We start from the raw sequence: 48,183 nt of genomic DNA, 5'->3' as shown, positions 1-48,183 counted from the left end.
ACCCCCGCCAATCGCGGGGTGTTTTGTGTTCGCAACATTGTTGGTGCTGCTTGCCCATTCCGTCAGATGCACGCAGAATCAAATCCCGCGTTGCACATGGCCGGGCATGGATGCGACCTTGCTAGGATTGCAAGGCAATACGGGATAAACCCAGCTCTCAGGCTGGGTTTTTTATGTCCAAAAATTTGTATGGGAAGCCATTGTCGGGAAACCATACCCCCAGGAAAACCTATCTCCTGCTGCACTTGACAAACCGCTTTGAGAGGGCGTCTTACGGCGAGACTTCCACCCGAAAATTACGCCCATACTGAATACATCAAAGAGAAGCCCGCATGCGCGGGCTAATGCTGGGTCGAAGGGGGAGTAAGTTCCCAGCGGGAAAAGTGTACTCCTGCGTGTGAAAGTTAGGTGCTGCCACTGAGCATTTTTAGTCCTGCCTCATCATTAAGGCGATACTCATATCAATGGACGCCTGGTTATAAGCGAGCATTTCTAAGGCTCCGTGCACATTCCTGACGGTGTCCACGGAACCCCGATCGCCTACCCATTTGGTTAACTCTTCGATGGCAGCGACCAGTGCCAGCTGGTTTTCGTTGAGTGCTTTAAGTACTGGGGGAATGACATCTTCATGTCGCATGGCTGGAGACCGGCGAGAAGGGGCTCATAGCTGGGGGGATTTGGGGCTGTAGAGCGTCAGCCTTTTCGTATAGCACTGTTCCATCAGCGGCAGAATTTTGCGCTGCTAATGAGACGCAATCAATAGAATGACGACGAAACGTAATAAAATTGTTACAGGTAGCAGCGTGTCTGTCACTTGTAGCTAGAGTCTGCTCTGAGCTTTGCCAGGCTTTGCTTTATATGCCCAGCATTTTCACCGATTGTGTGCAAGGCTCCACGAACGTTCTCCCCGGCGACACCTGCTCCTTGGCGCTCGACTTCTAAGGTCAACTCCATCAGCGCTGCTTCAAGGGCTAGTTGGTTTTCGTAGATTTTTTCGAGCATATCGGGAAGCACGTATTGGTTTGGCATGGCGTCGATTCCTTTCGAATAGGTCATCAGGTTAGCAGACGAAGAAAAATCCACCATGGGCCCGCCGGAGAGTAGGGAGACCATAATCTCTTGACGGTGAAAAGGGCATGAAGGAACAGAGCCCCACCCATCCGGTCAGCAGCAACACTTTTTGACGTCTGAGGTGGTTCAATGAAATTCCGGCAGGTGGGGAGTCGAAAAAGAATCAGCGTCAACAAATCCCTTCCGCAGTTTTGCCTGCCAGTTTCTGGTACTTCTCAGTGACTCACAAAAAACCTCCTCCCCTGGAAAACCTATTTCCTGCTGCACTTAACAAGCCGGTTTGAGAGGGTGTCTTCGCTTTCGCGCGAGGACGCCCATGAACCTATCACGCCCCACTCGAACCACTGTGATACTCAGCTTCTGCCTTACCATCGTGGCAGGAGTCCTGGGTTATGAGCATTATCAGCTTTCCAAGCTGAGCGTCAGCCTGACCGCTACCGCTGACAAGGATTCGCTTGATACGTTGTTAGCACGATTTACCAAGGTCGACGAAAGGCTGGATGCGGTCGACAGCAAAAATTTAGTGCCCAACGAAGACTTCCGCTCCGGCCAGCAAGCGCTGTCGAACCGGATCGATGCAGCGCAGACTTATGCAAAGCAAGCGGCCGAAACAGTGCAAGAACTTGCTCGAAATGCCGCAACTACCGGCGAGCTGGTAGTACTTCAAGCCAGTCTGGAAGCGTTCGACAATCGGCTTCTCGAACTGAGTCAATCTCAAATCAAACAAGCCCCCGCAGCGGCTCCAAAACCAACGATCATTGCCCGCAAACCTCTTCCTCCCCAAAAGCCCAGTAGCACCGCCGTTTTTCCGCAGGCCCCGCCCTTTACCGTTTTAGGCATCGAATACCGTGGTGGAGAACGCTTTTTGTCCGTAGCTCCCCCTGGAAGCACGCAGCTGAGCCAAATCTATTTGATTCGCCCGGGTGACTCGGTGGTGGGGACAGCCTGGCGCCTCAATGCGCTGGACGGCAGATCCGCACGCTTTGATGTGAGCGGAACACCACAAACCGTAACCGTCGCGCAATAGGAGCCACTATGTACATCCCATTCTCCGCACCCAAAAAACCAAGCTCGACGAGCCCTTCACGATGCATAGCAAGCTGGGCAGCACTTTTATTTGCCTTTGGTTGTCAGGCGGCACCCACGACCTCCGCCATCAGTACGTATCACAGCGAAATCCAAAATACTACCCAAGGTCCCAATCAAACGGAGCTTGCCCGCGAGTGGGGCTTAACCCCCCAAGAATGGACCCGGTATCAAACGGTGATGCAGGGGCCGCGTGGGCTCTATTCGCCAGGTCTGGATCCGTTGGCTGCGCTTGGCATCGAAGCACAATCGGCCGAAGAACGTAGGCGCTATGCCGAGCTGCAAGTGCATGCCGAGCGACAGCGTGTTGATAAAGAACTGGCTTATCAATGGGCCTATGACCAAGCGTTCGCTCGCCTCTACCCCAATGAAAAAGTCATCCAGATTTCATCCAACCCGACCTCTCCGGCCTCTCTTCCTCTGCAGCCTTCTCTGAAGGGGGATGGTCGGCTGGCGATCTTCGTACAAGACAACTGTACCGCATGCATTGCCCGCATTAGAGAACTGCTGGGGCAAAAGCAATCCTTCGACGTGTACTTCGTGGATAGCCAGGGTGATGACGAAAAGATCCGGCATTGGGCGATTCTGGCCGGTGTCGAACCGACCAGCGTGCGCAATCGCCAGATAACCCTGAATCATGATGGCGGCCGCTGGCTTGGCCTTGGCTTAGGTGGCGAGCTGCCTGCAGTGGTACGCGAGGTGAATGGGCAATGGCAGCGTCAGTAGTTCAAGCAGCGCTGGTGGGTGGCCTACTGCTTAGCGTTGCACTTGCTAACGCTGCCGAGGTACCACCACCGGCTTATCAACTGATCGCCCTGCCTGCCGGCGTTCCGTCCGAAGTGTTGTATTCCGTCGCACTGCAGGAAAGCGGTACCCGGCTTCGAGGCCAACTCGTGCCTTGGCCCTGGACATTGAACGTCGCCGGCGCCGGTTACCGTTTTGCAACCCGCAGCGATGCCTGCAAGGCACTGCTAATCGCCATTCAGACCGCAGGCCCCAATCGGGTTGACGTCGGTCTTGGGCAAACCAACATCGGCGCCAATGGCCACCGTTACAACTACCCCTGCGAAGGGCTGGACCCATACAAGAACCTGTCAGTTACCGCGCAGATCCTCGCAGAGCAAAAAGCCAAAGGCGGCGACTGGATCACGGCCGCTGGCCGCTACCACCGCCCGGCCGGGGGCGAACCCGCCGCCCGCTATCGCCGTGCCTTTGCCAAACACCTTAGCCGTGTCACCGGCATCAACCTGATGGCGAATAATCCATGAATAACTTGCTGAATCTCGTGATGTTGCTGTGCTTGGCTTCATCCATGGCGGCGCATGCCAGTTCGTTGATCGTGGTTGAGGATGGCGGCGGTGTTTCCGCCCTACCCTACTATCAGGACTTGGTTCCAGAACCTATTGAGCAGCCGGCACAACCAGAACACATTGGTGTACGTGGACTGGGTTCGTTCCCAGTGCGCTCTGACGAACTGACACCCGGTCGGGTGCAAGGTCGGGTAATCAATGCCCCTGGCCTACAGCCTCTGTTTCTGGTGGGTGATGATGAGCGGTCCCGAACTTGGTTATCAGAACGCCACGAGCTACTGCAGCAGTTGAACGCGGTAGGTCTGGTGGTCAACGTGACCAACGCCGAACGATTTGCCGAAATTCAACGTTGGGCGGGTGGGCTTCAGATGGTCCCGGCACCTTCAAATGATCTTGCACAGCGCCTGGGAATTAAGCACTACCCGCTGCTGATCACTGCCACAACGATCCAGCAGTAACCTGGGTATGGCCTCTCTTATGCACATCACCTTGGTCATCAAGCAACCGGATGACCCGCGAGCAAGCCAACTGCTTTTAGAGCAGGTCACCTATGTCGCCAAGCTCTATGGCGGCACCGTCATCGCCCGCGCACCAGGTGACGAGGTGGCGCTATGTCAGCGGCTAAAAGAGCGCCTGCCAGAGGACGTTGAGCGAGCGAGACAAGAGTTAACCCATTCATCATCACGAGTCAAAGGAGGATCCCGGCCCCATGAAGCTGACTAAGAAGCAACGCTGCGAGCTTCACGCTAAATTCGCGGGTCGGTGCGCATACTGCAGTGTTCTGCTGGGTGACCGGTGGCATGCGGACCACATGGAAGCAGTATGGCGAGAACCTGAACAGGTGAACGGCCAGTACACCGGCGCTATCGTTTTGGGGCGGCCTGAGAACCACGCCATCGGCAACATGATGCCCGCGTGCGTGCCGTGCAACTTGAGCAAGGCAGCGATGCCGCTGGAAGTCTGGCGAGAGCGCATTGCCGGACACGTCAACTCCCTCAACAGCTACCACCCCATTTACCGCCTGGCCAAGTCCTATGGGCTGATCGTTGAGACAGGCAAGCCTGTTGTTTTCCATTTCGAAACGGTGGGGTCGCTAAGCCCTGTCAATCATAGGAAGTGAAACATGGCCAGCGCCTACACCATTGAATCGTTACTACGCCCTGCCGTCGAACTTTATACAGTTTGTGTTTGCGTCGCTGCGTCACTGCTTTGTATTTTCGCGCCTTGGGCGTTTGCTCTGACGCCTTTATTCGGGGTGGTCGCCGCTACAGGTTTTTTGGGCCTTGGGGTTGTTCGCCTGAAACAGGCCCTAGTGGTGTTGCGTTACCGCCGCAATATTCGACGCCTGCCCCACTACACCATGACCAGCAGAGATATCCCGGTCAGCAATGAGCGGCTGTTCATCGGCAAAGGTTTTCGCTGGACTCAAAAACATACCCAGCGGTTGATGGACACCTATCTCCCCAAGTACGCCGAGTATGTCGAGCCTACCTCAATCTATGCCCTGGCGCGGCGCATCGAGGAGCGATTGGAGTTCGCTCCCTTTCCGCTCAAGCTGCTGACCAAGGCCACCTCGTGGGACGTCGCGATTAATCCAGCGCGCCCCCTTCCTCCCGTTGGCGGATTACCGCGCTTGCACGGTATAGAACCGCACGAAGGTGACGTCAGCTTGCCATTGGGTGAGCGGGTTGGGCACTCCCTGGTGCTGGGCACCACGCGGGTGGGCAAGACCCGTCTGGCCGAACTGTTTATCACCCAGGACATTAGACGCACCCGCAAGCGTCCCCGACGCCGCGTTCCAGTGGGTCGTCGCGTGCAGCCTGTTCATCGGAGCCAGCGTAATGAAGAAATGAACCTGGATCGCGAGGTGGTGATTGTCTTTGACCCAAAAGGCGATGCCGACCTTCTGAAACGCATGTACATCGAGTGCAAACGTGCCGGCAGGCTGGATGAGTTTTATGTGTTCCATCTGGGCTGGCCGGACCACTCAGCACGCTACAACGCCGTTGGCCGATTTGGTCGGATCTCGGAAGTGGCCACCCGGATCGCCGGGCAACTATCAGGGGAAGGCAACTCAGCGGCGTTCCGCGAGTTTGCCTGGCGCTTCGTCAACATCATCGCACGCGCCTTGGTCGCCCTCGGACGCAGACCGGACTATGAGCAAATTCTCAAGCATGTGACCAACATCGATGCGCTGTTCATTGAGTACGCCCAAAAGCACTTTGCCGAACATGATCCAAGGGCCTGGCAAACCATCGTTGAAGTGGAAGGCAAGATCGATCGCAAGAACCTCAGTTTTGCCATGAAGGATCGCCCCCTGCGCGTGATAGCCCTGGACATGTATCTTACTCAGCAACGCATCTCCGACCCGGTGATGGAGGGCCTGCGATCAGCAGTGCGTTATGACAAAACCTATTTCGACAAGATCGTGGCCAGCCTGCTACCACTGCTGGAAAAACTGACCACGGGGCGTATTGCAGAGCTGCTGTCTCCTGACTACATGGACCTTGAGGATCCACGACCCATCTTCGACTGGATGCAGGTCATCCGCAAACGGGCGGTGGTCTATGTCGGCCTGGATGCTTTGTCCGATACGGAGGTGGCTGCGGCGGTGGGCAACTCCATGTTCAGCGACCTGGTTTCAGTCGCTGGCCACATCTACAAGTTCGGTATTGATGACGGTTTACCCGGGGCTACAGGCACCAAGGTAGCGATCAATGTGCACGCTGACGAATTCAACGAGCTCATGGGTGATGAGTTTATACCCATGATCAACAAGGGCGGCGGCGCCGGCATGCAGATCACCGCCTATACCCAGACCATGAGCGACATCGAGGCAAAAATCGGCAACCGTGCGAAGGCTGGCCAAGTCATCGGTAATTTCAACAACCTGTTTATGTTGCGTGTTCGCGAAACCGCCACAGCCGAGCTGCTAACCAACCAATTACCAAAGGTCCAAGTGTTTACCAGCACACCGGCCAGCAGCGCCAATGATGCGATTAACGGCAAGACCGCTTTCACATCCAACACCCACGACCAGATCCAAAGCGTCAGTGTGCCGATGATCGAACCGGCACACGTAGTGGCGCTGCCCAAGGGGCAATGCTTTGCGCTGATCGAGGGCGGTAACCTGTGGAAGATTCGTATGCCCTTGCCTGCGAGTGATCCCGACGAAGCCATGCCCAAGGATCTTCAAGCCTTGGTCGAGGGTATGCGCAAAGGATCCGGAACCACCAGCGATTGGTGGCAAGCGCCAGGGTACCAAACCTTGAGTGAATCGCTTCCAGATGACTTGGTCGACGACTTCCGCCAGATGGCCAACAACGGAAAAGCCGCATAGGCCTGAAGGAGCACGGCCATGGCCGATATTGCGGAAAAAGCTCAACAGCAGCAGGAAGGGCAGAAAACCTTCCTGGGCCTGCTGTTTTCAACGCCTTTTCATTTCTTGGGGGTGATGTTCGGCTCCCTACTGGGCGCTGTCCTTGTGGAATGGATATGCATGTACGTGTTCTGGCCTGATGCTGGCTGGAAGCATGCCCAGCAGATGTTCCAGCACGAATTGAGCTGGCTGTCCCAGGACCTGTTGCAAAGCGTTGTGATCAAAGAGCCCGGGCGCACAGCGACGTGGCTCGCACACACAGTCTACGACTGGTTGATGGTGAAAACTGGCCTGCTGGACAACGTCAACGTACTGACCCAGCACGCCCGCTCCACATCGCCACAACAAGCAGGCACCTTCAACCTGCGCTATGAGCTCGGCCGGGTGATGATCAAATTTCAGGACTACGGTTTGGCGGCGCTCTACACCGTACTGACCTTCTGTGTACGGATGGTCATCCTGACACTGACAATCCCATTGTTTGCACTGGCCGCGTTCACAGGCCTGGTAGATGGCCTGGTGCAGCGTGATCTGCGCAAATTTGGCTCCGGCCGCGAATCGAGCTACCTGTATCACAAGGCGCGAGGAACGATCATTCCGCTGACCATCGTGCCCTGGACGGTTTACCTGGCCATTCCGATCAGCATCAGTCCGTTATTAATCCTGCTGCCCTGCGCGGTGTTATTGGGCGTGTCGATTTACATCACAACGTCCACATTCAAGAAATATTTATAAGTACAAGCCGACCCACAGCCCTACGTTATCGGAGCATTGTAATGACAACCCCTACCCACCCCTTGTATTCACAGCGGCCTACCCAGCACACATTAACCCTGTCTTTATTGATCACCCTGCTCATCCTCCAGCTGATGCAGTTCGTGATCATTCTGCCCTTGTTGAACAGCCACTTCTGGTGGGCACTATCAGGCGCTGGCCTTTTGAACAGCATGACCCTGTATATAGCCACGGTGTGGCTGACTCATATAAAAAAAAGCAAAACCCTGGCTGTGAGCACAAGACCAAAACTTCTACCTATTACGCTCTTGGCCATTGCCTGTGTCTCTCTGTTCCTGAGCCCTCGCCTGCAAATGGCCTATACACTTAATGACAGCAGCCTGTCTGAAAATGTGGCATTTCTTTATGTGCTACTGACATACGCTGCGGCAGCGATTGCATTCAGCACGAGCGTTTCTTACTCGATATGCAAACCGATCATTAGCAGGCTGACAACCAAAGGCCCCAATGGTTGACTACCTTGTTGACCCCCCGTGCGCAACTCCGGTGTAGTCATCAAAAGACTACACCGATAAGTAATGACACGGTAACGGCTAACACAAGCACGTAACCTAGCAGCTTATGTATTTTCTTCATCGACCTTTCCTTACAAACAGTTAGTAGGCTGCCCATGCAGTGGACTCATGAACAGCAGCCCATCATCCATTCCACTGCCGACAAGCTGCTGGTCCAGGCCTTCGCCGGCACCGGCAAAACCGCCACGCTGATCGGGTATGTGTAGCGCCTTGTATTTAAAATACACGTGGGCTCGCATTCAACGGCATTTCTGGCGCACATTAATTTCAAATGGGCATGCATTCGACGGTGCGTGCTTGTATTTCATTGCCACGGGCTCACGCTATCTGCAAATGACCTGCGGTTTCGAGCTCTTTGTGGTTATCAGCTCAGATAAAAAGCAATCTGTACTCCTTGTGTAGAGCCGCCATCCTGCTGAATTCTATGGATAATTCGAGTGCAAAAGAGCTGGTGTCTGGTGACCACCTGCAGAATAGGGAGCATCACCGTCGATGTACCGGTACGGAGGGAGTAACGGGCTACAAACTGTCTGGTGCCGCGACCATGACAGTTGGGGTGATGTTCTATCTTTTAAATGACCAGCGGTAGCCCAAGAAGGTTGGCATCTCTGGCGCCAGGTTTATCTGAAGTCCTTCCGGAACGTAGCCCTGCATTAGGTGTCATTCATTTCTTACGAATTCCTTACACCTCCTGCGTGTTCAGTATGGACGAAAAACATGTGTTTCCTCATCAAAAAGTTCAGCGATTGGCGCGCAAAAAAAAACCAACAACTAACAAAACTATCTGGAAAACAAGTTTTTAAGAAACTCAGAGTTACTAAAATAAGAACCATCCTATTTCTTATGTGCGCACAATATTTTATCTTAGAGTGCACAATCCGCACCAATTGCAGGCAAGGACGTAAACGTCGCCCATCTTCAGTGCAAAGACTGACCAAAAGTCATGTCAATGCTCGGCTATTTAAAAAGAGTAAGAACGATGTCTGATGTATGCATGCTGCAAAGAACGCCCCGCCTTTCATCGCGCACGCTCGCCTCGTGTCGCTCTCCCTACACGATGAATACTCCTCCCGGCATCGTGATACATAGCTCGAGCTGCGTCGTCGTGCCCTCCCTATGCAGCGGCGCTGGATAGACGCATGCGCCCTTTGAGTGCTCTCACTCGGTCGCGACTTCCCGCGTAGCCGACGTGGATTACTTCGCTTTGAAAAAAGGCCAGTTATGTCAGACGTTAACGCTGTAACCGTTCCACCCAATCGGCCCTGGGCCTTTGTGTGGCATTACATACGGCTTTATCCATGCTGGTATTGGGCAATTACCGTGTTGCAGATCGGCGCCGCTCTGTTCGCCACTTTGATGCCTTATGCCATCGGCCGTATCACCGGTGCGGTCAGTGAGGGCGCCTGGGCGCATACCGATCTTGTACAGGCCAGCCTGCCCGCACTGGGGTTGCTGTTCGGGTTGGCCGTGGCCCAGATGCTCTGCGCACGTGGCGCGACATTATGCATGATCATGGTTCGGCCGCAGCAAAAAATTCGCATCATCCGTGAGCTGTTCGCCTACTTGCAGCGCCATTCGGCACGTTATTTCGGTGAGCATTTTGCCGGCAGCTTGGCCCATCGCATCGGTGAGGGCAGCATTGGCTTGCTAGAAATCACCTGGGCGCTGGTGGTGGAAATGTTGCCAATCCTGGTGGTGCTGCTGACCAGCCTGGCCTTGCTCACAGTGGCGTCCCCTTGGTTGGGTCTGGGCTTGTTGGTGTGGATCGTGGCCTACACGCTGCTGGCGTTTTTACTGTCGCGCAAGGCCCAGGGGTTTGCTGCCGAACATGCCAAGGCTCGCAGCGTCACCACCGGCAAGATCGTCGACGCGGTGAGCAACTTGAGCAGCATCCGGCTGTTCGCCCGCCAGGACTTTGAGCTCGACTATCTGACCAGCTACCAGAACCGGGAAAAACAGGCAGCGCAACGTTCGTTTTTTTATCAGGAGAAGATCCGCCTGCTTCAAGACAGCCTGTCGATTGTGCTGCGCGTGGGCCTAGTCGCCTTGGCGCTGTTCTTGTGGCATGGGGGCCAGATCGATGTAGGGCAGTTCGCGATGGTGGCCACGCTGGGGCTGATGATCGTCGCCCAGTGCAGCTTCCTGAGCATGCAGTTCATGCATTTTTTCGAGTACATCGGCAATATCGAAAACAGCCTCGACACCTTGCTGCCACCCCACGAAATGCCGGATCGGGCCAGCGCCCTGCCCGCCCACATCCATAAAGGCTCGATTCAGTTTCGTGATGTGGGTTTCGCCTACAGCCCTGACAAGCCGATTTTCCAACACTTCAACCTGAACATTCGCCCTGGCCAGCGGGTCGGCATCGTCGGGCTTTCCGGCTCGGGCAAGTCGACCCTGCTCAACCTGCTGTTGCGCTCGTACGACCCGCAAACCGGCAAGGTGGAAATCGACGGCACCGATGTTAAGGAGATGACCCAGCAATCGCTGCACAGCCAGATCGGCCTGATCCCCCAGGAGCCTGGACTGTTCCACCGCTCCCTGCGGGAAAACATCGGCTATGGCGACGTAAAGGCCAACGAAGCGCAAATTGTGGAAGCAGCCAGGCGCGCCCACGCTCATGAATTTATCCTGAATATGCAGGATGGTTATGACGCCTTGATCGGCGAGCGGGGGGTCAAGTTGTCCGGTGGCCAACGTCAACGCATTGCGATTGCCCGCGCCTTGCTCAAGAACGCGCCGATCCTGGTACTCGACGAAGCCACCGCCAGCCTAGACTCGGAAACCGAAAGCCTGATTCAAAACAGCCTTGACGACATCATGGCGGACAAGACCGTACTGGTCGTAGCTCATCGTTTGTCGACGATCGCGCATCTGGACCGCATTGTGGTGATGGAGAAAGGTTTGATTGTTGAGGATGGCAGCCATCATCAGTTACTTGAACTGAAAGGCCTTTATTACCGTTTGTGGCAACACCAGTCGGACGGTTCGTTAAGTGAAGCCGACAAGCTAAATCATGACTTGATGGTCACTTAATAGAAAACTCCGTAATGACTCGCTATTAATAGATGAGATCTACCCGACCGCCCCATACGCTACCCACTGACTGTTTGGTGGCGAACACGATGAACATTACTCCTGTTCATTAACTTGTAAGACCACCTTTATCCCGGGTGATCGTAAACTTAAGAAGGACAGTACATTGATGAGTACCGCCCAATCGTCTCTTAGACGATTTATGCAGCAGTGCTGCCATTCTCCGGTTTTTTTTTCATTACGCCTGGTTGAGCAACAGTCCCAATCGCTGGTTGTGACCCGCAATATTATCGAGCCACCCTCTATCAGTAATGAATGTGGGGTGATGGTCTGCGTGCAAGTTGATGGCCAGCAAGGTTTCGCCGCTACCAGCGACATCACCCAATCCGGATTACGCTACGCCCTCGACCGTGCCGGTCAAACCGCCAAAGCATTACGCGGTCGCGGCCTGTTGAATTACACCCGCGCACAAAACCTACCTACCCAGGCCCATTACCGCTCCCCCGAACTGGACCTGCCGGTTCCCGACACCGCCGACTGGCTGGCGCTGTTGATGGAAACCTCACAGCGGGTGCCCGCTGACTCGCGTCTGGTACATTGGTCGAGCAGTTTGCAAGTGATGCATGAACAACAGTTGTACCTGGATAACCAGGGCAACGACATTCAGCGCAGCCAGCAACAGCTGTTCCCGGCGCTCGCGGTGACCGCGTTTGATGGCCATGAAAGCCAGCATCGCACCTATCACCTTGCCCAGCAAGGCGGCGCGAGCCTTGTCACCGAATCTGGTTTTATCGACGAAGCCCGGCGCGTTGCGGATGAGGCCTTGCAACTGCTCCTGGCGCCCAACACCCCGCAGGGCCCGCGGGACGTACTGTTGATGCCGGACCAGATGATCCTGCAAATCCACGAATCTATCGGCCACCCCCTTGAGCTGGATCGCATCCTCGGGGATGAGCGCAACTATGCCGGCACCAGCTTCGTCACACCGGACATGTTTGGCCATTACCAGTATGGCTCCAAACTGCTTAATGTCAGTTTCGACCCCAACGTCAGCGGCGAACTGGCCAGCTACAGCCATGACGATGAAGGCTTGAAGGCCGAAAAACACCTGCTGATCGACCAGGGCATCCTGCGACGGCCCATGGGCGGTGCCTTGTCCCAGGCTCGCAGTGAAATGCCAGGCGTTGCCAATAGCCGTGCCTGCAACTGGAACCGCGCACCGATTGACCGCATGGCCAACTTGAATATCGAGCCGGGCGATCAGTCGATACATCAACTGATCGGCGGGATCGAGCACGGAATTTTAATGTCCACCAACCGATCGTGGTCGATCGATGATGCGCGCAACAAGTTCCAGTTCGGCTGCGAATGGGGCCAGTTGATCGAAAACGGCGAGCTGGGCGGTGTGGTCAAGAACCCAAATTATCGCGGGATTTCATCTCAGTTCTGGCGCAACTTGCGCGCCGTCGGCGATGTCTCGACGTATAGAGTAATGGGCACCCCCAACTGCGGTAAAGGTGAACCCAACCAGGCGATCACTGTGGGTCATGCGTCCCCGGCGTGTGTGTTCAGCCATATTGATGTGTTCGGAGGTCAGATCTGATGAGCGTTTGTCTATTCGCCCGCGAATTCAATGCGCTGGAACAATGGCTTAAACGCCGACTGGGCGCCGACGAACATTTCACCCTGGGATACGAGGCCGAAGACAGCCAGTTCGTGCGCTTCAACCACGGTAAAGTGCGCCAGGCCTACCCCGTCCTGCAAATGGAATTGACCGTTCGTTTGATCCGCAACCAGCGCCATTCCAGTGCACGCATCAACCTCAGCGGCGCGTTTGAACACGATACCGTGCAACTTGGAGACACCCTGCAACAGTTGCGTGACCTGCTGGATGTGTTGCCCGCTGACCCGTATTTACTGCTTAACACCCACAACTGGACATCCGAGCACCAGGTGTCTGGCCGCGTGCCTGAGATGCAAAACGTGATCGACACCATCTGCGACTTGAGCCAAGGCCTGGACATGGTCGGCATTTATGCCGGCGGCAAACTGTATCGCGGATTCGCCAGCAGTTGGGGCGCCCATGGCTGGCATCAATGCGCCAATACCGTATTTGACTGGAGCCTGTTCGACACCAGCGGTGAGGCGGTCAAGACCACTTATGGCTCGGCGCAATGGGACGTGGTGGAACTGAAGGAGTTGTTCCACAACGCCCGCGAGCAACTGGAACACCTAGGAAAGCCACGAGTCAGCCTCAAGCCGGGTCAATACCGCGCCTACCTGGCCCCCGCCGCATTGGATGAAGTACTGAGCATGCTCAGTTACAGCGGTTTTTCGGCCAAGGCATTTGCCACCCGCCAAAGCCCTCTGCAACTGTTGCAACTGGGCAAGCAACAGCTGTCCCCTCTGGTCAGCATACGCCAACAGGCATCCACCGGTTTCGAGCCGGGTTTCGGGCATAACGGCATGCCGTCCCAGGACGTGGAACTGATTGGGGCAGGCAAACTCGTAGGACAATTGATTAATTCGCGCTCGGGCGCCGAATACGGTTTGCAGACCAATGACGCCGGGGAAGCGGAAATCCCGCACTCACTGGTCATGGACCCTGGCGAACTGGCCACCAAGGAGGTGTTGCGCGAACTGGGCACCGGCTTGTACATCAGTAACCTGTGGTACTTGAACTACTCGGATGTGGGCGCCGGGCGCCTGACAGGCATGACCCGTTTCGCCACCTTTTGGGTCGAAAACGGTCGGATTGTCGGCCCCATCGAAACCATGCGTTTTGATGACTCGGTCTACGACATTCTCGGCACTCATCTGCTGGCGCTGACCCGCGAACAGGCGCTGTGCATTGACTCTGATACCTACGAGCGCCGACACCTGGGCAGCCATATGATCCCGGGCGCCCTGTTGGAGGGTCTGACGCTGACCTTATAACACGCGCATTTTAGTGCCGCACTAATAACAGGCCATGTGAAGTTAGTTTGGTGCACGAAGTTATTAGTGCCGCTGAACACAACCGAATTGTAGGACAACATAGGCAATTATCAAACACGAACACCACCTGTAACGCCACGATTACAAGCAATATAATTAACACAACAACTCTTTACTGCCGATTATGCGGCAAGTGATGGCAGGTCAATTATGAAGAAGCGCCTACCCAGCGGTTGGGTCGATTAGGTTGGCATAGCGCTTGCTATGCATACAGTAACAAACTTTGTACATCGTCGACTTGAGGTGTCCCGATAACGAAAAGGAGTTCCAATGATTGTTCCCAACCTGAGCGGCTAGTGCCGTTTCTCAAGTGAGCCATCACTTTTTAATGGTTCCATTGCAATAGCCGTTGAATACATAGTTCTCGTCCATGCGTGCAAGGGCGAACGGAGCCTTATTGCCCTTTATTTAGTCGGGGGACTCTTAATGAGTGACGAGGTAAAACATATAGAGCGGCCCACCTCTCTACTCGGTGCTGAGCCTCTGCAGCAGTGGACCCGTATTCCACATGTGCCCAACGCTTCGCAGCCGGGCGGGCTGAGCAAACCGCACATGCTGTTGTTGATCGGCGTGGTCGCGCTGTTGCACGTCTGTGCCTGGTGGGTTTTCCAGCAACCTAAGGCGACCCCGGTGGTGACGCCGCCCGAGATCCCGGAAATGACCGTCGAACTAACCAGCCCGGCACCGCCGGTAGAGGAGCCACCTCCACCGCCACCGCCGCCCGAACCGACCGCCACCCAGGAAGATGAAGATGCGGTGAAGGAACCGCCACCCAAGCCTGTGGAGAAACCCAAGCCCATCGAAAAACCCAAGCCTGTGGTCAAGCCCAAACCGGTGCAAAAGCCGCAACCGCCCAAGCCCATACCACAGGCCTCCCTTGCGCCTGCAGCCCCTGTCACACCGACACCTGTGGCGCCTGCAGTAGCGCCTGGACCGGTCAAGGAAACGGCAGCGGTGTCCGGCCTGGCCAGCCTGGGCAACCCACCACCGGAATACCCGTCGCTGGCCTTGCGCCGCAACTGGGAAGGCTCAGTGGGCCTGCGGATCAAAGTGCTGCCCAACGGCCGCGCCGGCTCCGTGGAAGTCATCAAGTCCAGTGGCAAACAAGTCCTGGATGACGCCGCTGTGGAAGCGGTACGCAACTGGAAGTTTGTCCCGGCCAAACGCGGGGACACCCCTATTGAAGGGTTTGCCACACAAACCATCGGTTTCAAGTTGCCGGAATAAATCCGGCGGGTGCCGACCTTGATCTTTAACCACGTTATTTAATTGCAGTGCGAGGTATAGCCATGAACGAGTCTCTGTCTTCCATGATTGTCCCAGGGGTACTTTGGGCCTTGGTGCTGTTTTCGGTGGTGAGTTGGGCTTTGTTGCTCATCAAGTCGTCGCAATACCTGTGTCAGAAATCCCAGAACAACCAGTTCACCAAGGCCTTCTGGGGCGCCCCGGACCTATTGACCGCCGCCGAACACGCCAGCCAATACCCCGGTTCTCTCGCACGCATCGCTAACAGCGGTTTTGAAGCGATGATTGTCGATGAAACGCCGCGCACCACCCAGCAACTGGCCCATACCATCAACCGTTCGGACCGCCTGGAACGCAACCTGCGCCAGCAGATCCAGAAAGAACGCCGCGCCCTGGAAAGTGGCCAGGCCATTCTTGCCAGTATCGGCAGCACCGCGCCGTTTATCGGCCTGTTCGGTACGGTCTGGGGGATAATGGAGGCCCTGCAAACCATTGGCGCCACCGGTTCGGCCAGCCTGGAAACCGTCGCCGGACCTATCGGCCATGCCCTGATAGCCACCGGTGTAGGCATCGCCGTCGCCGTGCCGGCAGTGCTGATCTACAACTTCTTCCTGCGACGCCTGAAGCTGGCCAGCGCCAACATGGACGACTTCGCCCATGACTTCGACGCCCTCGCCCAGCGCAGCGCCTTCGCCATCGATCGCCAGGCCATCTCCAGCAAGCGCTCGCCAGTACGGGAGGCAAGCTGATGTCCTTCTCAACCCAAGACAGCGACGAAGTGCTCAGCGAAATGAACGTCACCCCCTTGGTGGACGTGATGTTGGTACTGCTGGTGGTGTTCATCGTGACCACACCGATGATGACCAATGCCATCAAGATCAACTTGCCCAAGACCGATGCGGTCGCTACCGAGAAAAAGAAAGACCCGGTGGTGGTCAGCGTCGACCAGGATGGCAAGTTTTTCCTGGCCAAGAACGAAGTGGCCCCCGATCAGCTGGAAAAAAGCCTGCAGGACGTCAAGGCCCAGGACCCGGAAGTGCGGGTTCAGCTACAGGCCGACGCCGGGGTCAATTACGGCCAGGTCGCCAAGGCGATGGCCTCCATTGAGCGCTCCGGCATCACCAAACTCTCGGTGATGACCGCGAGGTAGTTCTCAACCCAACGCCCCCTGCTGAAGCATATGCCCACCCGTTCCCGCAGGATCTGCGTAACCGCGCTGTACCAAGCCATGCCAGGGTTGTTTGGCCCTGGCAGGGGAACGGTTTGCTTAAAAAGGGGTTTTACCACGGGTCGACACAGCCCAAACGGAGTCATGAAGGTTCACAAGACCATTCCAATAAACGTCTAAAAAAGTCGGAAATAACCATGCAGATGAAGAGTTCAGGTTTCACCCTCAAACCGCTCGTCGCAAGTGTTCGGCGGCACCGCTTTGTACCGTTGTACCTGATGGCCATGGGGATGGGCGCAGGTCAGTTGCAGGCCGCCGAAGCTACGGTCGCGCAAGATTCGGCCACCGTGAGTACCGATGCAGCCGCAGCAGCGCCCACCACGCAATTAGATCGCGTGGAAGTGACCGGCTCGGCGATTCGCCGGGTCGACGCAGAGACTGCAGTGCCCATCACGATTCTGCGCACCGATCAGTTGCGCAATGAGGGCGTGACCACAACTGCCGAACTCTTGCAGCGGGTCACCGGCAGCCAGTCAATCACCAACTCGGCCAGCTCTGTTGGCAATGCCACCGGTGGCGCTAGTTTTGCCGACATGCGCGGCATCGGTGCCAACAAAACCCTGGTACTGCTCAACGGCCGACGCTTGGGTAACAATGCCATCGACGGCTCGGCGGTTGACCTGAACACCATCCCTTTCGCCGCCATTGACCGTGTTGAAGTGTTGCGCGATGGCGCATCGGCTTTGTACGGCACTGACGCGATCGGCGGGGTGATCAACTTCATCACCAAGAAATCCATGACCGACGGCACCTTGTCCCTGGGTGGCGAAGGCGCTGATGCCAGCGGCGGCGGCAGCAAGGACTTGAGCGCCAGTTGGGGCTTTGGCAACCTGGAGCAGGACCGCTTCAACCTGATGGCTGTGATGGGCTACAACAAGCAGAACGCCCTCCATGGGAAGGACCGCACCTTCTCCACCAACTACGCCCCGGGCCGTGGCCTGGACCAGACCTCGGGCACGTCCTATCCGGCCAACTACAGCCAGGGCGGCGTCACCACAAACCCGCTGTCGGGCGGCAACTGCAACGGGCCGAACCTGGTGTCGCGCCAGGGCGTATGCCGCTTCGATACACGCAACTACATCGACTTGCTGCCCGAGACCGAAAAGACTTCGTTCTTCGGCAAGGCCACCGGCAAGCTGACCGACAATGACAACGTCAACCTCGAATATTTTTTCGCTCGCAACAACAACGCCACCTCGATCGCACCCGCCACCTTGACCGGTTTGAGCGTGGACCCGACATCGCCTTATTTCCCTGGCAAGGGCATTACCCCAGCGTCCACCAATCCCGCGTTCGACTCGACGCAACCGGTCGACGTCAATTGGCGTAAAACAGCCGCCGGAGGACGCGCCGCCAAAGACCAGAACACCAGCCAACGCTTGGCCCTGAGCTTCGACGGAGTAGTCAAGGGCTGGGACTACACCGTTGGCACCTCGTACAACCAGAACAAGGTGATTTCCAGCATCACCGGCGGTTATGGCAGCGACGCTGCCATGATCAATGGCATCGCTAACGGCATCATCAACCCGTTTGGTCCGCAGAACGCGGCGGGGCAGGCGCTGATTGATGCCAACCAGTACCATGGCCAGTACTCCTCCTCAGTGGGCCGAGTCACCGGGCTTGATGGCCGGATGAGCCGCGAAGTCGGTGACTGGTTTGGTGCCGGGGCTTCGGGCCTTGCAATTGGTGGCGAGTTCCGTCAGGAGAAATTCCATCAAAGCTACGAAGCCTTCACTGCGGATATTTCCAGCTTGGGCGTCGACCCGAACAGCAGCGTCCAGGGTGACCGCACCGTCAAGGCGGTGTATACCGAGCTGAACGTGCCCGTAGTCGACAGCCTGGAATTGTCAGCCGCTGTGCGTCACGACAAATACAGCGACTTTGGCAGCACCACCAACCCGAAATACTCGTTCCGCTACCAGCCGATCAAAGAACTGGTGGTGCGTGGCGCATACAGTGAAGGCTTCCGCGCGCCATCGTTGTACGAGCTATACAACCCGCAATACACCACCTACACCCAGGGTAACTACAACGATCCGAACCTGTGTACCGGCGGTGTAGTGCAAGCTGGCGGCAACGCCGGGCGTGATTGCGGTCAGCAATTTCACAACCGCACGGGTGGCAACACGTCGCTGTCACCTGAAAAAGCGCGCAACGTGACCGTTGGCTTCGTCTATCAGCCGGTACGTAACCTGTCGATGGGCCTGGATTTCTGGTGGATTCACATCGCCAACCAAATCGCAAAGTTCCCGGAATCCAGGGTCTTTGACAACCCAAATACCTACGCCGATCACTTCATCCGCAATGCCGATGGCTCGCTCAACTACGTGCAGACGGGTCTGGCCAACCTGGGGGCAGTCAAAACCAGCGGTGTCGATGTGTCGCTGGACTACAAGTTCCCGAACACTCCGTACGGGCAATTTGGCCTGGGCCTGCAAGGCACTTACGTGTCGCGATATGACTACCAGACCACGATCGGCGGTAGCTATACCGACAAAGTAGACGCGTTTAAAGACGACGGCATGATCGCGCGATGGAAACACGTGCTGAGCGGCACCTGGAACCTGGGCGCTTACCGTGCCTCGCTGGTCAACCGCTTCACCAGCGGTTATGCCGACGCAGACCCAGACACCCATTCGCGTGTTGCGTCTTACGCCCTTTGGGACATGTCAGGTGGGTACACCTTCAACAAAACCGTGGACCTGGATGTAGGGGTCAAAAACATGTTTGACCGCAACCCTCCGTTCTCGAACCAAGCCTACAACTTCCAGAGCGGCTACGACCCTCGTTACAGCGACCCAATGGGCCGTACTTTCTTTGCCCGTGCCACTTACCACTTCTGAGTGATCACCGGCGCGGATCCACTTCTGCCCGTACCGGTGCAATTGCGAGATCGAGACCCCCATTGCCTTTTTGACACGCAAGGCAGTGGGGATTTTTCCAGGCACTCGATGGTTCAACACGCGGTAAAAGGAAATCCCATCATGTTTTCGTCAATCCTGCCCCTGCTGCGTTTTTTGCTGGTGCCCGCGTTGTCTTGCGTATGCATCAGCGTGAATGCCGCGCCCAGCCAAGCCATGACGGTCTATGGCGAAGCGCCAAAATACCCGGACAACTTCCAACACTTCGATTACACCAATGCCAACGCGCCCAAAGGCGGATCGTTGAGTCGGGCGGCAATGGAAATCGGTCAATTCAACTATATCGTCCCCTACATCGACCAAGGCACGGGTGTTGTACAGGTTGATCAATGGGTGTATTCACCGCTGGCGTTTCGCTCACTGGACGAACCCTACACGGTGTATGGCTTGATCGCGCAGAAGATGGAGCGTGACCCTGACGGAATGTGGGTGCGTTTCTACCTGAACCCCAAGGCGCGTTTCGCGGACGACACGCCGATCACCGCGCAAGATGTAGCCTTCACCTACACCACATTGATGACCAAAGGCAGCCTGAGTTTTCGCATGCTTTATGGCGAGGTCAAAGACATAGTGGTGGAGAGCCCGCTGCAAATCCGCTTTAACTTCAAGAACAACCAAAACCGCACGCTGGCCCTGGACATAGCGAGCATGCGCATTCTGCCGGAACACTGGTGGAAGACCCGCGATTTCACCACCGGTGGCGGCTTTGAACCACCACTGAGCAGCGGTCCGTATGCGGTCAGCAAGGTAGACCCCGGGCGCAGCATCAGTTTTGAGCGCAACAAAAACTGGTGGGCCAAGGATTTGCCGGTCAGCAAGGGGCTGTACAACTTCGACCGCTTAACCGTGAATTTCTACAGCGACACCGACGTGGCCTGCCAACTGATCAAGGCCGGCGCGTTTGACTATAACCGTGAATTTTCGGCCACAAGTTTCAGCATCGGCTATGACGGCCCGGCCCTCAGTGACGGGCGCCTGCAACGCAGCGTATTCGCCAAGGACAAACCCGGCACAGCCCAGGGCTTTGCTTTCAACTTGCTCAACCCGTTTTTCCAGGACCGCCGGGTGCGCCAGGCTCTGAGCATGCTGTGGGATTTTGAGTGGACCAACAAACAGATGATGCGCAATTTTTATGTACGTCAGCAGAGCTACTTTCCGAAAAGCGAAATGGCCGCCACCGCACTGCCCGATGCCCACGAGCTGGAGATTCTTGAACCCTTGCGCGGCAAGGTCCCGGACGAGGTATTCACCCATGTATACGAGGCGCCCAAGACCGACGGCAGCGGCTATATCCGAGATAAACAATTGCAGGCGCTGGCGTTGCTCAAGGCCGCAGGCTGGCACCCCAAGGGCAACAAGCTGGTCAACGACCAAGGCCAACAAATGAGCTTTACCTTCCTCGATGGGCAAGGCGGCTTTGACCGTATGATCCTGCCGTTCAAACGCACCCTGGCGCAGATCGGCATCAACATGGACATTCGCAAGATCGACTCGGCGCAATACATCAACCGGGTCAACGCCCGCGACTACGACATGATCGTGGTGCAGTTCCCCCGTGGCGGCCAGCCCATCGTGTCGCCGGGCCGCGAGATGTACGATATGTACGGCTCGCGCAGTGCCACCCAGGTTGGCTCCTCCAACGCCTTTATACTACGCGATCCGGCCGTCGACAGCCTGATCGACGGGCTGGTGCAGGCCAACAGCCGCGACGAGATGGTGCACTACGCCCGCGCCCTCGACCGAGTGCTGCAATGGGGCTACTACATGATCCCCAACTACTACTCGGTGGGCACCCCCACGGTGTACCTGAACCGTTTCGGCCGCCCGGTCCTGGAGCCTAAATTTGACGAAGGCCTGGACAGCTGGTGGGAAGTCAGCAAGACCGCGCTGACCACTGAAGCGTTCAACAAAGTCGGCACACCGCCAGAGGGTCATTGAGATGTGGCATTACACCAGTCGACGTTTACTCCTGATTATCCCCACCCTGCTGTGCATCCTGGTGGTGAACTTCCTGATCGTGCAGGCCGCCCCCGGTGGCCCGGTAGAACAGGCCATTGCACGCTTGCAGGGTTTCAGCGGTGCGGTCGTGGGTGGAGGCAGCGGTGAAATGTCCGCTACCAACGCTGGCGCCAGCCGTAGCAGTCGCGGCCTGGACCCGGCGCTGATTGAAGAGATCACTAAGCATTACGGTTTCGACAAACCCATGCATGAGCGCTTGTGGCTGATGCTCAAGAACTATGCACAGCTGGATTTCGGCAGCAGTTTCTTTCGCGGCGCCAAGGTCACCGACCTGATCCTGCAAAAGCTGCCGGTGACAATTTCCCTGGGGATGTGGGCCACCCTGATCACCTACCTGGTGTCGATTCCGCTGGGCATTCGCAAGGCGATCCACAACGGCAGCGCCTTCGACATGTGGACCAGTACCGCCATCATCATCGGCTATGCCATGCCAGCGTTTCTGTTTGCCATTTTACTGGTCGTGGTGTTCGCCGGTGGTAGTTATGTGAGTTGGTTTCCGATCCAGGGGCTGGTCTCGGATGACTTCGCCAGCCTAGGCTTTTTCGGCAAGATCGGCGACTACCTGTGGCACATGGTGCTGCCGGTCAGCGCCCTGGTGATCGGCGGTTTTGCCACCCTGACCATTCTCACCAAAAACAGCTTCCTCAACGAAATAAGCCGCCAGTACGTAGTGACGGCGCGGGCCAAGGGCCTCACCGAACAGCGGGTGCTGTACGGCCATGTGCTGCGCAACGCGATGTTGCTGGTGGTGGCCGGGATTCCTCAGGCGCTGATCGAGGTGTTCTTTGCCGGCTCCCTACTGATCGAGACCATCTTCAACCTCGACGGCATCGGGCGCATGAGCTACGAAGCGGCGGTGTCGCGGGACTACCCGGTGGTGTTCGGCACGCTGTTTCTATTTACCCTGTTCGGACTGCTGATCAAACTGATCGGCGACCTCTGCTACACCCTTCTCGACCCCCGTATCGACTTCTCGGCGAGGACTGCTTGATGTTTACCCTATCGCCTCTGGGCCGTCGACGCCTTGCCCACTTCCGGGCCAACCGCCGTGGTTGGTGGTCGTTGTGGTTGTTTATCGGCCTGTTCGTGCTGTGCCTAAGCGGTGAACTGATCGCCAACGACAAGCCCCTGGCAATTCACTACAAAGACCATTGGTACTTTCCGATAGTCGCCGAATACACCGAGATCGATTTTGGCGGCGAACTGCCCTTTGAACCCGACTACAGCAGCGACTACGTGCGCAAACTGATCACCGTCCAAGGCGGCTGGATGCTCTTTGCGCCCATCCCGTTCAGCTACGACACGGTCAACTACGACCTGGCTGAACCTTCTCCAAGCCCACCCACTGCCCAGAATTGGCTGGGCACCGACGAACAGGCCAGGGACGTGCTGGCACGGGTGATTTTCGGCGCACGGATTTCGATCCTGTTCGCCTTGATCCTTACCGTCGTCAGCGCCCTCGTGGGGATTACCGCCGGGGCCTTGCAGGGATTTTATGGCGGGTTGGTGGACCTGATCGGCCAGCGCGTACAAGAGGTTTGGGCCGGGCTGCCGGTGCTATACCTGTTGATCATTCTGTCGGGGTTTGTTGCGCCGAATTTCTGGTGGTTGCTAGGGATCATGGCGCTGTTCAGCTGGCTGGCACTGGTAGACGTGGTGCGCGCCGAGTTCCTGCGCGGGCGCAGCCTGGAATACGTCAAGGCCGCAAGGGCACTGGGCCTCACCGACTATGCCCTGATGCGCCGGCACATTCTGCCCAACGCCATGACCTCGACCCTGACCTACCTGCCCTTCATCCTAACCGGCGCGATTTCCACCCTCACCGCCCTGGACTTCCTCGGCTTCGGTATGCCGCCGGGCACCGCCTCGCTGGGCGAGTTAATCGGCCAGGCCAAGCGTAACCTGCAAGCGCCCTGGCTGGGCCTGACGGCGTTCTGTGCCCTGGCGTTGATTTTGTCGCTGCTGGTGTTTATCGGCGAAGCCTGCCGTGATGCTTTTGATCCCCGGAGTTAAAATGACCAACACACTGATAGAAATACACGACCTGCGCGTGAGCTTTGCCGGCAAGGAAGTAGTGCACGGGGTCAACCTGGATATTCGCCGTGGCGAGTGCCTGGCTCTGGTCGGCGAATCGGGCTCGGGCAAGTCGGTGACCGCGCACTCGATCCTACGCCTGCTGCCCGGCAAGGACGTGCAGACCCAAGGCAGCATCCGCTATGACGGCGTCGACCTGGTCAACGCCAGTGAAAGCCATTTGCGCAGCCTGCGCGGCAACCGAATCGCGATGATCTTTCAAGAGCCGATGACTTCTCTCAACCCGCTGCACACCGTGCAAAAGCAAATCAGCGAAGTACTGACCACCCATAAAGGCCTGAAAAAAAATTCCGCCCGCGAGCGCACCCTGGAACTGCTGGAGCTGGTGGGCATTCGTGAACCGCACAAACGCCTGAACGCATACCCCCATCAACTATCCGGTGGCCAGCGGCAAAGGGTAATGATCGCCATGGCCCTGGCCAACGAGCCAGATCTGCTGATCGCAGACGAACCGACCACGGCCCTGGACGTGACGGTGCAGCAAAAAATCCTCGAGCTGTTGATCGAGCTGCAACAACGCCTGGGAATGTCCTTACTGCTGATCAGCCACGACCTCAACCTTGTACGCAGAATCGCCCAGCAAGTGTGCGTGATGCGCGGTGGCGAAATCGTCGAGCACGCCCGTTGCGAAGTCCTGTTCAGCACCCCGCAACATCCCTATAGCCGCATGTTGATCGAAGCCGAACCCGACGGCAGCCCGGTGCCCTGCGACTACCGGCACAACCTGCTGGAAGTCGACAATCTGAAGGTATGGTTCCCCTTGCCCAAACCTCTGTTCAGCCGCGAGCGAAATTATATTAAGGCAGTGGATGGGGTCAGCTTCGAACTGAAAAAAGGCAAGACCCTAGGCATTGTCGGCGAGTCCGGCTCGGGCAAGTCGACCTTGGGCCAGGCGATTTTGCGGCTAGTGGATTCCGAAGGTGATATTCGCTTCGGCAACAAACAACTGGGCCTGCTCAGCCAAGACCTGCTGCGCCCGCTACGTCGGCAAATGCAGGTGGTTTTCCAGGACCCCTTCGGCAGCTTGAGCCCGCGCATGTCGGTGCAACAGATCATCGCCGAGGGCCTGCTGGCCCACGGCATCGGCACAGTGCTAGAGCGCGAAGACGCCGTGATACGCGTACTGCAGGAGGTCGGCCTCGACCCGGAAAGCCGCCACCGCTACCCCCACGAATTCTCTGGAGGCCAGCGTCAGCGCATCTCCATCGCCCGCGCATTGATCATGGAACCGGACCTGATATTGCTTGACGAACCCACCTCGGCCCTCGACCGCACGGTGCAGAAACAAGTGGTGAATTTACTGCGACAATTGCAGACACGCCATGGGCTGACCTATCTGTTTATTAGCCACGACTTGGCGGTGGTACATGCACTGGCCCACGACATGATCGTGATCAAGGATGGGACGGTGGTAGAACAAGGGCCAACACAATCGATATTCAATGACCCCCAGCATCCGTATACACGGGAGTTGCTGCAAGCCATGTCTGCAATGCCCGTTTGATGTTCAATGACGAGCACTCGTCGAACCAGCGGTATTTTTTGCATACAGTCATTTACAACAAGCGTGATCTACGAATGACTGTGGAGGGCAGATTGTATATCGAATACGTTCGGAATGTTCTTAGCGCGACCTAGACGCAGGCTGTTGATATGGGCCAGTTGCGCATCCACTTTCTTGCGGTAGGTCATGCGCCCTCCCGATGGCAGGTCCACGCACCCGTGCGTGTGATCAACTGGGCTTTATTCCAGGTCGGGAAAATACGTGCGACGCTCAGTTGCATCTGGCGATATATCCAAAGGTGTCAGGTTGATCGCGTTTCCAACGCCGCAAGAGATGGCTGGCAAGCGTCAGACCTAGGACTGCACAGAGCCTGGCAGTGGCGATGATCAACGCCCAAAATCAAACGATCGCACTCCGCAGCCAGGTCGAACGACGGATCATTCGCTTTCCGGCTTATCGCAACCGCTTCGCGGATCGGGCAGTCAACGATGAATCGGAAGCGAGTAGCATCCCGCTTCAGTTCAGCCATGGCCTGGATAATTGCCAGCAGACGCTCGGTACCGATCTCGTCGGCATCGCCCAGACAATAACGGTCGCCAACATCCCGCGTGCACTGACAATCGTCGGTGAGTTCTTGAGAGCTACCGACCCACCCGCATACGGTGCACTCGGCGGCCTAATAGCTCCCTACCAGCGGCACCTGGCCGATGTAGGGCGGAACTGGTTTCATGGTGGACATGCGAATTCCTATACATGAACGACAACTCTCTGAAACAGCTCAATAGCCTGGGTGGGCATCGTTATTGTCATCGTTCCTTTCCTGTCATTCTGTAGTGGTCTAATGAAACCGGGCACCCATTTAGGCGAGAATGCTCGCCAGATAGAGGTGTCTGATGACCAAACAACGTCGTTCTTTTTCCGCTGAATTCAAACGCGAGGATGCCGACCTCGTGCTCAAGCAAAACTACAGCTACATCGAAGCCAGCCGTTCACTCGGTATTGGCGAGTCAGCGTTGCGCCGCTGGGTTGACCAGGTTCAGAAAGAGCGCCAAGGCGTCACTCCGCAGAGCAAGGCGCTGACCCCAGAGCAGCAGAAAATCCAGGAACTGGAGGCCCGGATCGCTCGGCTTGAGCGCGAGAAATCCATATTAAAAAAGGCTACCGCGCTCTTGATGTCGGAAGATCACGAGCGTTCGCGCTGATTGACCAGTTGAGTGCCCATGAGCCGGTTGATTGGCTGTGCACGGTCTTTGACGTCACTCGCTCGTGTTACTACGCCCACCGTTTCAGGCGCCGAACACCAGACGTTGAGCGGCTTCGGTTGCGCAGCCGGGTTAACGAACTGTTTACGCAAAGTCGAAGCGCCGCCGGTAGCCGCAGCATCGTGTCGATGATGCAGGAAGACGGCGAGCAAATTGGACGGTTCAAGGTGCGAGGCCTGATGCGGGAACTGGAGCTGGTCAGTAAACAACCTGGATCACATGCCTACAAACAAGCGACGGTTGAGCGGCCTGACATTCCGAACATATTGAATCGAGAGTTTGATGTGCCGGCGCCGAATCAGGTTTGGTGTGGCGACATCACCTACATCTGGGCTCAAGGGAAATGGCATTACCTGGCTGTGGTTATGGATCTTTACGCGCGCCGAGTGGTGGGCTGGGCGCTGTCGAACAAGCCGGATGCGGATCTGGTCATCAAGGCGTTGGACATGGCTTACGAGCAGCGTGGCAGGCCTCAAGGGCTTTTGTTTCACTCGGATCAGGGCTCGCAAGGCGGATTCAACCGGTCGTCGCAACACTGGATTGTTGTACAGACTTTAGATACTCATTCAGTGCTTCGGCAGGTGTTTTCCAGCCGAGTGTTTTTCGAGGTCTAGTGTTAAGTACGTGAGCTACCGCCTGTATTTCTTGGGCACTCCAACGAGAGAGGTCAGTGCCTTTCGGGAAGTATTGCCGTAGAAGGCCGTTCGTATTTTCGTTTGTGCCGCGCTGCCATGGACTATGTGGATCAGCAAAGAAAACCTTTACTCCGGACTCGATGGTAAATCGAGCGTGATCCGACAGCTCCTTTCCACGATCCCAGGTCAAAGATCGCCACAGCTCGATGGGAAGATCAGTCACCGACTTCTTCAATGCGTTGGCCATACTAACAGCCCCATAGCCAGCCAGCGCAGGGCCGTTCTTCGTGCGGGGAATTAGTCCATAACCTTTCTCGCGAGGCAGATGGAGGAGCATGGTAAATCGAGTTGAGCGCTCGACCAGAGTTCCAATTGCAGACCGGTTCAGACCGATGATCAGGTCGCCCTCCCAATGCCCGGGTACAGTCCGATCTTCTACCTCAGCAGGGCGACTGGAGATCATGACGTCCTCGCTGACGTGTGCCCACACTTTGGCCTGCGCTCTGGCTCTCGGCACTTGCAATGCTCGTCCTGAGCGCAGGCAGCTCACCAGTTCGCGCTTGAGAGCTCCTCGACCCTGAATGTAGAGCGCCTGATATATGGCTTCATGAGAGATGCGCATGGATTCATCATCCGGAAAATCGATCTGGCGCCGGTTTTCAATCTGTTCAGGCGACCAGCCATTGACCCATTTACGGTCACTGCGATGCGGTTTATTTCGGCCTTTGAAGGGCGCTTGCCGAGGCCCAGAAATCTCACGACCATCGGCGTCTTGAACCTTGCCCTCAAGGCGGTCGCGTACGTACTGGTGCAGTCGCGGGTTAGTGAGCAGTTTCGCTGGTTTCGGCCTCTTGGCCACCATTTCTGCCTTCCATTGCGCTACTGACGCTCGATATTCAAGCCGACCGCAACGGGTAGCAGCATTTCATGTCAGCTCCCGTGAGATTGTCGATGGGCTTCGTCCAAGGCGACGGGCGATCTCACGAACGCCAACACTTTGTGCTCGAAGCAGCCCAATCTCTTCTCGCTCTGCAAACGATAAGTATCGTCCTGATATGTGATTGGACATGAATAATGGCATCCCGCCTCGATGACGGAACCAGCGTGTACCTACCGCTATTGATACGCCAACGGCATGTGCTGCTTTTTCGCTTGTGATGCCTGTTGCAATCTGCACCCAAAATAGCCGCTCGATCTCATTACGAAGTGAGGGTGCACCTGGAGAACGCATCGCTCCCCGGCCCGTCAATTTTTGCATCCATCCTGCGGGTCGTCCCATAAACACCTCGATCAAGGTGTTGCGACGACCGATTGAATCCGCCTTCTTCGTATTCCTATCAGATCGGATCACCGCCAACAAAAAGCCATACCCGCGTATCAAATCCGTCCAGTTTCCAAAATTGGGCGCTGCTGTGAACAACGCTATTCCGAGCAACTCAACATCCTGGCAAATCGCTCGGCCGACCATTCCTTACGGTCTGAAACCTGACCATCACCCAATTCGACTACTCGCAGTACGCCGTCTGATCTAAATGCCACGTCGATCGAAAAAAAAGGACTGTCAATCAGCTGTGCGCACATGGTCACCAAGTCGGGTACCTCAAGGGTGACTCCATAGGCACGTCCTCGGAACACAAAGAATCGGCACTCGGTTTCATCGAGATAATCCTCTTTGCGTCTGACGCAGATTCCTCCTTCAATTTGACCACGATATTGGCGCATAATCTCAACAAGCGGTGCTATGTCCTCAGTAGTTTCTACCAGACTGCCACTCCCTGTGTTTAGCGATTTTACGTAGTCTTTAATGAAGTAGCCCGGCCAATTTAAACCGTCCAGCGCCCGATTGAAATTTGCATCACTAGCTAGCACTACGGTTTCGCTCGTAAAGTCCACCAATAACGGATACCACTCCGGTAAGTAATGGGAGTGTTGATATTGCCTGATGCTGGTGACTTCAATTGCGCCTTTTTCGCGGATGCGAGCAACCAAAAAAGCGTAAGCGTCGGGCGTGAGCATCCAACCCCGATATAAAACGGAGTCTCCGGGAGCGAAGGGACAGGAAGCCTTGAAAAAACCTGCTTCGAAATCCTCAAACGAGAAAAGAGCAACTTGCAGCCCCACAGACACTACGGCATGGTACTCGTCAGCGTACTGCTCATCGGGACGGCTTTTATCAAACGGGTCGCTAGGATAGAGGATATGCATATCGTGCTCTGCCGGAAGGAAGTGGATACTCAAAAAATACTATACTAACCACATCATTATACCCTTCAATCCGAGAACATTCAAAAACCTCAGAAAGTCCACCTCAAACCAACAAAAAGAGCCAGTTTCAGCTGGGCTCTTTTTACTGAAACCTCAGCACTCCTTCGATAATATATCTTTTCTCCGTAATGAAAGCCGACTCCTTCCAATAGGGGCCTTTTTCTGGAAGAGGATTTTTGTTCTCCACCAAATTACCCTCATGCAATAATCTCTGATATATTTGCAATAGAGCACCACACCCAACAACTTCAAATTTGTAACTTACATACATCCTATCGATGTTTGGATATGTAGTGCGTAGAGCAAAATATAAAAGTACATCTTCCACACTTTCGTTTTTATAGACACTTTCAAGATCTAACATTATTCACTTCCTTCTGCTTTATTGTAAGCATCTTCAGCCTCAGGCGTATACAAAGGCTGTGTTTTTTCATTGATTTTGTAATCTTCCAGGGTTGCTGTATGAGTATTATTCCAAACCTCAGCTCTATTAAGAGGAAGCTCACCATCTTTGTATGGTGATCTAATGAAACCGGAAAATGCGTATGTGTGTGTGGAGGAGGAGGGGGAGGCGATTCACAGGTTATCGGCGCCTATGTGGTTATTTTGGTTTTGTGCTGCTTATTGAAATGGCTCATTACTTCGTGCCGGGACTTTTTCTGTCAGTGCAACACAGAGAAACAATGAGTTAAGTTAAAAATAAAAAACCAGCGAAAAACTGGCTTTTTAAAATATTTCAAGAGACGATTGTCACTATGAAGATCTCATGCCCAGAAGCGATGTCTTCCTCAGTACTAAATTTAGCCCTTTCGTTATTTTTTATTCTCTCCATATTCGGCAATGGATTGATTTGCCCATCAAATATCGCATCGAGACGCGCCTCACACTCCCCAGTATTTCTATGTAAAATGAAACCTTCCACTTTGGATATCGCCAACCCTCTACTTTCTGCCATAGCAATAACTTTCAAAGTGGCTTGGGCGGAAAGCTTCATAAATCCATTACCATTCAGGCTAAAAAAATCATCAGCTTTGTCATAAACCTTAGACATGTCAATAACACCCATTACTTCTGACTCCAAATAATACGACCGTCCACTGCCCAGCTAGGATTTGTCCTATTTGAATTTGTACAATTTCTTTAGTGCGGTCATTAACAACAATATAGCCGTTCGGGGGCACACCATAGACTGTTGCAGCATCATTCCGAGGCACCCCATCTAAAGTTCTGCTTGCGCTTCGCTTATCGATCGAAGTGCCTGTTGGGCCATTGCGAACAACTTCTTTTATAATTTCTTCTGACCACCTGCGCGAAGAAAACTGTTTTTTAATTTTATCATCGATTATGAGATCCTCATATTTGTGATTGAACGCACCTTCGCTGCGCATCACATAAACCGGTGCGATCCCTGAATGTATCGGGAAATGGATGATCGTGTCGTTAGCCAGTGGTAGCACGCCAGGATTGATCAGAGGCTTGATAGACAATGGCCTGACGGTCGCACCGGGATAAATCGGGATGCCATGGGTGATGGCCGGTGTTGTGCTCGAAGGGTTCACTACACCCGGGGGCTGGCCGGGGTTCGCTTCAGGTAATCGGTAGCTGGCTAACAGTTGTGCTTGAAGGTACCACCTCTACAGCTCAGCCACGACGTCTGAAGGTGGCAGCCCTTACTGGACCGCCTTGGATATGCCTGCAACTTTGTTACTCACTAGAGAGTGATGGACTGGTCACCTTTATGTTCGCTGAGCAAACGTAATGGCATATCGATGGTGCCTTAAGCTAAAAAACAATGGCTTGTAAATCCATGTTTGGGGCCCCTATCGGGCGCTAAAATATTACTGTATAAAATTGAACGCATCAGTAATTTCCCCACATTTTGTTTTCATCGCTTCATTTCATGTATACCAACAAGAGATGGCCGAATAGACCGGAGTAATATTAAATCGCACTCAAAGAAAAACCGGCCGAGCCGGGTTTTCTACATTGCGACCTTACAACTACATAACTACATAAACAATAAAAGCCAACTAATCCCTCACCCAATTAAATATAACCATATGAACTGAGGAGTTTGCTTATCTCTTGCTTCAGCTCATTCTCTGTCAGTTCTGCAGGGTGATCTTTGGGGCCATCTGTAAAACTGTCGACAAGGCCGAACATCAAACTTAAACATCTTCCAAGTGACTTGTCATCCCGCCCTAGAATTCCAGAGTCACGTTCGGACCTCCACAACTTGAAAAATCTAGCGGTAAAATCTTTCCCACTAATCGAGGAATCAGTCAATTGTTTAGCAAGATCAATTATAACCATACTCATTATAGCACCTCGTTATCCATATAAAAATCGTACTGATCAGTTCCTGGGCAAATCTTCCATCCGGAGATAAACATCCCATCACCCCCAACAATCACAACCAAGTTGCTTTTTGGATTAAAATACACTTTTGAGTTAGGCCTAGGGTGAAAAGTACCCTTCTCGACAGTCGCAGGATCGTTAAGGTGAGTACGTATTTTATCTCTAAACTCTGCTAGAGTCCTATTGTTAGCATTTTGCCCTTCAAAACCAAAGTCTTTCTTATGACTGTCAAACTTTTTTTGGAGCTGTCTGCGGGTAAATATTCCTGAGTCCAAAGGCTCGCTGAACATCACATAGACCGGCGCAATCCCTGAATGTATCGGGAAATGGATGATCGTGTCGTTAGCCAGTGGTAGCACGCCAGGATTGATCAGAGGCTTGATAGACAATGGCCTGACGGTCGCGCCAGGATAAATCGGGATGCCTTGGGTGATGGCCGGTGTTGTGCTCGAAGGGTTCACTACACCTGGCGGACTGGCCGGGGTCCACGTCAGGGTAATCGGTGGCTGGCTAGCGGTAGTGCTTGGCAGTACTACTTCATACAGCCCGGTTACGACGTTAAAGGTGGCAGCCCTTACAGGAACCGCCTTGGATACGCCTGGAACTTTGGTACTCACCACCGAAATAATGGACTGGTCACCTTTACGTTCGTTGAGCAATCGCAATGGCATGTCGACGGTGCCTTGAGCCAAAGCAATGGCTTGCAGGTCCTTGTTTGGAGGCAATCCCAAGGTCTCGGCTTTAAGGCTAAAACCGTATTGGAGATTATCTGGCACGGGGGCCTCTGGACCAAAATGACGGAACCTCTCCGGCGTGCGGTCCTGTGCTTCGCTGGCCGTGGAGCTGGAATAAACAAGAGCGGCTACAACTGCACCAGGACCATTCAGGGCAATCCGCGCCAATGCAGCAAGCGCCTCGGCAAAGGCTTGGCTTACCTCGATGGCAGTCTCGCCGACAACGATCATGCCTCGACCAACAACCGAAAAACCGTTGACGTTCGCGGGCCATGCAAGCGTACCTGCTCGACCATACATTGCTTGTCGCGCAGCCTGCTGTTGCATTTGTTGTAGATATTGAGCTTCAGCCAACCGGCTCCATGCCCAAGTATTCGCTTGGTTGTAGGCTTGCACCTGAGCCGCCCATTGATTCCAGGGGCCCCAGGCAGCGGCTTGATCCACAGACGGCTGCCCAACCGCTTTCATGGGTGTTCCACCACCAGCCTTTGCGGCGCCCTCCCTGAAGGCGCGCTCGGCGTCAGCCCATTGTGGACCTCCATTGGCTGGAACTCTGCTTGTAGCCGCTTGTTTGATAGCCGCTTTTTCTGCAATTTCCCGTGCAATCTTATCGGCAGCCGCTTTTTTTACAGCTTCCTGTTCTGCCTTCTCAGCGGCTGCTTTTTCCGCAGCTTCCCGTGCAGCCAATTCGGCAGCAGCTTTTTCCGCGGCTTCTCGTACTACTGTTTCAGCGATTGCTTTTTCCGCAGCTTCCCGCGAAGAATTTTCAGCAATTGCCAATTCTGTGCTGATGCTAGTTAGCTGCTCAGCAAGAAGGCTTTGTTGAGCTTCCAACAACTTGGCACGGTAGGCCCCCTCAAAAGACTTTGCCCACTCATGTATCATCTTTGAATAGCTTTCTGGTTCACTTGTACTGTGACCCTTTTTGTTCCTAACTGGATAGGGTGTAGGGTCGAGTCCATCGTAAGCTAACGAAATCGCAAGCTGCGCTTTATGCTCCTGTGCTGTTTGATTAAGTAGTGTCTCGATTGAAGACTTTACGCGCCGCAGACCATCGGTCGTAGTTGCTTCGGGTAGTAATTCAGCCTTCATCTGAGCTATTACTGCACCCACCTGCTGTGGCAATGCATTGACACCCGCATTGTAATCAGCTTCAACTTTTTGCCTAACAGAGCGTTGATAAGCATGGACCGCAGCGTATCCCTTGCGGTAAGCCAAATCGCCGCCTGATGGCAAAGAAGGGTGAGCAATGCTTACGCCATACCCCCCCACTCCAGGGCCGACGTGCGTTCCATGTCCTCCCGAGCCTGGCAAGCTCGGCGAGGTGCTAGACGGGCTCATATGCGGGTTATAGCGAAAGATGATATTTTTTTCCGGGAACCCATTATCTTCTGACATATTGCTTTCCTTGATTAAAGTTCTCCACCTAACTGCTAAATGGTGTGAGTTTTTGTAGGCCTTCGGTCCGTACCTGGTCCCAAGGTGTTCGTGCGGTATCAACCTTCATCGCCCGTTAGCGACTCAGAGAAATACAGCTCGCAACAAACTGTATGAATAGCCAGTTAATTAGCGCAAGCATAAATATGCACAAATGCATTTATCCAGACGAACGGTACTAAGACAACATAATTCAATCGTCGAGGTAGATGCTGTTTTGCTGTACCTTCACAGACTATCGCGAAAATTAGTCGATTTAAAAACGGCACCAATAAAAAATTCATATTAAATCATATAGTTAATATCTAGGCAGTCCATAACATCTAAGACTGGGAGAAAGTTCAAGCCTGGGCAAAATGCGTAACCCAAGAATATAGGCATATGCTTTTATGCATATCTCCTACATGAAACTAGGAACATGATTAAGCTTTCCTACCTAGCAATGGACGCTTGGGTGATCGCTAGACAGGCCATCATTTGTTACGTACGACACATCGGAATCTCACGCACCTTTCTGTAGCACTGCATTGATTAGGAGAGTCAACAGTTGCCGTTCTCTACGCAGGTGGAATATAAAAATTACCACCGCCCCCTAAATCCTATTTCCTGCTGCACCCATAGCCATCGTAAGGTTTCCTGTACCTGAACTCACTTCAGGTACGGTGCCATGACCGACATCCCCCCCAACGTCAGTCAGTTTTTACACAGGCTTTTGCTTACGAGCCTGCTAGCCGCATCCACTGCTGTCCAAGCCGAAACCTGGGTGATCACCAATCAAGCGCACCCCGTATCCGCCCTCTCTGGCGCCCGTATCATTCTCCTGGATGACCAACAACATCTTGAAGAACAGCTGACGGCTCAGCTTCCAGCAGACCCACGTCAGGCAGAAGCAACTATTCAACGCTACTTGGCCAGTCCCGCTGGCAAGCGCCTGCAAAGCGACCTGGCTCAAGCCCAGCAAGGTGTCACGGACGCCTGGAGTCTGGGTGTGGAAAAACTCCCGGCCGTGGTCGTTGACCGGCGCTACGTCGTTTACGGTGAGCCGGACGTAGCTAAAGCCGTCGCGCTGATCGAGCGAGCACGGAGTCGGTCACGATGAGACGCTCGCGTTTTGCGATCCGCCCACTGGCGCTGGCCATCGCTTTCAGCCTGTCGTTCAGTGCATCAGCTGCGATTACCTCGGCAGCGATTATTGCCTCGACCCTTTCGCCAACCTGCCTGGAGTACAAGGTGGTGGGCATTTGCTATTGGCTGCTCTGCACACCCTTCGGCTGCAAAGTCAAAACCTCGACCAAGGTTCGCCACTACGTGCCGGACGCAGTGGTTTCGGCATACGCGAATACGGGCTCAAACCCGTGGATAGAGATGTCGCCTCTGGGCACACCGAATCCGGTGGCCCAGGCAGGTAACGACGGCACCACGAACCATGTCGCCGAAAACAACATCATCAAGTTCAAGGAAGCCGATGTCATTGGCCATCCTGGTGGAGCGGCGTTGAGTCAGTTCGCCAGCGCTTCAGGCTTCGTCTGTAAAGGCGCAACCTTACCGCTTGTGCCTTATTTCCTCAGCACCCTTGATCCCATTGCCTGGCGATACGGCGCACCCGAGTCCGTATACCCAGAGGCACTCATTCCGGGGATGCGCGAAGTCGGTAGCCTGCTCTCCGCGACTAGTTGGGGGAATGTCTATCCACGCAGTGGTTTTCTGAACCAGACCGACGATTACAAGACCGGTGCCGTGATTGCGCAGCGCGCCGGCGACGTGACCACTCGACTTGGCCAGGTCCATGTCTACCTGCCAATGCTTGCCCTCCCCCAGCCCGGTTACTGGCCGGCAGGCGCGTTGCGCGAAGGTGATGCGTCCACCGGGAAGTGGCAAGAGCTCACCCCGGTCCTCAATCCAACCTGCGCGACCTTCCCCAGTATCGGACCCAAAATCGATGCACAAGATGGCGCCTACGCGTGGGCACTTTGGCGCCCGTACTCATGCTGCCAACGCCGCGGGCAAACCTTCCTCGGCAGTACGGACTTCCAATGAATTTCAGTGATCGGAGAGCACGATGAAACTCACTACTTTAGCGATCGGACTCACCTGCTGCCGACCGAACACAAACCACTTTAAACACGATCGGCATAGGGGACGGTCATCATGGACCGTAGACACCTGAAAGAAGCTGTTCACGAATCGCCGCCCACTGGGTCAGCAAGTGTTCGGCGGTCTGTTCAATGTCCAGACCATCGACGCCCGCTGCCCCCTTGTTGGCCTTGACCCGTTTCCACGCCCGCTTCAGGTTTTCTCTCGCAAAGGCCCGTTCCAGCAGCCCTTGCCCTGCGTTGTCGGATTCATCTTGCGGGCGATTGACCTCGTCGCTGATGGGACTTCTCACGGTTTCACCGCTCGCTATCTCCATCCGCCCCGCGTTTGGCAGGCATCTGACTTCCGGTTTCTCGCATCAACATGGCCTATAACGCTTTCTCTCGTTCGGCCCTTCGTCAAAAAAAAAAAGAAGACTACTATGGCCTCTGCTGACTTCTCGCTCCGGCTGGCGCCGTCGCCCTTTCAGGCGCGAGGCGAGATCTCCCCAGGTAAGAACGCAATCCTTCCCCGCACAACCGCCGAATCTACGCTGCCGTCCTTTGACCACAAGAGTTTCGCGGTTATTGGCCCGCTCACCCTGGTCGACATCGCCTTATATCCGGTTCTTGTTCATCGGCTCGCGGTTTCGCTCCACGCTTCCTCCCCACACTCGGTCGCCCTCATGCAGTTGCGTTTCACTTCATTCACTGTGGTCAGCTCACGGCGGGACTTTCACCCACAAGATTGCGCCCATGCTGGGCGCACCAAGAAAAAGCCCGCATGCGGCGGGCTCCCGGACGCTTACAGATCACCGACGTGCGCGTCGAGCGGCTGCAAGACATCACCGCAGAGCAAGCCCGAGCGGAAGGTGTACGCAATGATCCGAAGGTCGAGAACATGGAAGTTGAAGGGATGATCTACGGGTCAAAGACCCTTTTCGAGGTGTTGTGGTGTGACATCAACGGCGAAGATTCATGGGACGCCAATCCATGGGTTTGGGTCATCGAGTTCAAGCGGGTGAAGCCATGATCGTCAACGGCCTATTTCCCGCCCTCCTATTCATGGCCTGGAATATCCATAAGGGGCAGAGGCCATCAGCATGAAGCGCGTACCCACTCAGGCTTGGCTTGTGCTTGGTAACAGACGACCTCTCAACGCTACAAAGAGAGTCCCGGCAATTAGGGAGCTTATCAGTCGCGAAGATGACTGGATCACGCTGAGAAAATCACCAAAGGTCGCGGTCCCCGGATCAGCCAACAGAAGATAAAAGACGATAGGACCAAGATAGCTGCCTAAAGCACATGCAAAAAACCACTTCATTTCTACGCGTACAAAAGCTCCTACGCGATGAAGTATCGCAGAAGCACTACGGACGGCACTTTTTAGCAGTTCGTTCAAGCTCACAGGCTGACTCCTTCCATCAACTATTGACCTAAAACGCAAACAAAACCAACTACATGCCTGCCTGTGAGGGTCATGACTGCTTCTTGCCCTTCGCCCACCCACAAACCATAAGAGCTATGCCAGGGATCCAAAAACCCGGAGCGCCGATAGAAAGTCCAAGGACTGCCATTGGGAGCCCAGTCAAAAACAGCGGTTTTCTAAACGCCTTATCCAAGTCGCGCCACATTTAAGAATTCATCTCATTAAACCATATGTGCCTGCCGGCGAGCGGCGGTCCTATTTACTTGCTTGCAGCCAGCCGATCAATACGAGAGCGAGCCCTGAAATCAAAAGATCTGATGCTATGTCACTGATGTCGGAAAACCTCAATAGGTCGTTTAAGCCAATGCCTAATCCGCAGATCGCTAATGGAACCCCAGTGACGAACATAGGACTTCGAAAAACCTTCTCCATCACCCCACCTCGACTGTAAGAACAATTCTCATCCGATCATAAGCTTGCCGGTGAACGGCAATCAACTTCTGCCGCCCAGCGCGGCAAGGACACCCAAACCAATAAATCCACCCGGCAACGGCGTGGCGAGGTATTCCCATGACTACCAGAAAGCAAACGGTCATCGATGACCCGACGGCATTGGTCGTCGACAAGGTTTCAGAGAAGCGACTCGCCGAACTGATCGGCACCACCGCAAAGGCGCTGGAACATAAGCGCCTGAGCGGCATCATTCCCCGAGGCGTCTGGCTTAAAGAGAGCGGACGCATCATGTACAGCTTGGAGCGATACAACACATGGGCAGAAAATCAATGGGCCTCCCGGCTGGCGTCGAAATCAGAGGTAACTCCCTCAGAGTCCGTTTTACTCTCAACGGTCAGCGTCGAAGTGAACCGACGCCCTATCAGCCGACCCCCAAGGGGCTCACAGCCGCCGGTGGTCTCCGTGCTCGTGTAAAGGAACTGATTCGGCTCGGCGCAATGACAGACGATCTGTACGCCGAGCTGTTCCCACAGTCCAGTTATACCTTGGACCGGAAAACTCCATCCTTATTTTAAGGCTTGGAGGTGTCTACGAAACTAGGGGCGATTCAAAATATATTGCGAACGCCAACCAATAAATTAGGCACACTCCTATTTCCAAGCAGGAAATTTCTTAATTTCAAAAAATTTCAAAAGCAAAAAACGGCACAAGACAACCGTTTTTAATAAGCCTCATTCAGATGATGACTAACCAGGTCGACTTGGTAAGCTACCTCGTGCGACAATTCCGCGCTAGATGTGACTTCTACTAATGGAAATTGTTCGGAATGTCAGCTCCACGAACCTTGCATGCCAAATAAGGTGCAAATGACTGGTTACACCGAATTCAACGCGGGCAAGCTCCTGCAACTACCCAGCTGTGATCTTAAAACTACTGAAAGCAAAACTCTCACGCATTGAGAAATCAATTCAAAATATCTGGTAGGTCCAACGCAAATGCGTGCAACTTCATAAAGTTACCGAGCCTTTCTGAGATTCCGGCTTGAATACCTCGGTAGCACTCATCGCCAATGTCGTAAGCAGAAGCCTCACGCCCACTACAAAATCTTTACAGATTGCTGACAAAATAGTCAGCGACAGCGCTAATTTTTTTAACTAATAATATTTCACCCACCCGTTCTTGACGTGCGACAGATCACCCAGTGTCGAGAGGTCGGGTGGGTCTTCGTCTAACCAAACAACCCTGTCTCTCAACAATATGGCTGAGGTTAACGCCTATTTCCTGATGGCAGGGCCTGGTGTTTTGCGAAATCCGGCAGCTTCGCAAGTTGAGGATGCCGTTATGAGCCGCCAACTATTTGAATACCACACTGAGTTCTCTTCCTTTCAGTACGTTGTCAGAACCAAAAAGCTCTTCATGTTCAAGTCCGAAGAGCCCACCACTGAACCCGACACCCAGGGTTTTCTGGAAGATTCTGAACGTCAAAACCGCCTTGCTCAATTAGGCAGCGAAGGCTGGGAGCTGGTCAGCGTCCAGCCCGTGGTCAAAGGAGAAGTCAAGGTCGGCAATCAAAACGCCCAAGGCTGGGCTTACGGATTCGCCTTGCCCATCGGGTATCTGCTGTTCTTCAAACGCCCTATCTCCAATGATTGATAGGTTCGGTATCGCCTGAAGAAATCCTTACAGCCTTAAATATGGTTTTCTTGCGGCGCACGTCTGGTTGAAAACGGCAAGCTGATGGCCTCAGGAATGACCAGAGCCCAGCCGTGATCCAGTACTCGCGCCTCACTGCATTCATTTGCCGAATTGCCTTGCCAAGCCTCATCGCACTCTCTGGATGCTGCGTGCCTATCTCCCATGCCGCCGCAGCTTCGGCCTCCGAACAGACCAACCTGGTCGTGATGATCCGCCAGTTGAATGCTTTGGAGGACACGGCGCGTCGTAGCGCGCAAGTGGCTGATGAACCGGGCAAGCGCTACTTCTTCGATTACCAGCGTTTGGCGGCCGATATCGCTCGCATTCGCCACGGTCTGGAGGGCTACCTGACCCCAAGCCGAGCCCAGCCGCGTGATCCTGTCGAGCTTTCGGGCCAATACACGACAGAAGGACGCAAGCCATGAGCATGAGCGGCGCTCAGGCCTCAGCCTTTCAAGCAGCGGGAGGATTCCCCGCCTCGTCCAGCCACCTGTTTTTCGTTGGGCTCGCTGTGGCCATCATCTTTTTGTGGGGCGCTTGGGCTGTCTGGAGCTGCTACCGAGGGTGGGCTACCGGAAACCTTGATCGCACGGTGGCCTCGACGTCGGTTGTTCGCATCCTGCTGCTTTGCATGATCCTCACGACGTTTGTTCTCAGTTGACTCTATCGGAGATTCACCATGCCATTGCTCTCACACCCGTGCCGCTTGCTGATCGGCCTCCTTGCGCTTCCCCAGTTGGCCATGGCTGCACTGCCCCAGTCTCAGCCCCCCACACGCGGCGAAGGCTCCAACCTGATGCAAACCATGCAGAACTATGCCTTTGACGGTTTTTTTCTGCTCGGCCTCATCATCTGCGCTGTCATTTTCAGCGGGGTTGCTTGGCATGCCTTTGGCACCTACCACGAGATCCAGCACGGCAAAAAGAAATGGATGGACCTTGGTGCAACGGCCGCTGTGGGCGTCGCTATTTTGGGTATCGCCATTTTTCTAGTCACCAAGGCTACCAACATTCTTTAACGAGCCTAGGCCATGACAGAACTCTCAGACGACGGAACCTTGGTTTTCCTACCAGTGCGACTGAACAATCAGCCAGTGATCATGGGCGGCCTCACCGCCGATGAGATGTGGGCCACCTTGGCGGTCAGTGCCGGCGCAGGGCTGGTTGTGGGCGCTCTGGCAGCGATCCTGACCCAGATTTGGGCGTTGATCATCGCCACTGCCATGTTCTGTGCGGTCCTCGGTTTGACGCTTGCCAGCCGTTTCTTGCGGCGTTGGAAACGCGGTCGACCTGACACCTGGCTATATCGCCAGATGCAACTGAACGTCGCACGTATTTTCCCGACCTGGAACAAAGCCCAGTTGATCACACGCACGGGTGCGTGGACCTGCCATCGGGAGGGCGCATGACCTACCGCAAGAAAGTGGATGCGCAACTGGCCCATATCAACAGCCTGCGCTTGGTTATTGGACTGCTGATTGCCCTAGGCCTGTACATGGCCTATGGCTGGCAGAGCGCTCCGCGCAACTTGACGATCCATGTGCCACCAGACCTTCGATCAGGCAGCACCCGCCAATGGTGGGATGTCCCGCCAGAGTCGGTATATGCCTTTGGACTGTACATCTTCCAACAGATGAACCGGTGGCCCTCTGACGGTGAAACCGACTACGAGGACAACATTGTCCGCCTGAGTGGCTACCTGACCCCCAATTGCAAAACCTTTTTGCAGAGAGATTTCGAACTACGTCGCAACAGCGGAGAACTACGAAAACGCGAGCGAGGTGTCTTTGAGATTCCAGGCAGAGGCATTAACGATAAATCAGGGCAACGTATTGAGCAGCACAGCATCAACGACTGGACCGTTAATTTGGATATCTCCGCCGATGAACACTATGGCGGTGAGCGGGTAAAAAGAGCACTGGCTCGTTATCCCTTGCACATCATTCGAGCCGATATTGATCCCGAAAAGAACCCTTTCGGCCTGGCCTGGGACTGCTACAGCAGTAATCCACAGCGCATCGAAGTCTCTGCAGAACCTACCAGGTCAGGAGGCAAGTGATGATACGCCTCCGGCTGATTATTGGCCTACTGATCCTCTACTTCTGCGGGTTGGTCAACGCAGTTGAAATCCTGCGCTGGGACCGAATTCCGCTGGCACTGCCGTTGATCGTGGGTCAGGAGCGTATTGTCTTTGTCGATCAAAATGTTCGAGTAGGCCTGCCTCGCAACCTGGTCGACAAACTGCGCGTCCAGAGCACCGGCGGCGCTCTCTACCTGCTGGCAAAGGAGCAGATCGAACCGACCCGCTTGCAGCTGCAAAACATGAGCACCGGCGAGATTATGCTCGTGGATATCATCGCAACTGCAGGGAAGCCGAATCAGACCGCGCCCGAGCCCGTGAAAATTATTGCCGAGGAAAGCCCATCATCTCGATATGGACAAGCCAACGCTCATTCCAAGCGTACGAATACTCGGCCTGCAACACCCATAGGTGTTTCTAGCGAACAGTATGCAGAAGAGGAAAAAGAGCCACCAGCGCCCCGACGTGAAACCCCACTGCCGGTGGTGCTGACACGCTACGCCGCTCAAATGCTGTATGCCCCCTTACGCACCCTTGAACCCGTGGATGGAGTTGCGCAAGTCAATCTCAAGCGAGGTCTGGACCTCACGACTCTACTACCAACATTGCCGGTCGCAGCCTCTGCGTTAGGTTCGTGGCGGTTAGATGAGTACTGGGTCACGGCGGTGAAGCTGCGTAACACCAGCGTTCAACACCTCCCCCTGGACCCTCGGGACTTGATGGGCGACTTTGTCACCGCGACGTTCCAGCATCCCTACCTGGGAGCCAAGGGCGATGCCAGCGATACCACAACCGTCTACCTGGTGACCCGTGGCCATGGTTTAGCCGAATCGTTGTTGCCGGCCGCCGCCAGCCAGATCGATCCGAAGGGAGGCCGCCATGAAGAATAATCCGCTGATTAAGTTCCTGGTCATTCCGTTCGCGATCCTGGCGATATTCGTGGTAATCAAATTATTCACTAGCCGCAATACCGAACAACAGGCGCACCCAGAAACGGTCGTGCTCAGTGCGGGTGAAGCTAAAAAAATGGGCGTTGATGGTGATACGCCCGGCGACACGTTGCGCACCATTGTCGTGGAAAGCCGACAGCTCAAGGACCAAGTCTCCAATGCGCTGAAAAACAACGATGAGTTGAAACAACAGAACATTGAGCTGCAAAGACGCTTACAGTCGATCAACGACAACGTCGACAGCAAGCTGCAAAACGTGCAGCAAACCTTGAAACAAGAATCACAACAGCAAAGCCAAACCATCCTGGACACGCTGCAGCAGCAATACAACACCCTGAGCAACAAAAGCGGAAACGTCAGTTCATCTGGAGCGGACTTGCCGATCGGCTTCGGCGTTCAACCAGGTGATGGCCAAGGCTTTCAAGGGGCGCCTGGACTGGACGTTGTTTGGATTGAGCCGCAAGACGCGACTCCGGTCGATATCAACGGAAAACCCATCGCTGCGGGTTCAAATCAAACAGCCAGTGGCTTCAACTTTCCGACCTCCTTTGGCGAGTCCGTAGACCGGGGTCAAAATGCACTACGCACCGGAGCCCAAAACGTGGCGAATGATTTTGCGCCGCAGGAGGCCCGTAAACAGGTGCGCAAGGTTTACACACTGCCGCAGAACTCAACGTTGATGGGATCGGTGGCCATGTCCGCGTTGATCGGCCGGGTACCCATTGACGGTACTGTCAACGACCCTTACCCGTTCAAGGTGCTAATCGGCCCAGACAACCTCACCGCCAACGGTATCGATTTGCCCGACGTCGCCGGCGCCGTGGCCAGCGGAACTGCTTCCGGCGACTGGACCCTGTCATGCGTACGCGGGCAGATAAAAAGTCTGACCTTTGTTTTTAATGACGGCACCGTGCGCACACTGCCACAGCCGCAAGAAGAAACAAACGGCAACCAGAATGCTAATAACCAGAACAACGGCAACCAAACCACCATTCAGGGGGGCCTGGGCTGGATCAGCGATGCCTATGGCATTCCCTGCATCAGTGGTGATCGTAAAAGCAACGCCTCGCAATACATCGGCTCTCAGGTATTGATTACCGCCGCCGGCGCCGGAGCTGCCTCGCTCATCAAATCGGATGGCAAAAGCAGCTCCTTCATGAATACCCAGACGGGCACTGTCGGCACGGTGGGGATGTCTGGCAGCGAAGCCATGGGCAAGATCATCGGCCAGGGCGTCAATGACGTTTCCAGTTGGATAAACAAACTCTATGGACAAGCCTTCGCTGCAGTGTACGTGCAGCCAGGCGCCAAGGTCGCTGTGCACCTGGACCAGCAGCTGACCATCGATTACGAACTCAATGGCCGAAAGGTCAATTATCGCTCAGGAGCCCGGCATGCCTCGACTGAACTTGACTGACCCCCGCTTCAAATTGGCTGCATACCTGGCCATTGCATCTCTCATCATGCTCGCCTCAGGCTGCTCCACCAGCAAGGACGAACTGCTCCCCCATGGCGATACCACGATGATGGACGTTTGGGATCAAGGCGCCGGTGGCTCAAGCAATAGCACGAGCAGCCGCCAGTTGCTCGATGCCCGCCAAGACCTTCGTCGACCTCTGCAACCCCATCAGGCGGGAGCCCTGGACGACAACGCCCGGTTCACGCGCACCGCTCAAAACGAGATCTACAGCCAATTTAAGCGTCTGCCCAATCCGGACCTGGTGATGTATGTGTTTCCTCACCTATCGGGTTCAGACCCCGCACCGATTCCGGGATACACCACCGTATTCCCACTGTATCAGCGCGTGCAGTACGCCATGCCTGGTGAACGCACGGAGGCCTATTGATGGGCTTTTTTGAACGATTCAAAACGCGACGGGCATCAGATCGTGTAGAGCCTGACCTGCTATCAGGTGCTACCGAGCCCGTCGACGTGCAGACGTCGGCAACCGAGACATTCGAGGCCGCTACTGAACGGTATTACGAACGCCTGGCCGCCATGGGTATTCCTTCTCCGAGCGATTGGCGTAATCCAAAACAAAAGCCGGCAACGACGGCTGACGTTGCCCGCATGTACCACGTCAACCCCTCCTTCGTGGATCTTCTGCCTTGGGTGGATTACCTACCCGGGGAGAGCGCAATGCTATTGGAAGACGGCGTGTCGCGCGCTGCGTTCTTCGAGTTGACACCGATTGGTACTGAAGGTCGAGATCCTGAATGGTTGCGCAAAGCCCGGGATGCCCTGGAAAACGCGCTACAGGACTCCTTTGACGAGCTGGAAACCTCCCCGTGGGTCGTGCAGATGTACGCCCAGGACGAAACCAATTGGGACAACTACCTGCAGCAATTACACGATTACATTCAGCCCCGTGCACAAGGCAGCGCCTTCACCGAGCTTTATTTGCAGCTAATGAAGCAGCACCTGGAAGCTATTTCTAAACCAGGCGGACTGTTTGAAGACACCAAGGTCAGCCAGTTGCCTTGGAGGGGCCAGCAACGGCGCGTTCGCATTGTTGTGTACCGACGCACCCAGGGCGCACAAACGGACGTGCGCGGCCAAGCGCCTGGCCCTTATCTGAAAATCATCTGCGATCGTTTGGTAGGCGGACTGGCAAACGCCGGCATTAAAACCCACCGTATGGATGGCCATGCTATTCGCCATTGGTTGATTCATTGGTTCAACCCACGTCCAGACCACTTAGGACCTGCAGATGCGGACATTCGCCGCTTCTATGAGCTGGTCTGCAAACAGGTGCAGCCCTCAGAAGAAAATGAGCTGCCGCTCGCCAGCGGCACTGATTTTTCGCAAAACCTGTTTTACCGTGAACCGTTTTCAGATGCGGAAAAAGGCTTGTGGTACTTCGACGGCCTACCCCATCGGGTAGTGATGCTCGACCGTCTACGAGACGCTCCCCAGACTGGACATCTGACGGGTGAAACCCGCAAAGGCGGTGATGCACTCAACGCACTGTTCGACAAAATGCCAGAGGACACCATTCTCTGCATCACCCTGGTGATTACGCCGCAGGACATTCTTGAAGGGCATCTGGAACAGTTATCGCGTAAAGCGGTAGGCGACACACAAGCATCGATTCTGACCCGTGAAGACGTCACCACGGCCCGACAGTTGCTCGGCCGTAAGCACAAGTTGTATCGAGGTAGCGTAGCGTTTTACTTGCGCGGGAAAGACGACGCGCAGTTACAGGAGCGCAGTCTACAACTGAGCAGTGCGCTTCTAGGCGCCGGCATGGAACCGGTGGAACCTCGGGATGAGGTTGCCCCCTTAAACTCGTACCTCAGATGGTTGCCCGGCAACTTTGATCCCAACGAGCGCAAGGCCCTGGAGTGGTATGCCCAGCTGATGTTCGCTCAACATATTGCGAACCTGGCCCCCGTGTGGGGGCGGTCGACCGGAACAGGACACCCCGGTATCACCCTGTTTAACCGAGGGGGTGCGCCGATAACCTTCGATCCACTGAACAAGCTGGATCGCCAGATGAACGCACACCTGTTCATCTTTGGTCCCACAGGGTCAGGCAAATCCGCCAGCGCGACGAACATTCTTAGCCAGATCATTGCCATTTACCGACCGCGTCTTTTCATCGTAGAGGCCGGCAACAGTTTTGGCCTACTGGGCGAGTTCGCAAAAAAACTGGGGTTATCCGTAAATCGTGTTCGGTTAGCGCCGGGATCGGGTGTCAGCCTGGCGCCCTTCGCTGATGCGGTAAAACTCATCGACCCCAGCCAAAACGTGAAGATCCTTAAAGCCGATGACCTTGAGGCTTCGGACGAACACCTGACCAGCCAAACCGAGGATGAACAACGTGACATCCTCGGTGAACTGGAAATTACGGCCAGGTTGATGATCACGGGTGGTGAAGATAAAGAAGCTGACCGCCTCACTCGTGCCGACCGCAGTGCCATCCGCGAATGCATCCTCACCGCCGCAAAAAAATGTACCGCTGAACAACGTATCGTGCTTCCAGAAGATATTCGTGACGCGCTACATAAAAAGGGTTTGGAGCCAGGGATTCCGGAAGTTCGCAGCGCGCGCTTTTTTGAGATGGCGGAGTCCATGTTGATGTTCTGCATGGGCACCGAAGGTGACATGTTCAACCGCCCTGGTACGCCGTGGCCCGAAGCGGACATTACCATTGTTGACCTGGCCACCTATGCGCGAGAAGGCTACAGCGCCCAGATGGCTATTTCATATATCTCGCTGCTCAACACCGTCAACAACATTGCAGAGCGAGACCAGTTTAAAGGCCGTCCTCTGATCTTCTTCACCGACGAAGGCCACATTCAGTTGAAAGTGCCATTGCTGTCCCCCTACTCCGTCAAGATCACCAAAATGTGGCGAAAGCTTGGGGCCTGGTTCTGGATGGCCACGCAGAACGTTGACGACGTGCCGCCAGAGGCCTCGGCCCTCCTCAACATGATCGAATGGTGGATGTGCTTGAACATGCCGCCGGACGAGGTAGAAAAGATCGCCCGCTTTCGTGAACTGACCCCGGCGCAGAAGTCGATGATGCTGTCTGCACGCAAAGAAAGCGGCAAATTCACCGAAGGGGTGGTGCTGTCCAAAAGCATGGAGATATTGTTCCGGGCGGTACCGCCCAGTTTGTACCTGGCCCTGGCCATGACAGAGCCGGAGGAGAAAAAACAACGCTTCGACATCATGCAAGCCAACGGCTGCAACGAGCTCGATGCCGCTATTGAAGTCGCTGCAACGCTAGACCGCTATCGCGGTATCGAACCACACATCATCACTTTTCCCGAGCACGTTACGGCCTTGGAGCGCCAAGCATGAGAGCATTGAATTCCCTGACCCAGAACCTGATTGAAAGCCTGACCCAGTTGCTTGAACAGCCGGGTGAGGACGCCCTACAAACCCTGGAGGTTTGTGCCCCCGTATTGATCGAGCAACTGCAACAGGTCTTGGTGCGTGCGGTGGATCGCCGTGACATCGAGTCCCAGCTACAAGCGGTGTTAGCCAATTGGCTTCGGCAGCACCCGCAGCCCGAGAGCGCTGAAACCGCGCTTCTTGAAGCGCTGCGCAAACAAGCGCTTCTCTCATCGAAGTCAGCTGAGGCCCGGGCGTGACAGGTCGGCTCGTTAACGATGGGCAACTCCAGATTTACTCTCAGTCGTTGAGGGAAAATTCAAGGGTTGAGCAATTTTTCAATAGGAACAAAAAAATGCATTCATCTTCAATAAAAAAACACCCTCTATTCCCCTTCATCGACATAGGACTAACAGTCGATTTCGCCAAACAATCGGGCGACTACCATCACCCGGATTTTATATCCAGCGACGATTGGTCCTTCCAAATCGAGAAGCTATCAGGCCTTGGAACGTACAGAAGTGAACCAGCGGCAATCTCTGCCTCCGAAAAAACCCTATTTGCAAATTATGGTCACCTGGTAGATAGCTGAATCGCCCCTAGTTTCGTAGACACCTCCAAGCCTTAAAATGAGGCCCATTAGGAGGTGCCATGAGCAACCAGCGTTATCCCGAAGAATTCAAAATCCAGGCGGTCAAGCAAGTGACCGAAAAGCAGCTTCCTGTCTCGGAGGTGGCTGCACGATTGGGTGTGTCTGTGCACAGCCTCTAT

General features: G+C 54.9%; 47 protein-coding genes and 3 pseudogenes. 39 read left to right on the top strand and 11 right to left on the bottom strand.

The features are described 5' to 3' along the window. Positions 1–427: 427 nt before the first annotated feature. Positions 428–637 (bottom strand): hypothetical protein, encoded by a 210-nt coding sequence (locus tag GNF76_RS26270; protein WP_155585978.1) that lies wholly within the window; start codon positions 635–637, stop codon positions 428–430. Between the two features lie 173 nt (positions 638–810). Then, positions 811–1,029 (bottom strand): hypothetical protein, encoded by a 219-nt coding sequence (locus tag GNF76_RS26265; RefSeq protein ID WP_155585981.1) that lies wholly within the window; start codon positions 1,027–1,029, stop codon positions 811–813. A gap of 358 nt (positions 1,030–1,387) precedes the next feature. On the opposite strand from GNF76_RS26265, the gene GNF76_RS26260 reads away from it, so the two are divergent. The 22 genes and pseudogenes from GNF76_RS26260 to GNF76_RS26150 all read left to right on the top strand — a co-directional run. Beyond that, on the top strand, positions 1,388–2,098 hold the full coding sequence (locus tag GNF76_RS26260; protein ID WP_155585977.1) for a methyl-accepting chemotaxis protein: 711 nt from the start codon (positions 1,388–1,390) through the stop codon (positions 2,096–2,098). Positions 2,099–2,106: 8 nt separating this feature from the next. After that, the gene (locus tag GNF76_RS26255) at positions 2,107–2,883 is read left to right on the top strand and encodes a TIGR03759 family integrating conjugative element protein (protein WP_155585976.1); all 777 of its coding nucleotides are present in this window, start codon (positions 2,107–2,109) and stop codon (positions 2,881–2,883) included. Continuing rightward, on the top strand, positions 2,868–3,425 hold the full coding sequence (locus GNF76_RS26250) for a lysozyme family protein (protein ID WP_155585975.1): 558 nt from the start codon (positions 2,868–2,870) through the stop codon (positions 3,423–3,425). The genes GNF76_RS26255 and GNF76_RS26250 overlap by 16 nt, the downstream gene beginning before the upstream one ends. After that, positions 3,422–3,925: an integrating conjugative element protein gene (locus tag GNF76_RS26245; protein ID WP_155585974.1), complete on the top strand. Its 504-nt coding sequence runs from the start codon at positions 3,422–3,424 to the stop codon at positions 3,923–3,925. The genes GNF76_RS26250 and GNF76_RS26245 overlap by 4 nt, the downstream gene beginning before the upstream one ends. A gap of 19 nt (positions 3,926–3,944) precedes the next feature. Further along, positions 3,945–4,190 carry a hypothetical protein gene (locus GNF76_RS26240; RefSeq protein ID WP_155585973.1) on the top strand — a complete coding sequence of 82 codons (246 nt, stop codon included), beginning with the start codon at positions 3,945–3,947 and terminating at the stop codon, positions 4,188–4,190. Continuing rightward, positions 4,177–4,587: an HNH endonuclease gene (locus tag GNF76_RS26235; RefSeq protein ID WP_155585972.1), complete on the top strand. Its 411-nt coding sequence runs from the start codon at positions 4,177–4,179 to the stop codon at positions 4,585–4,587. Before GNF76_RS26240 ends, GNF76_RS26235 begins: the two co-directional genes overlap by 14 nt. Before the next feature lie 3 nt (positions 4,588–4,590). Beyond that, positions 4,591–6,807 (top strand): type IV conjugative transfer system coupling protein TraD, encoded by a 2,217-nt coding sequence (traD, locus tag GNF76_RS26230; protein WP_155585971.1) that lies wholly within the window; start codon positions 4,591–4,593, stop codon positions 6,805–6,807. 18 nt (positions 6,808–6,825) lie between these two features. Continuing rightward, on the top strand, positions 6,826–7,581 hold the full coding sequence (locus GNF76_RS26225; RefSeq protein WP_155585970.1) for a TIGR03747 family integrating conjugative element membrane protein: 756 nt from the start codon (positions 6,826–6,828) through the stop codon (positions 7,579–7,581). Positions 7,582–7,622: 41 nt separating this feature from the next. Continuing rightward, positions 7,623–8,096, top strand: a complete 474-nt coding sequence (locus tag GNF76_RS26220) for a hypothetical protein (RefSeq protein ID WP_155585969.1) — start codon at positions 7,623–7,625, stop codon at positions 8,094–8,096. Between the two features lie 1,281 nt (positions 8,097–9,377). After that, positions 9,378–11,192: an ABC transporter ATP-binding protein gene (locus GNF76_RS26210; protein ID WP_155585968.1), complete on the top strand. Its 1,815-nt coding sequence runs from the start codon at positions 9,378–9,380 to the stop codon at positions 11,190–11,192. 202 nt (positions 11,193–11,394) lie between these two features. Continuing rightward, positions 11,395–12,795, top strand: a complete 1,401-nt coding sequence (locus GNF76_RS26205) for a TldD/PmbA family protein (RefSeq protein WP_155585980.1) — start codon at positions 11,395–11,397, stop codon at positions 12,793–12,795. Beyond that, the gene (locus tag GNF76_RS26200) at positions 12,795–14,129 is read left to right on the top strand and encodes a TldD/PmbA family protein (protein WP_155585967.1); all 1,335 of its coding nucleotides are present in this window, start codon (positions 12,795–12,797) and stop codon (positions 14,127–14,129) included. Before GNF76_RS26205 ends, GNF76_RS26200 begins: the two co-directional genes overlap by 1 nt. Positions 14,130–14,615: 486 nt before the next feature. After that, complete coding sequence (locus GNF76_RS26195) at positions 14,616–15,416, top strand: energy transducer TonB (RefSeq protein WP_155585966.1); 801 nt, start codon at positions 14,616–14,618, stop codon at positions 15,414–15,416. A gap of 62 nt (positions 15,417–15,478) precedes the next feature. Further along, positions 15,479–16,183, top strand: a complete 705-nt coding sequence (locus GNF76_RS26190) for a MotA/TolQ/ExbB proton channel family protein (RefSeq protein ID WP_155585965.1) — start codon at positions 15,479–15,481, stop codon at positions 16,181–16,183. Continuing rightward, on the top strand, positions 16,183–16,584 hold the full coding sequence (locus GNF76_RS26185) for an ExbD/TolR family protein (RefSeq protein ID WP_155585964.1): 402 nt from the start codon (positions 16,183–16,185) through the stop codon (positions 16,582–16,584). Before GNF76_RS26190 ends, GNF76_RS26185 begins: the two co-directional genes overlap by 1 nt. A 215-nt stretch (positions 16,585–16,799) precedes the next feature. Continuing rightward, a complete protein-coding gene (locus GNF76_RS26180; RefSeq protein ID WP_155585963.1) occupies positions 16,800–19,505 on the top strand; it encodes a TonB-dependent receptor in 2,706 nt (901 codons plus the stop codon). Between the two features lie 141 nt (positions 19,506–19,646). Next, a complete protein-coding gene (locus GNF76_RS26175; protein WP_155585962.1) occupies positions 19,647–21,521 on the top strand; it encodes an extracellular solute-binding protein in 1,875 nt (624 codons plus the stop codon). A gap of 1 nt (position 21,522) precedes the next feature. Next, positions 21,523–22,593: a microcin C ABC transporter permease YejB gene (locus GNF76_RS26170; protein WP_155585961.1), complete on the top strand. Its 1,071-nt coding sequence runs from the start codon at positions 21,523–21,525 to the stop codon at positions 22,591–22,593. Beyond that, positions 22,593–23,615: an ABC transporter permease gene (locus tag GNF76_RS26165; RefSeq protein WP_155585960.1), complete on the top strand. Its 1,023-nt coding sequence runs from the start codon at positions 22,593–22,595 to the stop codon at positions 23,613–23,615. Before GNF76_RS26170 ends, GNF76_RS26165 begins: the two co-directional genes overlap by 1 nt. Before the next feature lies 1 nt (position 23,616). Then, positions 23,617–25,200 (top strand): ABC transporter ATP-binding protein, encoded by a 1,584-nt coding sequence (locus GNF76_RS26160; RefSeq protein ID WP_155585959.1) that lies wholly within the window; start codon positions 23,617–23,619, stop codon positions 25,198–25,200. Between the two features lie 382 nt (positions 25,201–25,582). Beyond that, a complete protein-coding gene (locus GNF76_RS26155) occupies positions 25,583–25,957 on the top strand; it encodes a hypothetical protein (protein ID WP_155585958.1) in 375 nt (124 codons plus the stop codon). A gap of 136 nt (positions 25,958–26,093) precedes the next feature. Further along, positions 26,094–26,977 (top strand): annotated as a pseudogene (locus GNF76_RS26150) (IS3 family transposase); the annotation flags it as partial. A 1-nt stretch (position 26,978) separates the two neighbouring features. Here the strand turns inward: GNF76_RS26150 and GNF76_RS26145 are convergent. The 7 genes and pseudogenes from GNF76_RS26145 to GNF76_RS26110 all read right to left on the bottom strand — a co-directional run bounded on the left by GNF76_RS26145 (position 26,979) and on the right by GNF76_RS26110 (position 33,852). Beyond that, positions 26,979–28,355, bottom strand: a pseudogene (locus GNF76_RS26145) (IS30 family transposase). A 164-nt stretch (positions 28,356–28,519) separates the two neighbouring features. Further along, complete coding sequence (locus tag GNF76_RS26140) at positions 28,520–29,302, bottom strand: ATP-grasp domain-containing protein (protein ID WP_155585957.1); 783 nt, start codon at positions 29,300–29,302, stop codon at positions 28,520–28,522. Positions 29,303–29,444: 142 nt separating this feature from the next. After that, positions 29,445–29,726 carry an immunity protein gene (locus tag GNF76_RS26135; protein WP_155585956.1) on the bottom strand — a complete coding sequence of 94 codons (282 nt, stop codon included), beginning with the start codon at positions 29,724–29,726 and terminating at the stop codon, positions 29,445–29,447. A 372-nt stretch (positions 29,727–30,098) separates the two neighbouring features. After that, on the bottom strand, positions 30,099–30,428 hold the full coding sequence (locus GNF76_RS26125) for a hypothetical protein (RefSeq protein ID WP_155585955.1): 330 nt from the start codon (positions 30,426–30,428) through the stop codon (positions 30,099–30,101). Continuing rightward, entirely contained in the window at positions 30,415–30,975 is a 561-nt protein-coding gene (locus tag GNF76_RS26120) for a colicin E5-related ribonuclease (protein WP_246212010.1), read from the bottom strand. Before GNF76_RS26120 ends, GNF76_RS26125 begins: the two co-directional genes overlap by 14 nt. Before the next feature lie 433 nt (positions 30,976–31,408). Further along, entirely contained in the window at positions 31,409–31,675 is a 267-nt protein-coding gene (locus tag GNF76_RS30020) for a colicin immunity domain-containing protein (protein WP_425502864.1), read from the bottom strand. Between the two features lie 5 nt (positions 31,676–31,680). Then, entirely contained in the window at positions 31,681–33,852 is a 2,172-nt protein-coding gene (locus GNF76_RS26110; RefSeq protein WP_155585952.1) for an S-type pyocin domain-containing protein, read from the bottom strand. Between the two features lie 706 nt (positions 33,853–34,558). Here GNF76_RS26110 and GNF76_RS26105 point away from each other — a divergent pair. Continuing rightward, complete coding sequence (locus GNF76_RS26105; RefSeq protein ID WP_155585951.1) at positions 34,559–34,990, top strand: TIGR03757 family integrating conjugative element protein; 432 nt, start codon at positions 34,559–34,561, stop codon at positions 34,988–34,990. Beyond that, positions 34,987–35,928: a TIGR03756 family integrating conjugative element protein gene (locus tag GNF76_RS26100; protein WP_155585950.1), complete on the top strand. Its 942-nt coding sequence runs from the start codon at positions 34,987–34,989 to the stop codon at positions 35,926–35,928. The genes GNF76_RS26105 and GNF76_RS26100 overlap by 4 nt, the downstream gene beginning before the upstream one ends. A 109-nt stretch (positions 35,929–36,037) precedes the next feature. Here the strand turns inward: GNF76_RS26100 and GNF76_RS26095 are convergent, their stop codons facing one another. After that, a complete protein-coding gene (locus GNF76_RS26095; RefSeq protein ID WP_178123592.1) occupies positions 36,038–36,277 on the bottom strand; it encodes an RNA-directed DNA polymerase (Reverse transcriptase) in 240 nt (79 codons plus the stop codon). 470 nt (positions 36,278–36,747) lie between these two features. Here GNF76_RS26095 and GNF76_RS26090 point away from each other — a divergent pair, with 470 nt between their 5' ends. Continuing rightward, a complete protein-coding gene (locus tag GNF76_RS26090; RefSeq protein ID WP_155585948.1) occupies positions 36,748–36,996 on the top strand; it encodes an ASCH domain-containing protein in 249 nt (82 codons plus the stop codon). An 87-nt stretch (positions 36,997–37,083) separates the two neighbouring features. On the opposite strand, the gene GNF76_RS26085 is transcribed toward GNF76_RS26090, so the two are convergent. Beyond that, positions 37,084–37,371, bottom strand: coding sequence for a hypothetical protein (locus GNF76_RS26085; protein ID WP_155585947.1), 288 nt, complete (start codon positions 37,369–37,371; stop codon positions 37,084–37,086). Positions 37,372–37,962: 591 nt separating this feature from the next. Between GNF76_RS26085 and GNF76_RS30015 the strand changes: the two genes are divergently transcribed. From GNF76_RS30015 to GNF76_RS26020, 14 genes and pseudogenes are all read left to right on the top strand, one after another. Next, positions 37,963–38,319: a hypothetical protein gene (locus tag GNF76_RS30015; protein WP_379652569.1), complete on the top strand. Its 357-nt coding sequence runs from the start codon at positions 37,963–37,965 to the stop codon at positions 38,317–38,319. Then, a pseudogene (locus tag GNF76_RS26080) lies at positions 38,244–38,420 on the top strand (Arm DNA-binding domain-containing protein); the annotation flags it as partial. The gene GNF76_RS30015 and the pseudogene GNF76_RS26080, both read left to right, overlap by 76 nt. A 766-nt stretch (positions 38,421–39,186) precedes the next feature. Next, a complete protein-coding gene (locus tag GNF76_RS26075; protein ID WP_155585945.1) occupies positions 39,187–39,498 on the top strand; it encodes a hypothetical protein in 312 nt (103 codons plus the stop codon). A gap of 152 nt (positions 39,499–39,650) precedes the next feature. Next, positions 39,651–39,965, top strand: coding sequence for an integrative conjugative element protein, RAQPRD family (locus tag GNF76_RS26070; protein WP_343037851.1), 315 nt, complete (start codon positions 39,651–39,653; stop codon positions 39,963–39,965). Then, positions 39,962–40,201 carry a TIGR03758 family integrating conjugative element protein gene (locus GNF76_RS26065; protein ID WP_155585944.1) on the top strand — a complete coding sequence of 80 codons (240 nt, stop codon included), beginning with the start codon at positions 39,962–39,964 and terminating at the stop codon, positions 40,199–40,201. The genes GNF76_RS26070 and GNF76_RS26065 overlap by 4 nt, the downstream gene beginning before the upstream one ends. An 18-nt stretch (positions 40,202–40,219) precedes the next feature. After that, positions 40,220–40,558 (top strand): TIGR03745 family integrating conjugative element membrane protein, encoded by a 339-nt coding sequence (locus tag GNF76_RS26060; RefSeq protein WP_155585943.1) that lies wholly within the window; start codon positions 40,220–40,222, stop codon positions 40,556–40,558. A gap of 12 nt (positions 40,559–40,570) precedes the next feature. Next, positions 40,571–40,948, top strand: coding sequence for a TIGR03750 family conjugal transfer protein (locus tag GNF76_RS26055; RefSeq protein WP_155585942.1), 378 nt, complete (start codon positions 40,571–40,573; stop codon positions 40,946–40,948). Next, positions 40,945–41,598, top strand: a complete 654-nt coding sequence (locus GNF76_RS26050) for a PFL_4703 family integrating conjugative element protein (protein WP_155585941.1) — start codon at positions 40,945–40,947, stop codon at positions 41,596–41,598. The genes GNF76_RS26055 and GNF76_RS26050 overlap by 4 nt, the downstream gene beginning before the upstream one ends. Next, a complete protein-coding gene (locus GNF76_RS26045; RefSeq protein ID WP_155585940.1) occupies positions 41,598–42,509 on the top strand; it encodes a TIGR03749 family integrating conjugative element protein in 912 nt (303 codons plus the stop codon). Before GNF76_RS26050 ends, GNF76_RS26045 begins: the two co-directional genes overlap by 1 nt. Further along, positions 42,499–43,986 (top strand): TIGR03752 family integrating conjugative element protein, encoded by a 1,488-nt coding sequence (locus tag GNF76_RS26040; protein ID WP_155585939.1) that lies wholly within the window; start codon positions 42,499–42,501, stop codon positions 43,984–43,986. The genes GNF76_RS26045 and GNF76_RS26040 overlap by 11 nt, the downstream gene beginning before the upstream one ends. Beyond that, complete coding sequence (locus GNF76_RS26035) at positions 43,964–44,416, top strand: TIGR03751 family conjugal transfer lipoprotein (RefSeq protein WP_155585938.1); 453 nt, start codon at positions 43,964–43,966, stop codon at positions 44,414–44,416. Before GNF76_RS26040 ends, GNF76_RS26035 begins: the two co-directional genes overlap by 23 nt. Beyond that, a complete protein-coding gene (locus GNF76_RS26030; RefSeq protein ID WP_155585937.1) occupies positions 44,416–47,379 on the top strand; it encodes a conjugative transfer ATPase in 2,964 nt (987 codons plus the stop codon). The genes GNF76_RS26035 and GNF76_RS26030 overlap by 1 nt, the downstream gene beginning before the upstream one ends. After that, positions 47,376–47,672: a hypothetical protein gene (locus GNF76_RS26025; protein WP_155585936.1), complete on the top strand. Its 297-nt coding sequence runs from the start codon at positions 47,376–47,378 to the stop codon at positions 47,670–47,672. Before GNF76_RS26030 ends, GNF76_RS26025 begins: the two co-directional genes overlap by 4 nt. 391 nt (positions 47,673–48,063) lie before the next feature. After that, a partial coding sequence (locus GNF76_RS26020; protein ID WP_155585935.1) for a transposase occupies positions 48,064–48,183 on the top strand: 120 nt, incomplete at its 3' end.

This window comes from Pseudomonas spelaei, assembly GCF_009724245.1.
GTDB classification, from domain to species: domain Bacteria; phylum Pseudomonadota; class Gammaproteobacteria; order Pseudomonadales; family Pseudomonadaceae; genus Aquipseudomonas; species Aquipseudomonas spelaei.
Note: the sequence above shows the minus strand (reverse complement) of the source record. Positions and strands in the feature narration are given on the sequence as shown.

Excerpts from the sequence above, each read along its gene's own strand:
- GNF76_RS26255 (WP_155585976.1), top strand. The coding sequence starts at position 2,107 with ATGTACATCCCATTCTCCGCACCCAAAAAACCAAGCTCGACGAGCCCT.
- GNF76_RS26235 (WP_155585972.1), top strand. The coding sequence starts at position 4,177 with ATGAAGCTGACTAAGAAGCAACGCTGCGAGCTTCACGCTAAATTCGCG.
- GNF76_RS26135 (WP_155585956.1), bottom strand. The coding sequence starts at position 29,726 with ATGTTAGATCTTGAAAGTGTCTATAAAAACGAAAGTGTGGAAGATGTA.
- GNF76_RS26045 (WP_155585940.1), top strand. The coding sequence starts at position 41,598 with ATGATACGCCTCCGGCTGATTATTGGCCTACTGATCCTCTACTTCTGC.
- GNF76_RS26100 (WP_155585950.1), top strand. The coding sequence starts at position 34,987 with ATGAGACGCTCGCGTTTTGCGATCCGCCCACTGGCGCTGGCCATCGCT.
- GNF76_RS26165 (WP_155585960.1), top strand. The coding sequence starts at position 22,593 with ATGTTTACCCTATCGCCTCTGGGCCGTCGACGCCTTGCCCACTTCCGG.
- GNF76_RS26185 (WP_155585964.1), top strand. The coding sequence starts at position 16,183 with ATGTCCTTCTCAACCCAAGACAGCGACGAAGTGCTCAGCGAAATGAAC.
- traD (WP_155585971.1), top strand. The coding sequence starts at position 4,591 with ATGGCCAGCGCCTACACCATTGAATCGTTACTACGCCCTGCCGTCGAA.
- GNF76_RS26030 (WP_155585937.1), top strand. The coding sequence starts at position 44,416 with ATGGGCTTTTTTGAACGATTCAAAACGCGACGGGCATCAGATCGTGTA.
- GNF76_RS26190 (WP_155585965.1), top strand. The coding sequence starts at position 15,479 with ATGAACGAGTCTCTGTCTTCCATGATTGTCCCAGGGGTACTTTGGGCC.
- GNF76_RS26160 (WP_155585959.1), top strand. The coding sequence starts at position 23,617 with ATGACCAACACACTGATAGAAATACACGACCTGCGCGTGAGCTTTGCC.
- GNF76_RS26205 (WP_155585980.1), top strand. The coding sequence starts at position 11,395 with ATGCAGCAGTGCTGCCATTCTCCGGTTTTTTTTTCATTACGCCTGGTT.
- GNF76_RS26065 (WP_155585944.1), top strand. The coding sequence starts at position 39,962 with ATGAGCATGAGCGGCGCTCAGGCCTCAGCCTTTCAAGCAGCGGGAGGA.
- GNF76_RS26220 (WP_155585969.1), top strand. The coding sequence starts at position 7,623 with ATGACAACCCCTACCCACCCCTTGTATTCACAGCGGCCTACCCAGCAC.
- GNF76_RS26250 (WP_155585975.1), top strand. The coding sequence starts at position 2,868 with ATGGCAGCGTCAGTAGTTCAAGCAGCGCTGGTGGGTGGCCTACTGCTT.
- GNF76_RS26270 (WP_155585978.1), bottom strand. The coding sequence starts at position 637 with ATGCGACATGAAGATGTCATTCCCCCAGTACTTAAAGCACTCAACGAA.
- GNF76_RS26260 (WP_155585977.1), top strand. The coding sequence starts at position 1,388 with ATGAACCTATCACGCCCCACTCGAACCACTGTGATACTCAGCTTCTGC.
- GNF76_RS26075 (WP_155585945.1), top strand. The coding sequence starts at position 39,187 with ATGAGCCGCCAACTATTTGAATACCACACTGAGTTCTCTTCCTTTCAG.
- GNF76_RS26195 (WP_155585966.1), top strand. The coding sequence starts at position 14,616 with ATGAGTGACGAGGTAAAACATATAGAGCGGCCCACCTCTCTACTCGGT.
- GNF76_RS26225 (WP_155585970.1), top strand. The coding sequence starts at position 6,826 with ATGGCCGATATTGCGGAAAAAGCTCAACAGCAGCAGGAAGGGCAGAAA.
- GNF76_RS26040 (WP_155585939.1), top strand. The coding sequence starts at position 42,499 with ATGAAGAATAATCCGCTGATTAAGTTCCTGGTCATTCCGTTCGCGATC.
- GNF76_RS26105 (WP_155585951.1), top strand. The coding sequence starts at position 34,559 with ATGACCGACATCCCCCCCAACGTCAGTCAGTTTTTACACAGGCTTTTG.
- GNF76_RS26125 (WP_155585955.1), bottom strand. The coding sequence starts at position 30,428 with ATGGGTGTTATTGACATGTCTAAGGTTTATGACAAAGCTGATGATTTT.
- GNF76_RS26060 (WP_155585943.1), top strand. The coding sequence starts at position 40,220 with ATGCCATTGCTCTCACACCCGTGCCGCTTGCTGATCGGCCTCCTTGCG.
- GNF76_RS26050 (WP_155585941.1), top strand. The coding sequence starts at position 40,945 with ATGACCTACCGCAAGAAAGTGGATGCGCAACTGGCCCATATCAACAGC.
- GNF76_RS26110 (WP_155585952.1), bottom strand. The coding sequence starts at position 33,852 with ATGTCAGAAGATAATGGGTTCCCGGAAAAAAATATCATCTTTCGCTAT.
- GNF76_RS26035 (WP_155585938.1), top strand. The coding sequence starts at position 43,964 with ATGCCTCGACTGAACTTGACTGACCCCCGCTTCAAATTGGCTGCATAC.
- GNF76_RS26025 (WP_155585936.1), top strand. The coding sequence starts at position 47,376 with ATGAGAGCATTGAATTCCCTGACCCAGAACCTGATTGAAAGCCTGACC.
- GNF76_RS26055 (WP_155585942.1), top strand. The coding sequence starts at position 40,571 with ATGACAGAACTCTCAGACGACGGAACCTTGGTTTTCCTACCAGTGCGA.
- GNF76_RS30020 (WP_425502864.1), bottom strand. The coding sequence starts at position 31,675 with ATGGTTATAATTGATCTTGCTAAACAATTGACTGATTCCTCGATTAGT.
- GNF76_RS30015 (WP_379652569.1), top strand. The coding sequence starts at position 37,963 with ATGACTACCAGAAAGCAAACGGTCATCGATGACCCGACGGCATTGGTC.
- GNF76_RS26240 (WP_155585973.1), top strand. The coding sequence starts at position 3,945 with ATGCACATCACCTTGGTCATCAAGCAACCGGATGACCCGCGAGCAAGC.
- GNF76_RS26245 (WP_155585974.1), top strand. The coding sequence starts at position 3,422 with ATGAATAACTTGCTGAATCTCGTGATGTTGCTGTGCTTGGCTTCATCC.
- GNF76_RS26265 (WP_155585981.1), bottom strand. The coding sequence starts at position 1,029 with ATGCCAAACCAATACGTGCTTCCCGATATGCTCGAAAAAATCTACGAA.
- GNF76_RS26210 (WP_155585968.1), top strand. The coding sequence starts at position 9,378 with ATGTCAGACGTTAACGCTGTAACCGTTCCACCCAATCGGCCCTGGGCC.
- GNF76_RS26090 (WP_155585948.1), top strand. The coding sequence starts at position 36,748 with ATGCGGCGGGCTCCCGGACGCTTACAGATCACCGACGTGCGCGTCGAG.
- GNF76_RS26155 (WP_155585958.1), top strand. The coding sequence starts at position 25,583 with ATGATCAACGCCCAAAATCAAACGATCGCACTCCGCAGCCAGGTCGAA.
- GNF76_RS26200 (WP_155585967.1), top strand. The coding sequence starts at position 12,795 with ATGAGCGTTTGTCTATTCGCCCGCGAATTCAATGCGCTGGAACAATGG.
- GNF76_RS26140 (WP_155585957.1), bottom strand. The coding sequence starts at position 29,302 with ATGCATATCCTCTATCCTAGCGACCCGTTTGATAAAAGCCGTCCCGAT.
- GNF76_RS26175 (WP_155585962.1), top strand. The coding sequence starts at position 19,647 with ATGTTTTCGTCAATCCTGCCCCTGCTGCGTTTTTTGCTGGTGCCCGCG.
- GNF76_RS26170 (WP_155585961.1), top strand. The coding sequence starts at position 21,523 with ATGTGGCATTACACCAGTCGACGTTTACTCCTGATTATCCCCACCCTG.
- GNF76_RS26180 (WP_155585963.1), top strand. The coding sequence starts at position 16,800 with ATGCAGATGAAGAGTTCAGGTTTCACCCTCAAACCGCTCGTCGCAAGT.